This window comes from Cellvibrio sp. ATLC23 (assembly GCF_057196725.1).
In genome coordinates, this window is sequence record NZ_JBXUOS010000003.1 from 288,358 (window position 1) to 346,028 (window position 57,671).

The following is a 57,671-nucleotide window of genomic DNA, read 5'->3' on the forward strand; positions in this document are numbered from 1 at the left end:
GAAATCCGGAAGCTAAGCCCAACGCCAAACAGTTGTTGTGCCATATTTTTTTGCGCCGCCCGGTGGTGAATGGAATAACTCGCGGTTCATTGAGTAACTTTCCTTTAACGGATTTCAGCAAGGTATCAATCGCTTGCTCGTCAGTACAGTATTGACTCGAGAACACATAGCCATTACCTGTGCGATGTTGCAATGGTATTTTCCACGTCCAACCCGCCTCGCGGGCAGTGGCGACTGTATAAGGATGCAGGCCATCGCCATTTTCTGTCTGCACTACAACTGCGCGGTTACACGGCAAGTAATGAGTCCAATCTTCATAACCAATATTGAGGGCACCATCAATCAACACCCCTTTGAACCCCGTACAATCAATAAAAAAATCACAGGCAACAGTTTGCCCATTATCCAACTCAAGTGAATGAATAAATTGTCGCTCATCCACAGCAACCTTATTGACGGTTGCTTCCACTCTTTCTATGCCACGTTTTTTACATAGTTCACGCAAATAGCGCGCCGCCAATTCCGCATCCAAATGCAACGCATAGGCGTAATTATTTAGCACCCAATTTTGTTGTTGAGGTGGACGCAACATAAAACGGTTATTTTCAGCCATGATCGCGCAAGGAGAATGGTCAAGCCAACGGTTGGATTTTCCATCAACTACATTTTTTAACCACAGCTGATAAAACTCAAAGCCATTAACATCCTGACCGACACTACCAAATGGATGAAAAAATTGCTCACCCGGCTTTAGCCAATCATCAAAGCGAATCCCCAATTTAAAACTGGCCGATGTTGCCTGCATAAATTCTTTAAGGTTAATCTGACAAACACGCAAAAACTCCATAATAGAAGGCACTGTCGATTCACCCACACCAACGGTGGCAATATCCGGCGATTCAATCAGAGTGATTTTTATATTGCTGCCCTGTAAGGCAGAAGACAGCAGACTGGCAGCCATCCAACCGGCAGTGCCGCCGCCGACAATACAAATGGAGTTCAGGGGATTTTTTTGCATAGCCAATTTCTACTCAGAGAGCTATTTATCTGTGGCGATTGTGACAAAAAAGCGCGCAGTAGTAATACTGCGCGCTTTTTACCGAGCGTCTATTCTATTAAAAATAACAGATTAGAAAGTTGCACGGACACTCAGGGCGTAACGACGGTCAGTGGTAAAGCTTAATGCATCAGTTCTTAAACCTTCCTGGTTCATCTGATATTCCGTCTCGGTATCAGCACCAAGCAGATTGCTGCCTTCAATACCAACTTTCCACGTATCGTTGATGGTGTAGTACAAGCTTGCATCCATCATTCCTGAGGCCTTGGCGAATACTGGGGTGTAGTCCTCAGATTCACGCAGAGTCAACAAGTATTCAGAACGCCAAGTGTAAGCCAGACGGAACGAGATATCGTTGTATTCATACATACCAACAATATTCAAGTTTTTGTCAGAGTAACCTTGTAACGGCAGACCGGTAAATACACGGAAGGTGTTGCGATCATCAATGATTGGCTCACCAGCGGCGTTGAAACGAGAGGTCGGCGGTACCGCACCATTAGGGTCTTCCAGACCATTTTGGTCGATATAGGTAAAGTTAAACTGCAAACCTAAACCACTCCAAGCACCTGGCAACATATCGTAGAACTGCGAGTAGGAGAACTCCGCTCCACGGATCGTACCTGAGCCGGTATTGGCAGGACCATAGGCAGAGACAATATTCTCTGCACCGTCGTGAGTGAAACTCAGATCAAATTGTCTGTTGCGGATGATGTTGTCCAATTCTTTGTGGAACAGGCCAACACTCATTGAGCCCGCCTTAGCAAAGTACCATTCGGTACTCAAATCGAAGTTGACCGACTCTTCCGGTTCCAGGAAGGGGTTGCTAGCCTGAGCAGTCAGAGAAACACTTTCGATACCAACAACCGGGTTGTTCGTATCATCCTGCGGCTTTGACTCATCCTGAAGCTTCGGATCGACATCCATGCCGAGGATCACCCGGTTGCGAGTATCTACCAGGCTTGGGTAATACAAGCCTTGGGATGCACCGAAACGAACTATTACATCATCAGTAATGCCAAAGGTCAGGTTCAAGCTCGGTAAAACAGCATCGTAGTCTGTACCGTCAACTGTACTTAATTGCGACTCACCACCGGCAAGGTTATAAACGCTTGGGTATTCGGCCTGCAGGGCTGCAGCCGTTTGTGCAGGACCGCGACTGGCGGCAGGCGGCAGCACTGTGTAACCGGTAGATTCCAGTTTATAGCTCACATGGCGAAGGCCAACGTTACCTTTAACAGGTACTGCCAGATCCGCAAATTCGAAATCGCCGCGCACGTAAAACTCTGTACGCTTCTCACTGGATTCGCTTATATCATACGGCGCAAAATGACTGATCCGACCTTCCATATCTTCATAAGGAATGGCACACCCCCCACTTTTATCAGCAGCGTTACCGGCAGAATCACCCACAGTAGACCAGCCAGCTGCACATCCGTCGCGTAGTGTTTGAGCGTAGTTTTTGACCAAATCAACGCGAGGGAATAGGAAGCTCTGTAGATCGCCATGCAGGACTTTACCGTTATAGTAATCTGAGAAGTCAATTCTCTCGTAGAGTTCAGGGTGGTTTACCGCCGCTGAAGCAGAGCGTTGAGCATTGACCCAAGCGGTAGAAATGGGTGACCAGCCAGCATACTCAGTATCGCGTACGGTCAGAGATTTATCGGTGACATAAACACCACCCTTGACCGCAGTGAAGGTGCCATCCAGCTCGTATTCCACATCGATTTTAAAACTGTCTGCTTTAGCAGTATTGAGCTCTTCCTGCTGCATACCCGAACCGATAAACACTTCAGGCTCCAGCGCGCTCTCATTGATCCAACCGGTATAATCCGTATTGTTTAGGTACTCGATAGTGGGGAGATCACCACGCAAATCGAGGAAGAAGGGCAATAGCGTACCCGATGCATTTGCACCACCGCGCGTCTGACCTGACAAACTGTAGTTATGGACTAATTTTTCAGAATCAATATGCTGATAGTCAAGAGCGACTTTCAGTCGATCAGTAGGCGTCAACGCCAGATTGAACGAAGTATCTTCAACCGTATTTTCGTTGTAATTCCAACGAGTAATATAAAAGAGGGGCACATCAGCACTGGCACTCACACCCACACCCGAGGTCAAGTGATTATTGGCATCAAAGGTTCTGGGGTGGCCATCATTGGGTTGATCCAGCCAATTATGTGAGCCACCCATAAAACCCTTGAAGCCTTGGGCAGCCTGACCGACACGGCGCTCGTCATACTCCAGAGAGGCTTTGGAGTTAATATGTTCCAAAGTTGCAACTACGGTTTCATCGGTGTTAGCCCACTGTAGCGAGGTGGTAAAACCGGTACGCTCGCGGTCATTTTCAGCGGTGCTCATATGATACTGAGAAGGCGTATACCAAGTTACCCCTTCTTCTTGACCAGTAAGTGCGGAGCCTTCATAAGGCGCATCAGCAGCAGTGTATTTTTTAGCGTCAGGGTACTTAGTACCGCAAGCACGCCAACCAGTGTCGCCAGGAACACAAGGATGGGAGAACGTGCCGGGCGTAATACCTACTGAAGGAGTACCCCATTCATCATAAACAACGGTGTTATCAACCCCGCGCGACTGGAAGTTACCCAAGCCAACACCATCGCCACGCGATTGATGCTCAGATTGGGAGCCCGCAATCAAGAAACCAAACTTACCGGCGCTAGTTTCCCAGCTATCAGCAAACAGCGCAGAGAAAGAAGGAGTAACCTCTTCGCGGAAATCACCGTAGTTCGCTTTTGCATTAAAAGAAAGCAAACGCTCATCGGAGTCAAATGGTTTACGGGTAATCAGATTTACGGTACCAGCAATACCGCCAGAAATCAGATCTGCCGTTTGGTTTTTAACAACCTCTACTGCGCCCAATAATTCTGCGGGAAAATCTTCGTAGCTCAAGCCGCCCCAAGGGTTAGCACTAAATGCATCGCGGCCGTTAATTTCTGAGCGCACACGGTCCAAACCACGAACTAATACACCTGTACCTTCATCTGCATAGTGCTTGGGATCATCAGATGAAGCAAAACGCTCAATAGTTACACCAGGAACACGTTGCAATGCTTCAGTTACTGACTTGTCGGGCAAGGCGCCAATATCCGTTGCGGTAATAACATCTTTTACGGTGTCGGCATTGCGCTTTAACTCTTGCGCAGTATTCAAACTGCTGCGCATACCCGTTACCACAACCTCTTCAAGATTTTCATCCTGAGCAGCTGTTGATTGGGCAAACGCTGGCACGCTCAGCGCCATGATTGAAACAGCCAACAACGATTTTTTAAATCGTTTACTTGATGTTTCAGCTATATTGTTTTTACTTGTAAACATATCCAACCCCTTAGTTGTTTTCTCTCGTATTAAACCCACGGAAGCGCATTACTGGAGATAGCTCTGCGCACCTAAACAAGCACTCCATTTACTGCATTTTTACTACTTTTTATTGTCAATTCGCCGACTAACATGCAAACCATTAAAAACGAAGCAACATCCGAATTTAACATTCACTTTTTATCGATTCTATACACAATTAAAAATCGAACACCGCATTACCAAAAGTCGAACCAACTGACAAAATCGTGGCAACTTCAGCTACAAAACTTAATGCAAATGCTGTTGCCGATAATGACTGGGCGTAACACCAACAGTCTTCTTAAACGCTTGATTGAAAACTGATTTACTATTAAAGCCACAACTTTTCATGATTTCGCTAATCGGTTTTTGACGCAGCTCTGAATCCGCCAAACGTTTTTTTGCCTCTGCGACACGGTAGGTTCCAATTAACTCGAAAAAATTCATATTCATTTGACTATTGATAGTGCACGACAATAACTTTGGTGAAACATTCAGCTTAATGGCCAAACGCTCTACCGTAATATGTGGTTCCAAATACGGCTTGCTCTCTTCCATAAAACTAGTGAGTTTTTCTACCAACTGCTGCTGCGGCTCTTCTACCTGCGAATCAGCTGAGGCCGTGCTCTCTATCTGCTCGACAGAGAAACCAGTGGAATTTTTTAGCAAATACACCACTAGCAGACTCATATAAATCAGCAGCAAATAGTTTTCAAACTCACCCAACAAACCTAGTGGCAACAGCTGAACAAAACGTGTTTCAAACAACGCAAATAGCGCCCAGCAGTTGACTATGAAAAACCCAACCAGCAATAGCTTTAACCAATGCAGATCCACCTTATTCAACAGACTGTGACGTGTCCGCACTTGATATTGGCTTTGATATAACTGAACGACACACCATGCGCTGTAACTAAATAGAACTAACCGCTGCACCCAAATCAAACCTTCAAAATAAGGATCGCTGATTACATGAGCCCAATCGTGCACATATTGCATTTTTTGTTCGGGCGCTAAACGGTGAAAAATGTGGTAAATGTATAAGGGATAACAAAATGCGGGCAACAGATGTAATAGTTCGACCTTGCGCCAAGAAAAATCGCGCGAAATAGCCGCTTGGGAAAACCAAAAAAGCAGCGGCCCTTGCAAAAAAAATACAAAACCAAACAGAAAGAAAAAATTGGCCGACACCAATGACAAGGTGTCGCGCACATTAATATTCCAAAACACCAAGGTGTCGAACGTGCGCAACGCACCCAATAAAAAGAACAGCGCCAGAAATTGCCAATACAGTTTTTTGACACATCCCAATTGTTGGGTAAAAAACAACAGGCACGCCAAAACCAATCCGAGAAAACCACTAAATATCAGCGGAATATCATTGATATTAAACAGTGCTACTTCAACCATATCAGTCTACCGATAGCGCAGGTCATCATAGATAACGTATTTATATTTAACGCAGTTGTAACTCTGCTGGTGCCGCACGCTATGGCCACTCTCCAACCATATTGATAAATTTGCGTTATGCACCAACTGATAAGTTATTACTTCTGCGCCCCTAAATTATTGTTCGTCACCTGAACCAAAAACTCGCAGCCTTTGGCCCCTCCAACTTACATCCACAAGGACAACGTTGTCAATTTAATTTACAATTCTCCCGGCCAATGCAATGCATTAATCAGGGATGTGCAAATGAATTCAGGATTTTTTCCAACGAAGAGGCTACTGCCACAACCAATTCCTGATCCAACATTTGAGCCTGTTGGATCATTTCCAATATTTTTTCTCGCTCACTTTGAGCAAGTGAATTTGTCTTTGTGCGCAGCGCAAGCAGATCCAGACTTGTGCGCGCCACTGCATCCACCTTACTCGCCAGGGAAGTCCACTCTGGATGCAATTCCAGTAAGGGTTGCAGCTGTTCGCGATTTGCAACCCAGCGCTCCAGCTCAGCATAAAGTGAAAAATATTCTGCATTTTCGTGTCGCTCTTTCAGCCAACTATCAAGGCGCTGATTAAACTGACGCACATATTCATTTTCCGCAGGTAACGCATCAACCAATCGGTTAAGCGGATCTGTTTTGGAATAACTCTCATATACCGATTTTTCATGTTGACGATGGTAGTAATGCGCAGGCTCCAACATCTCAGAAAATATTTTTACCGGTGTTATTTCGTTTTTGCCAGCCAATTTTTGTAATGCATCCAATTGCTGTTGACGATGCAATAACCCAGTGGATTTTTCTGCCCAATGCGCAACCAAATTTACGCGCATATACATGCTATTTTCATCCTGCAAATCCCGCGCCGACCAGAGCCGCTCTGCAACAATAAATGCGCGCGGCCACAACCGCAGGTCAATGTTTTGCTCATCGGCAATTTCCGCCCAGAGAGCAGCCTCACCACCCAAAATTAATGCCTCTTGCTCTGCACTCAAATGCGCCACCGGTTCCGTTTTAGGTAGCTGTTTTTGTGCATTATTTTCTGTTGTTTTTTGAGCACCCTGTAAAGAAAAGTTTTGGCGAATTTTTTCACCGCTAATGCTGTAAGGCGCGTTGCCCACACTGGCACTGCCGTGAACTCTATCCGCTAAAAAATTCACACGAAACTCAACCGGCCCCATCCAGGTATCCAATGAAAACACCGCTTTATCGCCGGCGTACTGTTTGAGCAAAACCTCACGGCGGGATTTACCGGTAAAGTCGATAAACGCCTGCGTGATTTTTTTATCGCTGCCGATAAATGTAAATGTGCCAGTTACCGGTTTGCCACGTTTGCGCGGCATTTCAAAACGCCAGCTATTGATTTTTTCATTAGCAGAAACGCTTTTGATCGCAACCGGCGTGGGTGGAATTGGATCATTGCGATAATGGTAAGCACCGGTCTGCGACTGATCTAAATAATAACCCGTTGATAAAATCGCCTGAAAGCCATGACTGACTGCATCGCTCACACCATCTGGCCCGCGCCAGGAGTGGATAACTATATCCTTGGGTAAATCTTTATGCTGAATCTCATCCCAGCCGATCATTTTTCGCTGATGTTTATGCAAAATTTTCTGCAGCCTCTGATTGAAATACGCCTGCAGCGCACGATGATCTTTTAAACCGTGCGTTTGCATAAATGACTGAATTTCAGCATTCGTGTTCCAATGCTCTGGATCAACTTCATCGCCGCCGATATGCACATATTCAAACGGGAATAATTCCGTCACCTCACCGATAATGGCATCGGCAAATTTATACACTTTTTCATTCGCCGGATTCAAAGTAGGTTGGTGCACTCCCCAACGATATTCCATTGCATAGGGACCGGGAGCGGACATCAATTCTGGATAAGCTACCGCAATCGCACTGGCATGGCCCGGCATATCAATTTCCGGTAATACTTGAATGCCGCGCGCGCGCGCGTAGGCCACCACATCGCGAATTTGTTTGCGCGTGTAATATTCACCGTCTGACGCCAACTTATGCAGCTTGGGATATTTTTTTGATTCGAGGCGCCAGCCCTGATCATCAGTTAAATGCCAATGAAAAATATTGTATTTTGCTGCGGCCATCGCATCTAGCTGACGTTTGATCGTCGCAACTGAAAAGAAATGGCGCGAAGTATCTAATAACAAACCGCGCCATTTAAAGCGGGGATAATCCTCAATACTCACCAAGGGCAAGGTAATTTTTGGTGCAGTGCCAACCAATTGCAGTAAGGTTTCTACACCGCGCTGGGCACCGGCTAATTGCATAGCGCTTAATTCGATTTTTGTCGCGCTAATATTCAGCTGATAGGATTCATCCCAGTGATCGATATGATTGGATATCGGCTGAACATCATCAACTCGGATAAGTAATTGCGCCTTATTCACCGACGTTTTTTTCAGCCGCACAGTTTGACCCGTTTGCTGCCCAATACGGGTACTCAATCCCATTAACATTTTATTGATTGCAGCAGATTTTTTTCCTTCTACTGCAAAACTTATTGTACTGCCTAATACTAATTGTCCCTGCTGCCGCTCTACCGTTTGTGGATAGGGCATTAACGACAGCTGCTCCACCTGGGCATGAGCCCAAACGGAACAGAGCAAAACAGTAATTAACAATAAGTATTTAATCATCTCGTTTCATTCTTAATTTCTATTTTTATTTACGGTTTTTTGTAAGCGACACAATCCACTTCTACTTTGCAATCCACCACCATGCTGGACACCACACAAGCACGCGCGGGCGGATTAGCGCCGAAATATTCCATAAACACACGGTTGAATGACATAAAGTCGCGCGGGTCATCGAGCCATACACCGCAACGCACGACATCTTCAGGGCCATAACCGGCTTCGGCTAAAATCGCAAGTACGTTTTTAATAGTTTGATGGGATTGCGCAACAATGCCACCATCGATAATTTCTCCGTTAACCATTGGTACCTGGCCAGATACAAACAACCAACCATCCGCACCCGCTGCACGCGCAAACGGCAAATGCTGCCCACCTGTACCTTTTCCACCTTCAACACCATAACGTTTTATTTCTGACATTTTTAAATTCTCCAATTTTCGAATCCCCCTAACCCCCTTTTTCAAAGGGGGGACTACAAATGAAACTCTCGGCTCCTACTCCCCCCTTTGGAAAAGGGGGGCTGAGGGGGATTTAATAAAACCCAACACGCAAATCACGCTGTCTTGTTAAAAATTTTCCTGCACGCATTCCGGTTACCGCTTTTTGTGCGTAACTCAACACACCATTGACCCAGACTGCTTCAATACCTTCTGCTAATTGCTGCGGCTGGGTAAAGGTTGCAGCATCTTTCACTGTTGCCGGATCAAACAATACCAAGTCCGCCGCTGCGCCAACTGCAATACGGCCTCGATCGTCCAGACCAAAACGATCGGCAGACATACGCGTCATTTTGCGAATCGCTTCGGGCAAACTGAATAATTTTAAATCGCGGCTGTAATGCCCCAGCACGCGCGGAAATGCGCCCCACAAACGCGGGTGAGGCATTGGATCCACTGGCAAACCATCTGAACCGACCATTGTCAGCGGATGAGCCAGAATATTTTGCACATCCTGTTCATTCATGCCGTGATAAACCGCACCCGCAGGTTGCAATTTTTTAGCGGCGTCAACCAAACTTACATTCCATTCCTTGGCGATATCAGCCAACTTTTTTCCGCCCTGCTCCGGATGCGGTTCGCTCCAGGTGATCACAATGTCAAAGTCGCTGGTGACTTGTTGCAAATCCAATGTTGATGAACTGGCACTGTAGGGATAACAATCGCAACCGACCGGATGACGCTGTGCAGCCGTGTCTAATTTTTTTAAAATTTCACCACTGCGCCCCCAATTACCCGCGCCCGCACACTTTAAATGCGAAACGATAATCGGTGCTTTTGCGTGCTCACCTATTTCAAACGCTTCGTCGAGTGCCGTTAAAATCTCGTCGAATTCGGTGCGCAAATGCGTGGTGTAAACTGCACCGGTTTCATTCAACACTTCTGCTAATTTTTTTACTTCTTCGGTGCTGCTGGCGATAGCAGAACCGTAAGCCAATCCAGACGATAAACCCAGCGCACCTTCGGTCAAGGCTTCACGCAACTGCACACGCATTAATTCGACTTCACCTTGAGTCGCGGTGCGATCCAAACGGTCCATATGATTATTGCGCAACGCAGTGTGCCCAATTAGCGCTGCAACATTTACCGCAGGCTGCGCGCGATTCACTGCATGTTTGTAACTGGCAAAATCGGCGTAATTAAAATCTTCCGGTGCGCCAAGCAAATTCATTGGATCAGGCAATGTGCCGGTTAAGGTGACCGGGCTGGCACTGATACCGCAGTTGCCAACGATTACCGTAGTAATGCCCTGAGAAATTTTCGGCAACATTTGCGGAGCATGAATTACTTGTAAATCATCGTGAGTATGCACATCGATAAAACCCGGCGCCAACATCAAGCCTTGTGCATCACGCACGGCAATTGCATCCATAGCAGATAAATCGCCAATAGCAGTAACAACGCCATTACTGACGGCAAGGTCGGCGCGATAAGCTGGCTCACCTGAACCATCGACAATCTGCGCATTGCGAATAATTAAATCGAACTTCACCCACTGGCTCCCTATCACACCTTTATTAAAACCTGGATTAATTAATCGCCCAGCGGTAAACGATTGTCACCGCCGCGATATTCATCCAGCGCAAACTTCACGCGGCGCAATAATTCTTTGCTTTCATTTTTGCGTGCAAGCGCCAATTCGGTGGCAAGAACGTCGATTGCCAACAACATGCCGTAACGCGATGCCGATGGCTTGTAAATGAAATCCGTCTCTTCGGTTACCACCGGCAAAACGATATTTGCCTTGCTGGCGAGCGGCGAACTCTTGGATGTCAGCACAATAATTTGCGCACCGTATTCACGCGCAATATCGGCAACTTCCAACATTTCCGGAGTAACACCTGTGACTGACAAGAGCACCAACACATCCTGTTCGTTCAGGGTTGCCGCCAACATGCGCAGCAATACCGGATCATGGTAGGCTGTAACGGCTTTGCCCAAACGCGCAATTCGAAATTGCACTTCATCGGCCAGCATGGTTGATCCGCCGCCCATACCGCCGATATAAATCAAGCGCGCTGAATTGAGTAGTCCGGCCGCCGCACGAAAATCTTCTTCCACAAAACGCGCCAGATTCGCGCGCAAAGTCGATTCAACATCGCTGCAAATTTGCGTATAAAAAGCGCTTTCTTCTACGGCAGGAACCTCCGCCAAAAAACGCGTCCCTACTGCACTGGCCTGCGCCAGCTTTAATTTCAGATCGCGTATATCCTCACAGCCCACGGCTTTAGCAAAACGCGAAATAGTCGCGATACTCACCGACGCTTTTACCGCCAACTGGTCGATACTTGCAGAGGCCGCAAAGGCGATATCTTCCAAAATTGCATCGACAATTTTTTGCTCCGTTGCCGAAAGACGGTCGCGGTTAGCACGCATCTGGTACACAATATCGAACAAGGCCGTCATAAATATTTCCCGCTAATAAGTTAGATAAACGCTGCGATTAGAGACACAAACGCGAGCGCAACAACGGAAATAATTGTTTCCAATACCGTCCAGGTTTTTAAGGTTTGGGTCACCGTCATATTGAAATATTCTTTAATCAACCAGAAGCCGCCATCGTTTACGTGCGACAAAATTAACGATCCCGCACCAGTAGCAATTACCAACAATTCTGGATGAGGGTAACCTGCAGCCAATGCGATCGGTGCAACAATACCTGCTGCTGTACTCATTGCCACAGTGGCAGAGCCGGTGGCTACACGCATTAATGCTGCGACTAACCAGCCCATCATTAATGGCGTTAACGCCATATCAGATGAAAAGGCCACAATTTCTTTAGCAATGCCTGCTTCAACTAAAATGCGATTCAAACCACCACCAGCGCCAACCAACAGGGTGATACCCGCCGTTGGCGCAAGACAGTCGTGACTGAATTTTAAAATTGAATCGCGATTAAAACCGCGCGCAATCCCGAGGGTGTAAAAACTCACGAGAGTTGCAATTAATAAAGCGACGACCGAATTACCGATAAACAACAAAAAATCATTTAGCGATGTGCCGGGTGCAGCAATTAAATTGGCCCAACCGCCCAACAACATTAAGAATACCGGCAACAAAATTGTCGCGAGCGTAATGCCAAAGCCTGGCAACTGGCGCTCGGCATCGGCGTGAATAAATTGTTCTTCCAGCGGATTGTGCGCTGGCAATTGAATGCGCGGTGCAATCCATTTTGCAAAAATGGGCCCGGCAATAATCGCAGTAGGAATACCTACCAATAGCGCATAAAAAATAGTGCGCCCAACGTTAGCCTGATATTCACCCACCGCAATCATCGCCGCTGGATGCGGCGGCACTAAACCGTGCACTACCGACAAACCCGCTACCATCGGTAAACCGACTAACAACATGGAAGTGCCGGTGCGGCGCGCCACGTTAAACGCAATGGGAATTAATAAAACAAATCCCACTTCGAAAAAAATCGGAAAGCCAACCAAAAACGCAATAAACACCATCGCCCAGTGCACATTTTTTTCACCAAACCAGCGAATCATAGTGCGTGCGATTTGTTCGGCGCCGCCCGATTCGGCCATCATTTTTCCAAGCATGGTGCCAAGCGCAACCACCAGCGCAATATGACCGAGGGTTTTACCCACACCGGCTTCATAAACAAACACCACATCTTTCGCGGGAATGCCCGCCATCAAACCCAAACCGAGCGACACCAAGGTGAGTGTGATAAACGGATTCAACCGGTAGCGGGCGATCAACAGTACCAGCGCGATAATACTGATCGCCGCGTAAACGAGTAGCCAATGGCCGGGACTCAACACAGATTCCATAAGCGCGCCTTAAAAAAAGGTTTCCACGGCGTCGATCACCGTGTAGTTATCATCAACCACCAACAGCTGCCGCCACTTATCAAAGGTCAGGCAGGGGTGGGAAATATCCAGCGCGAGCATATCGCCCACTTGCACATCGGCATCCGGCGCTACCTTCATAAACGCGTGTTGATCCATCATTGCGGTGAGCTGCCAATCCGTAGGCGCTGTGACGGGAGCTTCAGTTCCAGGACGAAAGTGCATAGCGGGAATGGGTAGGCCAGCATCAAACGCGGCATCGCGCTTGCCCAAGCCGAGAATGGCAAGGCCGGGTTCGGGGATAGAGAGCACATAAGCCCAGAGCTGCAGCGCGGGTAGCAAGCTTGTTTGCATGCTGCGGGCGACGGGATTGCTGGCGTGAATACGCGCTTCAGCGGCCTTATAGATGCCGACGTCGTGGGTCAGATAACAGCCGGGGCGCAGGATGATATCAAGCGGGCGCTGCAGCTCCAGCCCAGTCCACTCTTCCGCCACCAAATCAAACCAGGCGGAACCGGCACCAGTGAGGATTAGCTGATCGGCAGTTAGCAGGCCATGCGCCTCTAGCGTCATCAGCTCACGCACGGCACGGCGCAGGAAGTTGCGGATGGAAGCCTCATCTTTCAGCACACCTTCGTAGACTTCTACCCCCGCCAAGGCGAGGGATTGAGGATAGCCCGCGATGGCATCCAGCACGGCGTTGCGACTTTGCTCGTCGCGCACACCGGTGCGACCGCCCGCCACCCCCAACTCCAATAACAGATTCAACCGCTGCCCAGCCTGAGCAAAAAACTGCCCCAACTGCTCAACATTGGCGGCGGAGTCGACGATCACAAAAAAGTCGAACTCAGGGTTTTGCAGCAGACGGGAGATGATTGCCATATTGGCGCGGCCAACCAACTGGTTAGCCATGATCACGCGGCGCACACCAAAATGATAAGCGGCTTGAACCTGCGGCGCAGTGGCGAGGGTAATGCCCCAAGCGCCATGAGCCAGCTGTTGATGGAACAGTGCCGGGCTCATAGTGGTTTTGCCGTGAGGTGCGAGTTTCAGCCCATAGGTACTGATAAAGGACTTCATCCACTCCAGATTGTGCTGTACGCGACTATTGCTAAGCACCGCCACCGGCAAGCTCACATCCTCCTGCAGGAGGTTCCACCCCAACTGAGCGGTTGCGACGATTGGCGCCTGGGAACTGGTATCCCCCAACCCCTTACCGGTTGGGCTTAGCATTCGCTCGGCCAGCACTTTTTGTAAATTATTTTCTTTATACATGCCTTTTTCTCATCAAACGCAGAAAAAACGATCATTTTTGCTAGGCTAACACTAAATAATGGCACTTAAAAGAAAATAATTTACAAATATGGAATGCTTTAACCGCCAGCAATGAAAACTTTTAGCAGCCTAAAACCCGATTTAACGTGCCAAAACAGGGGGCTGGTGGCCAGCTTTAGCCCTAACACCGGTTGTGTGCCAACGCAAAACCTTACTCAGTGGAGAAAAGTCGAACCCTCGCTGCAGCGGCATTAACAAAAATATTTTCATTGTGTGGGAATAAAACCCAGGCCTCATCCGTTAACAGGTTGTAAGTCAATTAATTCACTGACTAACCACCCAAACAACCAAGAGGCACTAATCATGAAAACCCAAACTATGAAAAACCAAACTTTCACCCGCAACGTGTTGTTCTTCGCTGTTTGCAGCCTGGCGTCATCTGTCTGTCTGGCGAACGAGGTTTCCTACAGTGTCGATGCCAACGTGAACGCACAAGCATCACACAGCATGCAAGCCGATACCCAAAGCGGATCTATTGCGCTCGGCGGCTCACTACAGCAACAACAATCCGTCAGCCAACAAGGCAGCGTGAGTACCGAAGCAAATACAGCACCGGCCGCAGAAGATTCAACAGCAACACCCGTCGCTGCCGATGAAGAGTCAACTGCAGACAGCACCAACGCTACCGCGAACAACAGCGTGACCAGTGCCGCTGCGCTCACCAGCAAGGCAAAAGTCGGCGCACAAAAGGCCTTAAATGTTGTAAACAATCGGGCGGATCAATCCGCAGAGAAGGCAAATAAAGCATCTGCTACGCTGGACAACCGCGCCAACCAAACGCTCAACGCATCAACCGATACCAGCAACAAACTTGGGGCGCAAGTGCAAAACAAGGTTGCCGCCACCCACTCAGCGGTGATTGATGGGGCAAGTAGTCAGATCAATTCACTAATCACTACTGGTGCGCAGCAAAACGTCCAACAAAACGTGCAAAGCACACTGAACAATTCAATCAACAACTCAATCGATGGCACACTGAACGCTACTGTTTCCAGCACAATTGATAACACTGTCAATACAGTGGTGGGCAACTCGGTGGATGAATCCGTTAACAGTGCCGTGACCAACTCGATTGACAGCGCGATTAACAACACCATTCAAGCAACCATTGACGATACTATCGAGTCCACTGTAGAAAGCTCGGTCAACACCGCGCTGAATAACAGCCTGGGTTTGGGAATCTAAACTGAAAGGCGCTTCGGCGCCTTTTTTCGCGCCTATTTTTTATTTCTGTGCAACATTTTTTGGTGGAGCAATCATCATGAAACATTTTTTATCTGTATCGTTAATTGTGAGTGCGATCGGTTTGGCTAACACCCTCCACGCCGCAACACCAAAGGGCACCATCCGCCTGGAGGCCGGCACCGAATACGACTCCAATTTGAGCGTGATCGAGCTGGATCAATTTTCAACCCAAAGCGATTGGGCTGCAGTGTTAAATGCACGCTTAAATGGCCGCTGGAAAGCAACCGACAAACTCGAACTTAAAGGCGGCTATTCCTATTTAAGTAAAACCTATCAAGACTATGAGAATTTTGATTTGGCAATTCAACAACTGTTTGCCGACGCGAGTTACAAATTTGATCTGGCCACCCTCGGCGCCAGTTTTCATCATGCCGATGCAGAACTCGCCGATAAGGATTTATTAACACTGCAACAAACAAGCGTCTATGCCTCACGTTTATTTAGTCAACGCGTGTTCGTGCGCGGGGCAGTGAATTTTCAGGATAAAGATTTCCCCAGCAATGGCGAGCGCAATGCGCGCAATACTGGTTTTGCGGGCGATGTGTTTGTTTTTTTCAACCAAGGCGCTACGTTTATCGCCACTGGTGTTACACAAGAACAGGAAGACGCAAACCAAGCCTCGTTTGACTATGATGCAACCAGCTTGCGGGCGAGCATCAATCATAAATTTTCGGTCTGGGGCAAGAAAAGCAAAGTACAACTGGGTACACGCTACCACGCACGGGATTATTCCGACATCACATCGGCAGTTGATAGCCGTCGCGCCGACACCCATCGCGTAACCAACATTGAATGGGAAATTAATCTCACCGAAAACATTATCGCCACCAGCAAAATTGAACGCGGCAATTACGAGTCCAATGTCGCCGCTGCCGATTATTCAGAAACACTCGGTTCAATTATCTTTGCTGTGACTTTCTAATTTGTTTTTCACTTCAACTGATTGAGTTGCATCTAACAGGCCGAACCCAAACATTGGGTCGCGGCCTGGCGCACCAAGATCAATAGCGGTTTTGCTCAATGCCGCAAGTGCATTCGAAACATTGTTGTTGGCTTGCGCCACCTCACAGACTACAAATGCAGCTACCAAAGGCGTTGCAATAGAAGTACCCGTCTCCCGCCCAAAACCGCCATCGCTACGCGCCGTCTTGACGGACACACCAAGCGCCGCAAAATCAATGTGATCGCCGCGATTCGCCCAGCGATAAATTTTTTGCGCGCGATCCACAGCAGTCGCCGCAATCACTTCAGCATAAGCGGCAGGATACATAGGCGGCGCCGCTGGCCCTTCATTGCCGGCAGCGGCAATCAGCGCAATATTGTGCGCAGCAATACGTGCGATCACTGTGCGCAAAATCTGGTTGTCCGGCCCCGCCAAGCTCATATTAATTGCGCTGACTTTTTCACCGGCCAACCAATTTAATGCGCGCACCAAATCCATCATGGTCGCGCCTTGCGAATATTGATTGCGCGGATAAAACACCGATGCCGCGTAAAGTGTCGCGTTGGGCAATAAGGCTTGTAGTTCGCCACCGCCCACTAATAAGCCCGCCACCGCAGTGCCATGGGCGCGCGGTGCGGTAAATTTTTCGCCTAAAAAATCCCGCGCAATAATCTGGCTCTTGGCAAATGCAGAGTGCTCGCGATTAATTGCAGTATCCACCATGCCGATTTTCACCGGCGCATTACACACTACCGCCAATGACGCATCGCTATTGTTAGCGGTTGCGGTGTTGGCCGCTTGCGCGGCGTAAATATGATTGCGATCAAGCTGCTCGTGAAGGTGATCGGGCAAGCGCTGCTTTAAAGCCGCCGCTGAATCCCACTGCGCGGGCACGCGAAAGCGCACCAGCACCATGTCCAGTTCGGCAAAATCGGTCTGCTCGATAATATCGGCCTGCAACGGCGATAAGAGTTTCAGCTCGGCTTTGTCCAACATGATCAACCATTCGCGCTCCACTGCACGCCAGCCATTCTCAACTTCTACATCGACAAACGCGGTTTCACCGCTTCGGGTTAAGATCGGCAGCGTTTTCGCCAAGGCATCCAACGGAACGGCATCACCTAACGGCGCCAATGCATCGCGCACCTGCCGACCAGCCTCATCCAGCTCGCCCAAGGTACCGGAAATAAGGTCTTGATCCAGCGCTCCTGCACCCAGCGCGTCGCCAGCCAATATATCGCCGCCCAGTACATCACCACCAAGGAGCTGGTCACCCAAAACCTGGCTATCGATAACCTGGTTTTCAATCACACCGGAATTGATGATTTGATCCTGAACTTGATCCTGAACCTGATCTTGTATCTGATTCAGGTCCAGCACCGAATCAACTGGCAGCTGGGCGTAACTGGACGAACCCAGACTGGCTAACAAGAAACAACTAAAATAAACAGGTTTCATAAATTTTCCCCTAAAGCGTTTAGGTAGATGTAGCACAAAATAGAGCCTTACTTTAATGAAAACGTTTCAGCACCATAAAAATTCCCCTGCGCGGGGAATAAAAACCATACTCAGACGTTTACTTAATAGAAATGGTGATTTCAGACGAAATCCATACAATGACTCCGCGCAATAACGCATACAGGATCAATAATCCCTATGAAAGAAGAGTTAACCCGATTAGCGCCTATGTTGCGGCGTTTTGCTTATTCACTCACCGGTTCAGCTGCCGACGCCGATGACCTGCTACAGAACACGCTTGAGCGATTGCTGACCCGCGGCATTCCGGCGGATATAGAGCCGGCAAAATGGGCTTTTCGCGTATGTCGCAATATTTGGATCGACGAATACCGCGCGCGTAAAATTCGCCAGCACAATACTTATGCACTGGAAGATACCGAAGAGCCATCGGTTGATGGCGAGCAGAAAATCCACGATCAAATCACTCTCGAGCAGGTCGATGCCGCGATGAACAAACTGCCCGACGACCAGCGCTCAATTATGGCATTGGTAGCCCTGCAGGGAATGTCCTACAAAGAAGTGGCCGAAACCCTGGGCATTCCCGCCGGCACCGTCATGAGCCGCTTGGCGCGCGCACGGGTGGCACTGATCAATTACCTAAATCCAAATCCCGCTTCCGCAAAACCGGGCGTTTGAGGAGATGATGATGAATATTAGCGACGAACAATTATCGGCCTTTCTCGATGCCGAACTGCCTGAACATGAAATGGAAATGATTCGCCAGCAAATCATTGAAGATGAAACTCTGGCCAATCGGCTTGCAGAGTTTGCAATGGTGGACGAACAAATTACACAGCACTACTCGGCAATTGATGCACGCCCGCTGCCGGATGCAATTACCCAATTGTTAGCCGCTGCACCCACTGAAACTAAGGCGTCAGTATCCGCGCAAATTATCGCCTTCCCGGTGTGGAAAAAAATCCAGCGAGGGCTGCAACAACATGCGGCTATAGCCGCCTGCACGCTGTTGGTTTTGGGCTACGGATTTATTCAGCTACTGCCCAGCAGCCAGAATTCACCGCTGGATAATTGGAGCGCAATTGCCGCCGCACTCGACACCACCGCCAGCGGCACCGAGCAAACGCTCGCGCAAGGTCAACGCATCAAACCGCGCTTAACCTTTGTCAATCAAGCAGGCAATTATTGTCGCCAGTTTTTTATCGCCGATGCACAAGGCGGCGCGGAAACTATAGCCTGTCGCATTGATGATGAATGGCAAACTGATGTCACTGTCGCAACCCAGGTAGCACCCGACAGCCTTGACTATCAAACCGCCACCAACCAAGCCGCCGTATTGGATGAACGCTTAGATGAGATTATGCAGGGCGATGCGTTAGATGCGCAGCAAGAAGCGAGTGCGATTCAGCGCGGCTGGGAAAACTAAATTCACCGAGGGCACAGCGATGAAACTTATTAGCCTTATTTTTATTTCACTCATCATCATGGGCTGCGCAAGCCATTCAGCCTACAAACCCGCTAAAGGCGATAGCAGCGGTTACAAAGAAATTGCACTCGCGCAAAATCACTACCGCGTGCAATTTAAATTGGCGGGACAGTCGCGCAGCGCCGCACAAAAATATGCATTAATGCGCGCTGCGGAACTGACTCTGGCACAGGGTTACGATTGGTTTGTAGTAGAAAAAAGCAGCACCCGCCGATTGCGCGAAGAAGATCCATTCGAAACCAGCACCCGCCCAGCCATCGCGCGCAGCTGTGGGTTATTGGGTTGTCGCACGCGAATGACTACGCCTGAATCTACGCTGGATAATACCGATACAGACACCCTGGCTATAGTAGAAATTCGTATGGGGCGCGGCGTACGACCAGAAAGTGGGCAACCAAAAATAAAAAGTTACGATGCCCGCGAACTGTGGGAGGCCGCACAAAGAAATACTGATCAGGCCAATTAAAGTTTATTTGCAATTATTTTTTATTAACCAACCACAGCAATTTGAAAAATCACATCTGCAGTATGTGCAACAGTTTTTGTAAACTCTACAGACAAACACCACATAAAATGGCACGGTGATCAACAAAAAACGCAATTTATCGCGCTTTTGAGTCGATGGCACAGATACTGCAAAACCTCTCCTGAGCACTATTTATTTTAACGTGCAAGATAAACCATTCAATTATTTTTATATTCAGGAGAAATATTATGGCTAACAACGAAATTTCCGTTATGCGCGATCTCGTTAAGGTATTGAATGATGGAGTTGAATTTTATACCGATGCAAAACAAGAGCTGCGCGGCTCTGGTTATGAAACCACTTTGCAAGAAATGATCGATGTACGCCAAGCCGCATTAGTGCGATTACAGCCATTAATTTATGTTCGTGAAGGTGAAGTGGAAACTGGCCAAACCATGAGTGGAACACTGAGAAAAACCTACACCGATGTATTGGCAAAAATTAAAGGCGATAAATCGCAAACTTACATTGCGCAATTGGAAGAGCTGGAAGACAGAACGCTCGAATATATTCGCAATGCGATGCTGGAAGTTACCTCCGTTGATTTTAATACGGCGCTCAATCACATTTTTACGTCACTGCAACACTGCCACAATCGCATGCGCGCATTGAAGCGCAATGTGGCCTAAGAGTTCAACGGGACTGGGAGTAGGAGTTTAGCCCGAATTCGAGGAACCTGGGCAGGAAGGTTGAATTTAGGGAAAAAGCAATTGCCATGTTATTGCGCCCCTTAGGGGCGTAACAGCATGGCAATTTTTATTGCACGGCTGATTAATGCCTATAAAATTTGTGCGTTATTGTTGCAACAACCACTCGCGCCCAGCGCGCTCACTGCGGAAAGTTTCAATTGCACCGCGATCCTGCAATGTGACATAAACGGTTTTACCATCAACTCCACCAAAGGCGACATTGGTTGGCTTCTGGCCTTTTAATTTAATGCGTTCAAGCACCGTGCCATGGGGCGATACCACCGTCACCTCACCCGCAGCGTAGCGCGCGATATACAAATTGCCATCGACATCGCAACGCATGCCATCCAATCCGTGATCGGAAAATTGAATTAACAGGCGTTTGTTTTTTATCGCGCCGGTTTTTTTATCTATATCGTATTTCCACACGTTGCGCTGAACACTTTCATTGACATACAGGTGTTTTTCATCGGTGCTGACTTCTACACCGTTGGTGGTGCCCATATTCGCTTCCAGCAAAGTGACTGTGCCGTCAGTAGCGATTTTCCACAGATTGCCAGTGCTGTCAGCCCAGTTGGGGTCACTCGCGTAAATCACACCGGATTTTGCGATGGCAATATCGTTGGGCTGATTCATTTTATCGCTGTGCGCATGTACCGAAATCGCTTTGGTTTTGGGATCGATCTTTAATACATTGTGACCGGAATAATCCGCCACATACATAAAGCCTTTGCGATCAAAACGAATACCGTTACCGGTGCTGCCCTCAGGCAAGGTCACAAATAATTGCGCATTATCTTTTTTATCGACAATACCGATGGTGCCTTCTTGCGCAAAATTGACCGCATAGAGATTGCCTTGAGCATCAACTGCAGGGCCTTCAATACCCTGGGTAAAAACATTATCAGCAACGTGATCAGTGGTTTGTGCGAGAGCCAATGGCGCTGTTGCGAGAAGCCCAACAACGGCTAACCGGCGAGACTTGAATAGCATGTTATTCATAGCGACCTCTTTATGTGTTTTAAAAATTTGTCTGAGCCGCTGTAGTGGTCGGGCATAAATAACACAACCCGGCCGCACAATAAAAGCCTTGCACCTTAACTTATAGGGCTGCCACCCCATACTATCGACAAAAACGCACCATAAATATTCACACCGTAAACTTTAAGCCTCCATCTGATGCATAGAAATAGCCAAAAACGCACAGATTAAGCTCCCACCGCTACATAAGCCCCTAAAAAACGCACTATTTCCGCCTTGGCATAGGCATTGCAGAAGAGCCATTAGCACGCAGCGAAATAACACCACGCACCAAAATGGAATTCGCCGCGCAACACCCACCCTGCAGTTAATTGGCGGACGACATTTCATGAGCTCACATCGTTTAAATCTATTGGACTTTTCCAATAAATCCGTTGCGACCCTGCACTTCACTTGGTTCGCATTTTTCCTCACTTTTGTGATGTGGTTTAGTTTGCCGCCGCTCAAACCGCTGCTGATGGCGTCATTTGAGATGAGTCCACAACAGTGGGCAGCGCTCTTAACACTCAACGTAGCACTCACAATTCCCGCGCGTATAATCGTGGGCAGTTTGGTGGATAAATTTGGCCCGCGCGCCGCCTACTCCACACTGTTAATTATTTCCGGTGCAATACTGCTCGCCTTTGCTTTTGCGCAAACCTATGAACAGCTGGCGCTGTTCCGCTTTTTATTGGGCTTTACCGGTGCCGGTTTTGTAATTGGTATTCGCTTGGTGTGTGAATGGTTTCCCGCACGCCAAGTCGGTTTGGCGGAAGGTATTTACGGTGGCTGGGGTAACTTTGGCGCTGCCGCTGCAGGATTTATTCTGCCCTTCCTGGCGATCAATGTGTTTGGCGGCGTAGACGGCTGGCGCTATGCCATGGCTACCGCGGCAGTAGTAGCGATTTTTTACGGCATAGTGTTTTACATTACCGTGCGCAACACACCAAAAGGTTCTACCTATTTCAAACCGAAAAAAGCGGGCGGTCTGGAAGTATCGAGCAAAAAAGATTTTGTCCTTTACCTGTTGTTGAATGTACCTATGTACCTGATCCTGGCGGTACTGGTGTGGAAAATGTCGCCCGGCAATTTGGCGCTGTTAACGGATACCACGGCGATCATCGCTTACTTGTCGCTAGTGGTGTTGGCGGTATTTCAATTCTCGCAAATCTATTCCGTTAACAAAGAAATGTTGCAGCAGGGCAGCGTGCCAGAGCACGACAAATACGACTTTAAACAAGTGGTAATTTTGAGCTGGTTTTACCTCGCCACCTTCGGCTCCGAGATTGCCGTAGTCTCTATTTTGCCCGCCTTTTTTATGACTACCTTTGAAGGCCTGAGCGTGACCCAAGCGGCGATGCTGGGTGGCTCCTTTGCCTTTATGAACCTGGTAGCTCGCCCCGGTGGCGGTTGGATTAGCGATAAATTTGGTCGCCGCTTCAGCATGACCATTATTCTCGCTGGTGTCGTAGTGGGTTATTTACTGCTCTCGCAAATTAATAGCAGCTGGCCACTATTCCTCGCGTTTATTGCAGTATTTATCTGCTCGCTGTTTGTGCAGGCAGGTTGTGGCGCGGTATACGCAGTAGTGCCACTGATTAAACGCCGTATGACGGGCCAAATCGCTGGTACTGTAGGTGCGTATGGCAACGTGGGTGCACTTTTCTTCCTGACCATGAATGCCTTTATTAACGCCCAGCAATTTTTCTTTATGCTCGCCGCCGCTGGTTGTGTTGGTTTGGTATTTATTCAATTCCTGAAAGAACCCAAAGGCCATGTGGTCGAAATGAATGACGACGGCACATTGCATAAAATTGAAGTGAGCTAATTGCTCAGGCACAATCCGAAAAACTGTAGGGGCGTGATTTATCACGCCCTGTTTTTTTACGGGGTACATGTTTTTACCGACGCAACAATTCACAGGGCGCAACAATTCACAGGGCGCAATAAATTGCGCCCCTACGTAGAACCTAAAAACTATGGATCATCTACAATCAACGCTGCTCATCAGCTTCGCGCAAAAAAGTGAAGCGGGGCGCAAACCGGAAAATCAGGATACCGTCGGTGCGCGCATACCCGAAAGTAATTTGCTGACCACCAAAGGCATAGCGGTTGCAATTGCCGATGGCGTGAGCAGTAGCAAGGCCGCACGCGAAGCGAGTCAAACCGCGATTGCCGGTTTTCTCAGTGACTATTTCGCCACCCCCGAGACCTGGCGCACCCAGCAATCGGCCATGCGGGTAATCCAAAGTTTAAATTCCAGTCTCTGGGGGCGCAGCCAAAATTCTATTTATGGCGAGGGCTACCTCACCACTTTTTCGGCGCTGATATTAAAAGGCGATAGCGGTTTTATTTTTCATGTTGGCGATACCCGCGTCTATCGCCTGCGCAATAACAATCTCGAATTGCTCACCCGCGACCACACCCAGCGCATCGATAAACACACCACCCATTTAAGCCGCGCAATGGGCGCCGACCCTTATCTGGAAGTGGATATGCACTCGCTGGAATTACAGCGTGGCGATATTTTTATTTTGTCCAGCGATGGCATTCACGAGCATATTCCCACCCTGGAATTTAAAAATTTTGTACTCAGCCATCGCGATAATCTTGAAGCACTGGTGAACGAGGCACTGCCCCTCGCATTGCAACACCAGAGTGAAGACAATTTAAGTATTCAGGCCCTGCGTATTGAAAGCCTCGGCACTGCCGCGCAAGATGATGCGGTGCAAGTTTTATCGCGCCTGCCGTTTCCGCCGATATTATCGCCGGGGCAAAGTATTGATGGTTTGCGCATCAAAAAAATTCTGCATGAATCGACGCGCAGCCAGGTGTATTTAGTCGAAGATGAAAAAAATAACCTACTGGTCATGAAAACGCCGTCGGAATTATTTCAGGACGACAAGGCCTATATCGAACGCTTTGTAATGGAGTCCTGGATCGGCTCGCGTATTCACAGCCCCGCGGTAGTGCGCGTAGTGCCCAGCACTGAAGCGCGCTCTTGTTTGTATTACCTCACCGACTATATTCCCGGCCCCACGCTCACTCAATTATTAAAAGAACGCGGCATTTTATCGATTCTGGACGCAGTGGAACTGACCGAAGGATTAATTCGCGGCATACGCGCATTTCATCGCAAAGAAACCCTGCACCAGGATTTAAAACCGGACAATATTGTGATCAGCGCCAAAGGCCCGATGGTAGTCGACTTTGGCTCCTGCTGGGTGGCGGGTGTACAGGAGGCGGGCACACCCTTCACACGGGATAATATTCTCGGCACGCTCGATTACTCTGCACCAGAATACCGCTACGGCGGCAAGGCCAGCGACAAATCCGATCAGTTTTCACTGGCGGTATTGCTCTATGAAATGCTCACCGGAAAACTGCCTTACGGTACGGCCTATAGCAAAGCCACTGACTTAAAAAGCTTTCAAAAGTTGCGCTATATATCGGCGATGAAATACAACCCGCTGGTGCCCTACTGGCTCGACAAAGCCATGGAAAAAGCCCTGAGTATTTATCCCACCAGCCGCTATGAGGCACTCTCAGAATGGCAGCAGGATTTAAAACGCCCCAACCCCAACTGGCTCAGCCCACGCGCGCAACCATTGCTGGAGCGGCACCCGGATAAAGTCTGGAAAATAATCGCCATCAGCGGTTGGATTGCGGCAGCCATCGCATTTTTCTCGCGCCAGTAACAATCGCGGCGTCAGGTTGTGATTTACATAGTCCCTGGCGCCTGAATTTTCTGTTAGTCTCTGTGCGAATAACAATCACCCTATAGCGACCCATCACCGACCGTCGCTGTTCGCACAGGGACTTACTACCATGACCATCCAACGCGCCCTGATTGTGGATGACTCCACTACCGCACAATACCGGCTCAAAAAAATGCTGCGCCGCTACCCGCTCGATATAGATATTGTCGATTCCGGGGAAGCCGCACTGCGCTATCTCGCCCGCCATGCACCCGCCGTTATCTTTATGGATCACCTTATGCCCGGCATCGATGGGTTCCGCGCACTGCAGATTATTAAATCCAACCCAGACACCGCGATGATTCCGGTAATTATGTACACCTCCAAAAGTGGCGATGTGTATACCGGACAAGCGCGCGCACTCGGCGCAATAGATGTAGTGAGCAAAGACAGCATCAACGCTACCGATTTATCCAAAGTGATGAAGGCAATTCATATTTACCCAACCGCTGGCACCCCTGAAAACGACAGTATTGAAAGCGCAGAATTGATCGCCGCCGCCAATCAAGTCACTGCCAATAGCTCAGCAGAAACCAACGGCCAGCACGTGGAACGGCGCACCTCATCGCTGGAGCAAGCGCGCAATTTGGATCTACGCCTGAGCCATATGGAACACAGTCTGGAAGATAACCGCCGCTTTATTACCTCTCGCGTTGTGCGTGAACTACAAGGATTGCGCCAGGTTATGCGGCAGGAATTTAGCGATCTATTGCAGCAGCAAACTGCAGCTCCCACTCCTGCCGCACCAACACCACCGGCAGAAACACCATCCAGCAATTCAGGTTGGTCAGTCTTCGCAATTTTTTTATCCGTAATTGCACTGGCCGTAATCGCTTATGTTTTACTGTCGATTAACAATCAACTCAATAACAATCAAATCCAACAGGAAGCGATAAGCCAACAGTTGCAAGCAGTTGCAGCGCAGGCCAACAAAGAACCGGAGATGATTAGCCCCGCCGCTATCAACGCCAGAATTAATCAACCCATCGCATCTTTATCTGTACCCAATAATGATTTGCTCAACGATCTCGCCTGGACGTTTAATCAAACCGGCGCCTTGGCGTTTCATCAAAATACCATCGACGCCAAACCCTTATTACGCCTGCATGAACTCTTGCACCGCCTCGCCAGTAACGGTTTTAAAGGCACTGCAACAGTAAATATTTATGTCGGGGATTTTTGCGTAGTTGTCGATAACATGGGCATGGCGCAACTCGCCCCCGCCAATAAAACTCTCGGCGACTGCATGCTCTCCAGTGAGATTTATACTATCGGGCGCTTACTGGATGACTACACCCGCGAAGTGACCATGATTCTTGGCAACCTGACTCGGAGTGTAAATGCCACACTACAAATCGCCATCACCGCCGCCCCCGGAACAGACCCCTACCCCGAGCGCATTCCCATCGTAAACGCCGGTGAATGGAATCAAATCGCACAAAACAATAATCGTTTGGAATTGGTACTGAAAGAAAGTGAAGAGCAGTGATAACTGAAAGAGAAAATTTATTATCGTAATGCCACAGACTTTTTATTGAGCGAGCCACGTTTTCCGGCTGGCTTTTTTATTTCTTCCATTTGCCAAATATTCCCAGCCAAAACATAGCTTCGAAAATAATCCCCGCCACCAGAAAAGCAACACCCCCCACAGGAATACCAAAGACATAGCACCCTATAGCGGCAAAAAGACAAACAACAATGACAACTGCCCTGAGAATTGGATTCATTTTCACGCCCCTGATAAGCCAATTAAATATTTAGTAAAAAATAATCTTTGTACTAAATACATCCTTCAACGCTTAAAATGCGCCCCTCGGTTGATTGATTAAATAACTCAGTTAAGCCCGTACTCTCCCTTTCCTTTATAAAATTATCCGCATTTTCAACTGAAGGAAATTCAATCACCACAACATACTGAGGAATCCGGTCACCGCTCCGAACAACCTTTGGCTCCGCGCCTTTTACGATATATCTTCCACCGTGTTTTTCGATCAACTCTGGAATTCTAGCGGCATACTCCTTGAAGCTTTCCATATCCTTAATATTGACATCAACATGTATATAACTGGGCATTTCTCTTTCCTTGCACTAACATTCGCTTCAACCACCGCCAGCAAAATGCAGTATTTTTTACAGATTGCATGGCACTCCAAAGAGAACTAGATCAACTCTCATCAATCTCATACATATGATTGATGACAAAACGCATTTTGGGTAGTAGGCCATTTTCTTGGGTTTTGCTGTAATAGTCCTGCCAGTGTTTTGCGCCGCTCCAGAAGGTTTCGGGGGCTGATAAATTGGCGTTGACGCCGGGTGCCAAATCAAATCCGTTTGCGCTAAAAATTTGGCTGAGCATCATCGCGGAGGGAAAACCGATTTGTTGCATTAAGGGGTTCGATGCATTACCTGCACCCCACACAAATGCCAGCCAGGGTAAAATGTTGGCGACGGCATCGTAACTGACGCGGGCTTTTTTATAATCGGCCAGCGCGGCTAGAATTTTTTCTTGCGGCACTGGAATCGCGAGCAGCGCGAGGTTGGGATAATCTTTTTGTGTTGGAAGTTTATTGAATGGTATTTCTATCAAACCATTACGCGTAGGCGCGTAAGTGGCGGCGGCAGGTTGAAATAACGGGAGATTGCAAAAGATGGCTGTGGCGAAATCGCCCTGCTGAATTTTAAACAGCGCGCACTCAGACCAATAAGACGGCAGCATATCGCCACGCAGATGCGATTGCGCAATACGAATGCGAAATGAGGCAACATCTTTGCCACCGGCCAATACAATAAAACTCCAATCGGCAAGATTATCTAACGCAAAACTTTCATAGGCGCGTTTCAGCCATTCCAGATTGGGTTCGCGTTTAATGCGCTCCATTGTATAAATATCACTTTGGATCAGCGATTGGGACGAGAGTGTTTGTTTGATCATTATCCTTTCCTCAACAAATGTCTGAAATGGTCTTTGTTAAAAACTTAATAATTTAAACGGGCCTTGGGTTGATGAATGTTCGCGCCGCTTTTGCGCATCGGCATCGGTGCAGATGTAATCCACACTGAATTCAAGCCCGCCGGGAATAGCATGAAAACGCAGCATCGCAACATGATCGCCCTGCTGCCGGTGTTTGGTATCCAACCGCAGGTTACCCAGTTTTATACCGGCAAGATCATCCGGCGCAGATGGATGTTTCGGAAACGGTTTTGGCTCTTTGCGGAAAATATTTTTTACCGTGTTTAACTGATCGCTACCCACTGTATCAATCAAACGCGAGGGCGATGCAATCACTTCATAAAACAGCGTTTTGCCGCGAGGGCTAACACCTTCAACAATTCGTCCCCAGTGCACATCGCCGGTAATGTAAAGCACCGGAACTTCTGCTGCAAAGAGTTGCGCCAAGGCATTGGTTAATACGAGAAAATCATCGTAATTGGGCATTTCCATATCGGCAAATTTGCGCGCCCAGCGGCCTGGCTTCTCCATCAAGAGTGCTTGACCGGAACTTAATAAACCCACTGCCGCTTGATTATTTTTTTTGCGCACCAGCAAATCATTCGCCCAACGTTTAATTGCCGACTGCGTAGCAGTATTAAACATTTGTTTGCCGTCCGCATCGCGCTGGGTGCGACCATCGAGAAATAACATGCTAAGCGGATCAACATCTTGCCGGAAAAAACCCGCCGCTTGTGCAGGAGACATTTGATAGCGCTCGTACAAACGCTGTGCAACATTTTTCCAATTCGCGCGGTCGTCTTCGTCGTGAGTATTGCCCAATTGTACTTGGTAGAGCGGAAAATTATTCCAGAACTCGTGATCGTCGGGCACGCAGAGCACTGGCCCATGACTCAGTACCTGTGCAAGCCCCGGCTGCTGCAAAGGAGTTGAAAACCAATTGACTTGATATTTTTTCCCCAACACCTGCGCGAGGCGTTTTTTATTGTCGGGCAAGTTTTGTTGTGAGGGTAAATCAAGATAAACCTGATCGCCTGCGAGCAGGGTAAAATCCGGCGAAGGTTTTATCGCTCTAATAAAATCGGCGAGTGCAGCACTTTTATCATTGGGTTGGTAGTAGCAAGAAGATAACAACAGATTAAAACTTTCAGCGGCCTTGGCGGGCAATTTCTCCGGCGGACGACGACTGGTAAGTATGGTTGTCGCATCCGTGCCAAAAATACGCACCGTGATTTGGAATCGCTCGGTGGTTGCAGGCCATTGCAATTTGAATAGCGCGCGATGGTTCAGCGGATTGCCGCGCGCATCACAAACCTCGTCGCCAAGCGGCTCAAATCCGGGTGGCAATAACTGCGCAGCTACCGGCTGACCATGAATCTCAAAGTTCACTGCAGGGGGAGGATAGGCCTCCACTATGCCGACCCAGATTAATAACTCATCGGGCCGACCAATTTGATTGTAGGCAAACAACTGCACCTGGATTCTCCCTTGAATGGCGGCAAGGGGCTACTATATACCCCAAGCCCAAGAGAATACAAAAACAAAAAAGCCAGCTTGCGCTGGCCTTAAACAGAAAGCACAGGGCAAAGATTAGCGCGGAGTTAAACGCAGCACTCTTACACCGTGAGCGGGAATATTGAGCGCCAGTTTTTCTGTGGTAGTGCCGCTATTTCCTCTCCAGATATCGCGCCAGTTGAATTTTTTCTTGTCGAAGAAAACTTCATGCTTGGAAATATCATCTTTCATATAATGAAACGACCAGTCCAGCGTGTAGTCCTGAGCCTGATCCGCGCGATTTAAAAACAGGAAAGCGTACTCGCCTTTTTCCAAGGGTTTTACAAAAATTTCTATCTCGCCTTCATCAATCCATTTCATTGCTTGCACACCAAGCTTGTCTTGATTGATCGCCAGCATATCTTTATTGGTGAGGATTTTTTTGGTGGCGTCACTCATGCTGCGCAGATCATTCCCGGCAATCAGCGGCGAGGCCATAATCGCCCAGAGCGAAAAGTGTGAGCGGTCTTCTTCTTCGCTCATACCGTTACCCACTTCCATCATATCCATATCATTCCAGTGACCCGGGCCTGCGTATTTGCGTAAACCAACTTGTTTATCGAGGATCGGCAACACGCCCCATGACGACCATGAACCATGGTTGTGCTCGCAATTCCAGCAGGGATAAATATCGCCAGTGGTGCGCCAAGAGTGACCGACATCGGTCGCCCACTCCCAGGGTTTGTTATCGCCCCATTCACAAATACTAAACAACACTGGGCGACCTGCGGTATAGAGTGCATCGCGCATGGTCGAATAGGCCGCTTTGGGATTAATATCCTGGGTGTCGCACCAATCGTATTTTAAGTAATCTATGCCCCAACTAGCGTAAGTGACTGCATCTTGATATTCGTGACCGCGACTGCCGCGGCGACCGGCGCAAGTAGTATTGCCCGCATCGGAATAAAGCCCAATTTTTAAACCTTTGGAATGCACATAGTCCGCCAGCGCTTTCATGCCTGAGGGGAAATGTTTTTTATCGACCTGGATAAAACCTTGTTTGTCGCGCTCGCCGTGCCAGCAATCGTCGATATTAATATATTCATAACCCGCATCTTTCATACCTGATGACACCATCGCATCGGCCATTTCGCGAATCATGTTTTCATTCACATCGCAGCCAAAAGTATTCCAACTGTTCCAACCCAGTTGCGGCGTTTTAGCGAGTTGATCAAATTTTTGTGCATAGCTATTACCACCCCACATAAGTAAGACAGCGATAAAACCCCAGCCGAGAAATTGTTTTTTAGTCATAAGATTTACCCTTGCAGCTGTAGTGTTAGTACAGACCTTGTCGTGATTATATTTATGAATCCTACTAATCATATAAATTAAACGATCTGCAAAAAAAACTGCAATCTGCATTGCAGTTTTTTACGCATGCGTAAAATTTATTTTTTCATCAGCGTATTAATATTTTCATTAAATGCCTTGATGATAGCGATAGTCGATGTGTCTGTATCAAACACACCGTACATACCCTGTTCTTCTTGTGGTGGATCGCCCATAAAGTCATCGCCTTCCTGCCACCAATAATTGCTACGTGTAGTGCGACCTGCACCATTCCACGCCCAAAAATTATAGCCCGCACTTGCTTCACCTTTTTGCATATTCGCCAATATAAGTGCAAAGACTTCGCGGTAATATTTATCGCGATATTCAGTAGTAGAATTAATGCTGTACGCACCCATATCGCGATCCAAACCAAATTCTTCCAATACAATCGGTTTATTGAGTGATTGTGCGATAGCGATATGTGCGGCCATATAATCCTGCGCCTTTTGCCAAGCTGATGGCCATGTCTCTGCCGGTTTGGTTTTATCAAACCAACTCCAGTTTCGAATCCACATATGGTAGGTCACATAGTCGATATCAGATAATGCGTGAGCGCGCGTAAATAATTCCGCATCATTAGCCGAGCCCATTTCACCTTCACTACCGGTGCTGACCAAGTGATGGGGATCGAGGCTTTTGATAAAGGCAGCGGTGCCATTAATCCAATCCAGATAAACTTGTTTTTCTGCAGCAGTGGTTTTTGAATTTCCTGGACGCGGCTCATTTGCCAGCTGCCAGGACATAATGGTGGCGTCATCCAGATAGGCTTTACCGTTTATGGTGTTAACACGGGTGATAATTTTTTTTATGGTTTTGCGATATTCCTGCTGCGCTTTTTCGCTTTGGTAAAAGCTGGCAGATTTCGCCATAAACGCTTCCCACTCATTGGTGACATTTGGATCTTGCACTGGCTGCCCGTCAATCCAACTCATGTATTGGGTCATCCCGCCCGACCACTGCCAAAAGTTATTGAAATACAACACCACTGTCATATCGCGTTTGGCCAGTTCAACCAATAAATAATCCAAACCTTGCAATAGACTTTCATCGTAATTGCCAAAGCCATTAGTGGTTGCGGGTTTTACTGCGGAGTTAATCTCACTTTTTTCCGACACAGCCAATACACGTAAATTATTCACGCCAATGGATTTGAGCTTATCCAATTCTTGCGCAAGGCGTGCGCGATCGCCAACCTTGCCCGGGGAACCCAAATAAGCGGCATACCACATATTGGTGCCGGCGACAAAATAAGGTTTGCCATTTTTTTTAAACTGAACACCGGAGACTTGCACAAAATCCTGCGCAGCTGGCGAAGTTTTTTGGTTCGCACACGCAAGCAACAATAAACTCGCTGTAAGTGCGGCCAACAATGTGATTATTTTTTTCATCGAAAAATTCCCCAATCTGAAACCTATTATTGTTGCGACTACACCATTTTTTGCAGATAGCGCATCGCCTCCATCATGGCGCGACCATTGTGATAAGGGCATTTCCAAAAGCCTACTTTATAGTAAGGATCGAGATTCTGATTTTGTAATTGCGACAACCAAAACCATTCGCCCTGCTGATGATCAATTTGATAAGCCTTGATAAATTGCCATACATTTTGTGCTGCGCGATAAAATTGCGCATCGCCGCTAGTGGTGTAGGCGTAAAGAAAACCAACCAAGGCTTCCGCCTGCACCCACCAGACGGCATCCGCATTAGTGCGACCTGTAGCAAAGTCGTAGGAGTCAATCACCTGCCCTTCTGCACCAATCGCTTCATCAACCGTTACCTGCGCAATGCGAATTAAGGTTGGTGTCAATTTAGCGGTGTAAGCATCATCACCTAAAGATTCCAGCGCTTTGGCAATTAACCAACTGGCTTCGATGTCGTGACCATAGGTATAACCCGGCGAAAAATCGTTCCACTGCAGATCCATAAACATGCGCAGGTGGTGCGTAGTTCTATCGATCATATATTTATCAAACATCTCAATATTGTATTTAAGCGCAGCGTTGACTTCAGGTTCAGGGCACACCTGATACAGCGTGGTATAGGCTTCAAGGATATGCAGATGGGTATTTTGCGATTTGGGATAATTTAAATCTTTATCGCTAAGGCGCAAATCCTCAATCAGCCCCCAGTCGCGGGTGAACGCTTCAAGATAGCCTTCGTGCACGCGATCAATTGCGTATTGCTCCACCAGAGTGAAACATTCCAATGCACGAGCGAGCGCTTGTGCATTGCCGGTGAGCTGGTAGTAAGCGCAGAGCGCATAAATAGTAAATGCCTGAGCATAGACTTGTTTTTTAGCATTGATGGGAGCTGCAGCCGCATCCAGTTCCCAATACACTCCACCGTGTTCGCCATCGAAGAAATTCGAAATAACATAATCATAGGCGCGCGTTGCGCAGGCGCGATAATCGGGATTATCTACCTCCTGCGCAACTTCGCTAAAAAACCACAAAATACGCGCATTTAAAATAATCCCTTTGCTCGCATTTTTAACCGGTTTATTGTGCGCATCAATTTCGCCGTAAAAACCACCTAGCTCATGGTCAACCGTATGCGCCGCCCACCAATCCGCAATAGCGATTAATTCAGCGCGAAATTCTTGTTGCAGCGGCATAAAACGCGGCGGAATACTGGCAACCTTCATGGGTTACACCAACTCCTTTAATACTTGTAAATTTGCGCTGATCAATTCATTGCGCACCGCAACCGACGCCGCTGAGCGCAAACCGTCTTCCGGGGTATTTTTGCAATAATCAATTAATTTCTCGACCGTAGATGTCGCCACATGCATACGTGTGTCTGATGAGGCGTAATAAATAAATACTTCATTTTTTTCATTGGCAATCCAACCATTGGAAAAAGCCACATTGGAAACATCGCCCACCCGCTCAGCGCCATGGGGTGCAATAAAGTGACCCGCCGGACGATGGGTGACTACCCATGGGCGCTCCAATTCAGTCATGAACATGTAGAGCACGTAACGCAAACCAGCAGCGGTATTGCGCACGCCGTGGGCCAAATTCAACCAGCCTTCGGCGGTTTTGATCGGCGCCGGCCCCTGACCGTTCTTAACTTCTTTGATGGTGTGGTAGACCTTGCCATCCACAATCACTTCCGCTTTTACTTCAGCGCGGGTCATATCATCCACCAACCCCCAACCGATACCACCGCCCGCACCGACACTGATAAATCCATCTTGCGGACGAGTGAACAAACCGTATTTGCCATCGATAAATTCAGGGTGCAAAACCACATTGCGCTGCTGACCGGAATAGGTAATTAAATCCGGCAAACGCTCCCAGTTAATTAAATCTTTGGTGCGCGCTATACCGCATTGCGCTTCAGCCGCAGAGGTATCCTCAGGGCGGTTTAAATCTTTGCGCTCGGTGCAAAATAAACCGTAGATATATCCATCTTCATGCTGGGTTAAACGCATATCGTAAACATTGGTGTCGGGGCGATCAGTCTCCGGCAGGGTGATGGGGTAATCCCAAAAGCGGAAATTGTCGATACCGTTCGGGCTTTCAGCAATTGCAAAAAAAGATTTGCGATCCACACCTTCAACGCGTACTGCCAAAATATATTTGCCATTCCACAGCATGGCTCCCGAATTAAACGCGGCATTAATTCCCTGACGCTCCATTAAATACGGATTGGTTTTTTCGTTGAGGTCGTAGCGCCAAAAGATAGGGGCATGTTCTGCGGTGAGAATCGGGTTTTCATAACAATCGTAAATACCATTACCCTGAGCCTTCACAGAATTTTTTTTGCTGACCAATGCTTCATGTTGCTGCAGCAGCATTTTTGCTTTTTCTTTAAAACTACTCATATTTAAAATACTCCAATGAGTTTTGTTGTATGTCTGTTGATGTGCGTTTCATCGCACATCGGATCAAAATCGTAATCGATTACACTTATAGTTAAACTTTTTCACTGCAGCCCAAGCCGCAGCACAAAATAACTATCAGGCCTTAGTTAATAAATGTTCGTCATTGGTGCCTTTAAGCACGTCTGCCGGAGTATCTGCTGGATAGTCTTCCAGTTTTTTGTACCAGTTAAACCAGAGGAAAATACTAGTAACTGCAGCAACTGCCATCGCCACAATAAATTCTTGCCAGTGTTGGATCACCATAAAAATTGGCGCCGCGGTAAGCGAGGTTTGCCACACAACTCCAACAACTACGTTAATTGCATCGCGTGAAAAATTTTTGTTGCGACTTACACTCGGATAATCTTTTTGCACCTCGGCAAGCACCGGCGCCCAAAAGCCCCAAGGGCGAACTTTAAGATAGAACTTTTTCAGCACCGCCATATCATCGGGCTGGGTGAAAATAGACCCGAGCACACAGGCCAATACGCACGCAACAAACATAAATGGAAATGCTTTGATGGGTGAAATGTCGGTAAAAATTAGCGGGAAAGCAATCGCAAAGCCGGTCATCATGCCCCAGAAATAACCAAATCCGTTGAAGCGCCACCAATACCATTTAAGCAAGTTTGCTGCGGTGTAACCGCCATAGAGCGCACTCACAATCCATCCGATAATTTGATTCAGGCTGGGAATAAAAAACCCAATCGCCACACCAAAAATCACAAACAAAACCGAGACGAGATAACTCATCTTCACATAGGTTTTTGCTTCAGCGTTGGGGTTGATGTAGCGCTTGTAGATATCGTTAATCACATAGGCTGGTGCAGCGTTGACGGTGGCAGCGAAGGTGGACATAAACGCAGCGAGCAAACCAGCAATTAATAAACCTAACAAACCGCTCGGTAAAATATCGCCTGCCAATACCATCGGCAGAATTTGCTCGAAATCAATGTCTTTACCCATGCCATTGAGCTGCGGCATAAATAAACCGATTGCGAGCACCGCGAGCCCGGTAATCAGCATGTAGCGCGGAAAGAGTAAAACCAGCGAAACAAAACCGCTCATTTTGGCTGACTCTTTAGGAGTTTTTGCCGACAGCACGCGCTGCATATCGTAAGTTGGTTGCGGCCCGGCAAGGCTTTGCAATACACCTTTAAACAGCACCAACATAAAAAAGATCGCAAACGGCGAGTAGCCGTCGGCAATAATTTTGTCATTGGCTGCCGCCAACTGCGCCGACCAATCCAGATCCAATTTACCGCCCAGCCACAACTGGCTCCAATCACTTGGCACCAAGCTCGCTATCAACTCCGGCGATATACGCTGCATTGCAATAATGCCCACCGCGATACAGGCAATTGTCATAATGATGAACTGCAAAACCTCGGTAAACACCACACTGAACATACCGCCCTTCACCACATACACGGTGGTGATGAGTGTGATAATCAAGCCGTAGTACACATCGTTCAGATGGGAATCGGACGATAATTCCCAAGGCATAAATACCGCAGCAAATTTACCAATGCCGATAAATCCGTACGCAATAAAACCAATCACATTAACCAGTGCAAACACCACCACAATCATGTGTGATAAACGCGCACCCTTACCTTCACCAAAACGAAAAGTAATCCACTCAGCGCCGGTCATTACGCCGGAGCGACGCAACCAAGTCGCGAGAAAAATCATCAGAAAAATTTGGTTAAATACCGGCCACAGCCAAGGGATGTAAACGCTGCTAACGCCATAAACAAACAGCAAATACACCATCCACATGGTGCCGGAAATATCGAACATGCCCGAGGCGTTGGATAACCCGAGCTGCCACCAGGAAAGTTTATTGCCACCAAGGAAATAACTTTTAATGTCTTTTGACGCGCGACTGGAAATCCAGAAACCCACCACCAAGGTTGCCAAAACATAAACAAGGATGATGGCGATATCCAACAAAGGAAGACTCATAAACAAATTCCGAAATTATTATGTGGATCGTCACTTCATAATTGAAGATTAAGTGTGATCGCGTTTCTTATCTGACCCCCTACATCCGTGCAACACCTCGCTAGCACCAGACCAGCGAAAGAGACTCAGGGTGAAGCAGCAACCTTCAATGTAGCAGCAAGCCTAAAGAGGCCTAGCGGACCATAAGCACTGGCACTGCAGACTAATGTAACCGTTTACATCTTATTTTTCTAGTCTCTTTCGTCCAGCTGTAGTAAATTTTCGGGCAAATAAGTAAATCACCGATAAGTTCAACCTCAATTCACCCCCATATCGGCTCCTAAAGGTCGTTTTTATGTCCAATATTCGCGATGTTGCTCGCTTGGCAGGCGTATCTGTTGCAACTGTTTCACGAGCCCTGAGCAACCCCGAAAAAGTCTCTGATGAAAGTCTGGAAAAGGTACATAACGCTATCGCCCAAGTGGGCTATCGCCCCAATATGCTGGCACGCAATTTCCGCTCCGCGCGCGCCTATGCCGTAGTGGTATTGGTACCGGATATTGCCAACCCCTTTTACTCCCTGTTTATCCGCGCACTGGAAGACCGAGCGCAACAAAAAGGCTATGCGGTGCTACTGGGCGACACGCGCGGCACTCCAGAGCGCGAAATGGACTACATCCGCCGGGTGGAAACACGGTTGGCTGATGGCATAGTGCAGCTGCGCCCCAGCTCGGAGAAAAGCCAGAACAACATTCCGCCCGATATCCCCTGCGTCAACGCCTGCGGCTGCGAATACACCACCGGCCCCGCGATTCGTATCGACAACCGCGCCGCTGCCAAAACCATGGTGAATTACCTGCTCAGCCTCGGCCACAAGCGCATTGGCGTGATCTCTGGCCTGAAAGACAACCCTCACGCCATCGACCGCCTTGAAGGCTACAAAGAAGCACTGGCAGAGGCTGGCATTCCGTTTGAAAAAGATTTGATTGCCGAAGGCGATTTCACCATGTGGTCTGGCCTTAACGCCGCATTCCAGTTCTGCAATATGAAAGTGCGCCCCACCGCGATATTTTCCATGAATGATGAAATGGCCATTGGCGCCATGCAGACATTAAAAAATCAAGGCATTCGCATCCCGGAAGATATGTCGGTCACCGGCTTTGACGATATCGCCTACTCCAAATACTCCGACCCAAGCCTAACCACCATTTCACAACCGGCAGAAGAGATGGGCAAAATGGCGATGGATATGTTGCTGAAAGTCATCGAAGGCGAACCACTCAGCCAACGCGAGTGCGTATTGCCAACGGAATTTATTATTCGAAAAAGCACTGGGCCAGCGCCGGGAAAAAAGTAGTTTTACCTTACAAAAAAATCGCAATAAAAAAGCGCGCCGCGAGTTTATGGCGGCCCGCTTTTTTATTTTTAAAAATATTTTATTTGTTCGCAGCTAATTCAAAATGATCAATTAGTTCCATCGCCGCCACAATTAAGTGGTAGAGCGTACTGGCAGGAGCTACATCAACCACTATCTCATCATTAGCGCCGCGCTGATCAACATAAGAACCCGGTGTTGATGCGCAGAGATAATAGGTAAATAAATCATCCACACCTTTCACTGCGATCGCTTCTGCATCTGGATTTCCTTCACGGATCTGCACCAAACTCGCTTTGATTAATTCGGTGATGCCCCAGCAGCGTTTGTTGGAATCAATCACTGCTCCGGTATAACTCACCGCATCAAACAACAAGCCGGATTTATCCATGCCGATTTCCAAGCCGCGTGCATAAAGCACTTTGGTATATTGCGCAACTGGCCGACCGGTGCGGCGGTGATACCAATCGAGCAGCCATACCCATTCCATCATGTGGCCAGGCTCAACTGTATCGCCTTTGGCGTTGGGCAGACGCTTCCAGTTATCGTCAAAGAACTCAAACAATACGCCATGCCCTGCATCGAAAAAATGTGACTGAAACAGAGCAAATAATTCGCCGACCCGCGCGAGATATTTAGCATTGTTGGTTGCATCGTACAATGCGAGAAACGCTTCAAATAAATGCATGTGCGGATTCTGGCGGCGACAGGTGTAGTCGTAATCACCTTCAATCCAACCGCCGACAGCCGAACCAAAACGCGCATCCAAATGGGCAATTAATTTGTCAGCCTCTTGCAGATAAGATTCGTCGTCAAACGCGCGATAACACCATGCATTGGCAAGCAAAAAGAAGGCGTGATCGTAGAGGTCTTGCTTTGTATCAGCTACCACAAAATCTTTATTCAGCAGATGGGTATAACCGCCACCCGCCGTTGGATGAGCAGCCACTTTTTGCACAAACGCGAGTAAATTTTTGGCAACATTTTTGCCCTCGGGGCACCAGCCGCGATGATAGGCAGCAGCAAAGAAAAATGCCTGACGCGCCTGCACCCGCACACGGGTACTAGATTCCAGATCGGGCAGGCCCGCTGGGGTTAAACGCTCGTAATTAGCGTTGGTGTTAGGTTCTATGCCGCGCGCCAACCAAAGTGGCAGGGCATCCTGTTTGATCCAGTGTTCGAGGCGACTGGCCGCCGCACGCAATGCTTGTGTCATAGAGATTCCCAATTCGCAGCGCCGCCCCTGGCGAGAAAAATAATGATCGGATTGATTGCGGCTGATATAGCAGAGGCATTTTGCGGGAGGATTACACCAGGCGCAAATAAAAAAACCCCGGCGAACCGGGGTGAAAAAACACAACAGCGGGCTATGGCTTAACAATTCATCACTTTCAACTACCGGCAATCCTGGAGTACCGCTAATCGTTAAAATACGATCAGCTGTAATCGATTACCAGCAACCAACTAAGAATTAAAAGGCCTTAGCGGACTGTATTATCCTTATAAATGTAACCGGTTTCAATTCTTGCAGCAAATTTATCTAAAAATGATTCGCACTGGCAGATAAAACAGAGAAGAAATAAAACCCCCCGATCACTCGGGGGTTATGGGAGGCGGGACTATTGCGGTAAGAAATCGAAGGTTTGGTTGAGCGTGGTGCGCGCCACATTGGACGCGGGGAAGGTGATTAGCCGAATGCGCTGCAATATTTTGCCTTCTAACTCTTTATCACCCAATTCGCTGGAAACCAAACTGGCTTCAACGATTTTGCCATTGGGGTCGATAACTATCTTGACCACCATTTTGCCTTCCAGCGCCGCGTTCTGGCGCAAGGCGCGATTGTAAATTGAATAGATGGCACCCTTGTGCTGCTCCATCACTTTACGGATTTCCTCTTCGCTACGCGCTGCACCGCCTGCGCCATTGCTATTACCAGCAGTTGCCTGACCCGATTTTTTAGTACCCTCCGCCAAGCCACTGGAGACTTTGGTGGTCTCGCGCCCGGAAAGCGCTACACCGCCGGTATCGCGGCTTAACGCGGCAGTATTAATACCACCACTGGCCTTCTTGGCACCACTAGTGATCATCGCCCGGTCGATTTGCGCCGCTTCACCGGTGCTATTGGTTACAGTGGTGGCTGCAGTTTCCACTGCGGAGGTTTGCATCATTTCACGCATTTCTGCTAGGTCGTCTTTGAACTGCATAACACCGCTGTTCTCCGCTTGCTCACGGGCTTTTTCCAGTGTGGGCTTAGGCGGTGCCTTAACTGGCTCTTTCGGCTTTTCTACCGGTTTCGGCTCTGGTTTTTTATCCTCTGGTTTGGGCTCCGGTTTCTTTTCTTCCGGCTTGGGCGGTTCAATCGGTTTGGGTGGTGGCAACTCTTTTTTCTCCAGCACCACACGCGCCAACTGCGGCGGCAATTTTTCTTTTTCCGCCCGCGCAATTTCCGGCAAATTAACGATGGTGACCACAGCACTCATCACTAACATTACCGCTAAAAAAATCAGCAGAATTTTAGTGAAACGTTTGTCGTCATCAATCGATGAACTCCAGGGAAGCTCGAGATTAGGCATCACAATACTCGCCATATCAGCCACCTCCCGCATGGACGCTAACTTCTTTTTGCGTCACTGCCAATGAGATAGCGCGATATTCTGCCGCTGCACAAGTTGCCATTACCTTTTTCAACAGCGCGTAGGGCAAGGTCTGGTCAGCCATAATCGTTATCGGGCGACCGGTAATTTGATCAGCTTCTTTTAAAGGCCCGGCTTTTTGCGCCTGATATTTTAATTCGGCTTCCAGCGGAAGAAATTTATCATCAGTACTGGCCATTAACTCGGTAAGTTTTCCCACACTGCGGCCACCGACTACTACATCGGTTGCACTAACAACGACCAGCAAATTATTTTCGGGCACTTGCTCCGAAACCGAAGCGGGTAGTTTGATGCTTTTATCCGCTTGCAACACTTCTACATCACCGGAGTTAACCAGCAGGAAAAAAACCAGAATGGTAAAAATATCCATGAGCGAAACCAGATTCACTTTGGATGCTTGATTCAAGCGACGGTGGTGTTTGGCCATACGCTTGGCGCGGAGGGATTGTTTCATTGGTCACCTCCTGCTGTGGGTGCCAATGCACCGGTTGACTCGCCTGGTGGTGGCGCATCACCCAAGGCAATTTCCGGAAACAATTCCGCATCGACAACAGAGGCAGCCACTACCGCTTTAAATGAACGCGCGGTATCCATAGTGCTGACCAGTGTTTGATAGTCAGTTTCTTTTTCCGAGAGGATATAAATATCTTTTTTCTCTATGCCTTTGTTTTCTAACAGACGCTTGGTTTCTTGTAAAACAGTCGCTAGCAGTGAGTAGTCGTATTCACCGGCGGGAGTTTTTTCAATCCATTTAAGTTTAATCCCGGCTGGGTAATTTACTTCAAATTTGTCTGCGCGAATAATCAACTCTAATTGCTGAGGCGGCTCCTCTGTAGGGGGAACACTGGAATCGGCCATATCGGGCAGTTTTAAATCCAGCACAGTGGTGCGCGCAAGCACCATGCTCATCAACAATACCGGCACCAATATGATCATTAGATTCATAAAGGAGGTAATGTCGAGGTCAGCATCCTCTTTAAATCGGCGTTTAATACGCATAGGTAAATCCTATTCGTTAACTTGGCTATGCAGGGTATAAAAAGCGCTTATTGCGCAGCCTGTGGTTTTGCACCTGTGTCCTGCGTGCGTGTGCGCGGTACATCTTGCACATGGGAAATCATATTCAGGCATTTCACGCCGGCCATTTCCAAGCTATCGATAATTTCAGTGGTTTTACTTTGCAACATGGAGTGAATTAACAGCAGCGGAATAGCAGCGATCAAACCAAATGCCGTGGTATTCATCGCTACCGCAATAGATGACGAGAGCAGCGCGGCTTTTTCGGCCGGGTCAGCACTGGCAACTGCAGTAAAGGCTTGAATCAAACCAATGATGGTTCCGAGCAGCCCCAACAGCGTTGAAATATTGGCGAGTGTGGCGAGATAAGCTGTGCGTTTTTCCAGACGCGGCATAGCTTCCATTACACCTTCTTCCATCGCCAACTCAATATCGTCGCGGCGCGGTGATTGCGCCATGCGTGCAATACCTGCAGCGATAATTCGGGCGATAGGTGCATTAATACTTTTACCCAAGTTCACCACACCGTTGTAATCCTTTTTTTGCAGCAGCGGCAGAATGCGATTAAAGGCCTGGCGGTTTGCACTCTTCGCATTCGACAACACCAACCAGCGCTCGACCGCAATCGCCAAACCAATTACCAACACCACAGCGATGGGGTACATAAAGGTGCCGCCATCTTGAAAAAAACGAATCAAAGTATCCATAACCTTATTAACCTCGAAGAAAGAAAATCGTCACAATAATTATTAAAAACTGGCTTAAAAAATAGGTTTAACAAATGCTAATCATCCGCCTGATCCAGCTCGCCAGCGGCTTCCAAACTGCGCTGCATTTCGTCGCGCTCGACATGGCCGAACACGGCATCTTCCTGACTGCTTAACATCTCCATTTCCAGCTCCGGACTCAGCGGCGACTGCCAGGGCAAAATATACATTACCCGGGGCTGCTCCTGATTACCCGTCACTGTGGTTTGCAAATTGATATTGGCAGAACCAATCATTTTTCTATCGCTTGTGTTTTTATTGCTCGCAGCAGAAACACTTTGATCAGATACTGCCGCGGCCGTACCAATTTCCGCTGGCGTTTCTGGCGCTTGCGCATGTGCATCTAGGGTTGCTATGCACAAAAAGATTATGAATAAACACTTATTCATCACTCACGTCCTCTGCTGGGGTCTCGGTGGTAGTTGGCCCTGCCGCTTTAGGTTTTGGCGAAACACCCAAGCGCCGCTGCAAATCGGCAATCCAACTGGTAGCCTGCTTATCTTCACCGCCACGCAACTGTAAATAAGCTTCGTAATGCGGCAATGCCTCTGCACTTTTCCCCATATACAAGTCGTAAAGAATCGCGATATTTTTATGGCTCTCGGGATGAAATGGCCACAAGCTCAAGGCTTTTTTATAACTGAGTTCAGCTTCAGAAAAGTTACCTGCTTCACGCTGTAATATCGCCAATTGATTGTAGGCATCCAGGTTGGTGTGATTCGCGGTGATTGCATCATTAAAGGCTTGCGCTGCACGCTTGTCTTCTTTTTGCGCGCGATACACCAAACCCAAATTAAGATAGGCGCCGGATAATTTATTATTTTCCGCAATCACTTTTTGCAACAGCGATTCTGCCAGCGCCCATTGTTTGTTGCGCATAGCGCGGGTGGCGTCGGTGAAATTCTGTTGCGCCTGTCGGCTCACTGAAGGCTTGTTTTGTAAATAGGGATTGGGAGTTGCAGGCCCAGCAGGCAATATTGATGTGCCTGCCGCGAGTGGCGCGGCAGAATCGTCACGGGTTGTTTTGGTTTTTTTACTGGACCCGGATGAGCAGCCAATCAATAGCGACATTAATGTCATTAGCAATAAACTGGCGATGAGCTTAGTGAATCTCATTGCTCACCTCCAGACGTGCTTCCGGTTTGTTGTAGCGCGCGGGCAGGAGTTTGGCGAGCGCATCAAAACTGCGTTTTACGCCCGCATCATAAGTGCCCTTCCAGCTGCGCTGAACATTCACTTCGTGAATTGCAATGGCTTTTTCTTCAAACGGATAGGCCTGCTCTTCCAATAAAATTTCGTACTGCTCTAAGGCCAACTCATCCAATTCTTTGGGCCGCTGCGAATTCATTAAATCACGACTGAGTTGCGCATAGATTTCACCAATTTTAAAACTTGCGTTGGTGGTAAATTCACTCACGCCAAACGCCAAAATTTGCTCTTGGGCTTTAAGCGCTTTTTCCAGTGCGGCGCGTTTGCGCTGCAGGCTATTTTTAAGCGGAAGGGTTAATTGGATGCGAGTAAATTCATCGTAAGCGGGCTGCGCCAATTCAGTTTGGGCGCTTGCCGCCAACCAAGCTGAGCGATCGGTTTTGGCACTGCCTGCGCGGTTGTGAGTGTTGATAATATTTTGCAGCCAATACAGACGTTTTTCTTTATCGCCCGCTGCACCATACAATTCGGTTAATTTAAATTGCGCTTCAAGATTGTTCGCCAATGGCCGCGGATATTCTGTGGCGTAGCGGCGATACTGTTCAATCGACTGGGCGCGCCTACCGGATTTTTCATACAGCTCTGCCCCCATGTACAAGGATTGGCGCTTTACATCCGGATCGGTGCTAGTGCGCTCCATTACGACCAATTCATCGGCAGCCAATTGCCATTTATTTTGGTTTTGATAAATCAACACCATCTTGGCTGGCAAGGTAGATGACAATGAATGATCAGGGTATTTTTTGCGGAAACCTAAATACACATTCTCCGCCTGCCCCCACTTTTCTTGTTCAATCAAATAGACACCGGCATCGTACTGGGCTTTGGCGGCAATCTCGGTATCGGGTGTGACCTGGGTAATCCGCAACAATTGTGTGATAGCGGAATCCTTATCGCCGAATTCCAAACTCGCTTCCGCCTGTCGATAAATACTCGCAGCGATGCGTTCGCGCACTTGTTGCGCACTGGGTGCACCGGGGGCTTTGCCGTAAGCAGACAATAAATTTAATACTTGCACATATGCCTGTTCGGCAGCGGCGTATTCTTTGGTTTCAAAACGGCTGTGACCTAATATCAACCAACTGGAAAATAATAATTTACCTTCCGCAGCTGGCTGCCATTCAATCACCCGTTCCGCCACCATTTTTGCATCGACAAACCGATTTTGCTGCAACAAATCATTTGCTGCTTCGGCGAGCACAACCACTGCGCGCGGATCTGTGTGATACACATCGGCGAAATTTAACGCGTTTTGAATTTTGCGATTCTGCCACTCTTGCAGGCGAGTGTCGGGCAAGCTGCGCGCCGATTGAATTAACTGCTGCGGTAATAAAATCGCCGCATAACCCGCATCGGCGCCGCGCAGTTTATCCATATAGCCATAGGCGACTTGCTCGTAGGCATCCATCGCCGCCGGTAAGTTACCCGCTTCATTGAGGCATTCAGCGAGTAGAAAAGTCATTTCAGCCACTTGTGCATCTTTGGCAAAGGTCTGCACAAATTCGCGATACCATTTTGCCGCGCGCGCAAATGCAGCCGTGGCTTCGCTATTATTTTTTGCTTTGAAACTTTGCGCCTGCGCGTGCTCAAACTGCGCCAACTCTTGCAAAGATTGATGTAAATAAGCGAGGGCGTTATCGCCAATGGCACCTTGGCGCTGCGTCCAATAATTGCTGCTAATGCCGTAGCGCTCTACAAAATCTTGTTTCGCAGGCAGGATCAAACTGGGGAAATCTCCTTCTCGATACACATCGATCACTTTAATACTAAAACTGGGCGCAAAATCGGAATTGGCATTGTGCTGTACATAGTGTTGATAGGTTTCAGCGCTATCGGTAAAGCGTTTTTGATCCAGATACAATTGCCCCAATTGTTGATAGAGCAAGTATTCGTATGCGCGCCCGCCGCCCAATTGGGTTTGCAAATCACTAATGGATTTAGCGCCTTCCAGATAGGAGAGCGACAGCGCCATTACGCGCAAGGTGTCTTTCACCAAATTGGCTTTAGACGCGCCGATTTCCGCCAGCGCGGCATCGACATCTTTTGCGTTAGTCGCATGACCAATTAATTGGTCGAGCACGCCAGCAAATGAATTGAGTGCAAGATCGTAATCGCTGCGTTTAAATTGCGCCCAGCCTTTCATATAGAGCGCATTTTGTTGCAGCTCCGGGTTACTTCCTTTTACCACTGCATCGTAATTGCGCTCAGCGGCAGCGTAGTCGCCATCGGCAAAAGATTTTTCTGCGCGGCGAAATTGTGTTTCCGCCATAAATTTGGAATTTGGATTGGTATCTGCTAGCTGATCCAGCACGACTGCGGCCTCGTCATTGCGACCGTCGAGCGACATAGCTTTAGCCAATTTATAGCGCAGTTGATCAGCGGCTATACCTTGCACTGGCTGCGCACTTTCACTCTGCATTTTCAACAGCTCGCGATACATGGCAACTGGCTTGTCGTAAAAACGCCGCATATCCGTTGCATCTAATTGGGCTTTTTCACTGCGCGCCATTTCCAAATCCGCAAGACGCACCATAATTTGTTGGCGCAGCGCTGGGTCTTCTGCCACAGACAATGCACGCTGGTAACTTTCTTCGATGCGCGCCATATCCAACACTGCAACTTTTGCTTTGGCATCGGGCATTTTTGCGGCGGGTAAATCGGCTAGGGTTTTACCGCGTCCATCATCACCTAAGCCCATCATGCTGCAACCTTGCAATTGCAGTGCGACGCTCACTGCCAGCGCGATAAGCGCGGGTTTGATTGTTAAAAAGTTAAGGCGCTTCATTCAGGCTGCCTCCTTAACTCGGCATCGTATAACCGCGCTACTGCGAGGTGCGCTTGCGCGAGATAATTATTTAACCGTTTTTCATGTGTCGCTAATTGCCCATCCACCTGGTGCCGCAAAATTCTGCTTTGTTGTGCAACCAATTGATCGGTAGAAGACAATTGCGCATTCACTTCTTTTTGCAACACCAGTAAACGCGCTAAAGTGGGCTGAATATCCATACTGGTTAAACTAATCTCTTCAATGTTCTGGCGAACCTTGGCGATCTGCGCAAGGGTCTCATCAATCGTGTTTAATTCTGCTTGCTGGGCTGCAAGTTTTGCGGGATAGGCTTGCGCCGCGCGCCACAATAGAATTCCGCCAAACATTTTTATACGGGTTTCCAGTTCGCGTGTATCCTGCCCAGCCGCTTTCATACGTGCGATGGTGTGCTGCCCACGCTCGATACGAGCGTAGAGTGCTTGTGTTTCTTCATCGGCCAATGCCATGTAGTTTTCGCTGCTACTAATTTGCGCCAACTGCTGCGCCAATCGATCGCGCTCTGCGCGTAACGTTTGTTCTTGTTGTGCAACAGTATTTTGCGCAATTTGTTGCTCCTGACGGCTGCGTGCCGCTTGTTTTTGTAAGAGCAACTCGCTGTAGGCATCGAGCTTGGGCAGCCAGTTTTGCAATAGGGTTTGCACCCGCAACAGATCGCGCAAATCCAGCACTGCTGTTTGAAAGGTGTTTTTCGCAAACAATTCATTGAGATAAGCGGAGCGGGTTTTGATAATACTGGTGCCATCTAACTTCAGCCAATTTTGCCCGTCGTCGGTAACAACCGCAGTAAGTGCGCCATAGTCCGGCGAATTGCTGCGCAAAATTGTTTTTGCCTCTTCCGCAGGGAGCGGCTCACTGCCAATCAAGGTGAGTAATTCACCTTCGGTGAGGGTTGCGCGCATATCGCGGATTAATTGCAATTCACGCGTTAATAACTCTTCTGCAGTTTGATAGGCATTAACCGCCTCACCCTCTGCACCTAATTTTTCATAGGCGTAGGGTAAGGCCAGCAGCGATTCCTGTACGGCGGGATACATCAAACTGCGCGTGCGCAATAATTGCCAAGGCTTGAGCGCAACATCATATTCTTCTTGCGCAACCGCAGCCCAACCGTAACCCAGTAGCGCTTGATTGGCAAATACACCGTTGAGGCGAACTTTGGTGAACTCACGAATTGCGGCTGCGTATTTTTTTTCTGCGAGGTAGGAGTAACCAATGGCGGTGTAAGCTTTGTCTTGCAGCGCCCACTGCTCTTTGCGGCGCACTGGGTTATCTGTGATGTCTATATCGCTCAGCTCGCTAAAAAATTGTTGCGCGCTGGCGAAATTTCCCTCGCGTGCGTGAGCCGCGCCCAGGTTGTAGAAAGTATATGGGCTCCAGGAACGCAATTCATCGGCGTCAATATTTTTCAGCGTTAGATCAGCGTAATTGTTATTGCGGATGCGGATATTGATTTGCAGCGCCTGCATTTGTGCGCGTAACGCAGGTTTAAATTCATTGCTGACACGCGCAAAACTTTGCTCAGCTGCATTCCAATCGCCACGGGTGTAATAGAGTTTGCCAAGATAAAACCAAGCGGCATCACGCACGGATTGTGGGCGGCTCTCGTCTTGCAAAATCTCCTGGAATACATTTTCTGCATGATTTTGCATACCGAACGCGAGGCTTACACCGCCAGCAATTAGTTCCGGATTATCGCCATGCCCCTGAATTCCGTCGCGGGTATCGGCAACCATTAACTCGGCAAGCGCCGCCATGTAATCTTGCTGATAGTAATGATAGAGCGCTACGCCGTAGCGTAAATCGGCTACAGAGGTTTTTGGTTTTTCTTTTGCTGCTACAGGCGCGGTGATAATCGCTACTGTTAACAGTAGAAAAAAGCGCAGACTAGCCAGCGGCAAGCGCATTACATCTGCCATTGTTTGATTTCAAAAACAGGCTGCAATTGCGCGGTGGAATCGACAATGCGCAGTTCCAACACCACCGGCTCCTGATTTTTGTTAATCACAAGCTTAGCGCCGCGTTTGTAATCCTGCTGCGGGCCACGCCCGGTAAAAAATGCGCTGATTTCATGCTCACCGGCTTTTAAATTGCCGATATACAAACGCTGCACACCACCGCGAAACAGCGCTTTGGTTTGTTTTTCGGTGTATAGCTCGCTGGCGACCAGTTTGTTATTGATCTCCAGTTTGATTGCGTCCAGCGCAAAATAATTGCCGAGATCCATCGACACATAAACGGCAACCTGACTGCTCGCTGGATAGAGCAGCTCCTCTTCCAGAATTAACAAATCGCGGTTAAGAGTCAGCACTGACTCTTTCAGAGATTCCACTTGAGTTGCACTTTGGGCGGGCACGTCTGCTTGTGCAAATACAACAGAACAACATAGCAGGGGAATCAACATTACCAGATGAAACCACTGGCGCAGGGGATGGATCATGCTCTCTCTCCGATTTCTGAGTGGACGACTCTCGTTATAAACAGGCTCTATGCCTTGTCCATGGCGGGTAAAGCGCGATCTTGGCATTGGTCGCCGCAATAAACGAATCATTCTAGAAGCCAAACGGTTTCTTGGATGTGACAGTGAGCACAGTTGATCTGGCGCCTGAGTTATTTTTTGCTGCGCTGCACGATAACGGTTAAATACTGCCCAAACCTTACATTTATCGCCTAAAGAATCCAAGCTTAGTCGTTTTTAGGAGGATTGTAAGTAGGGTTGGAAACCCGTCGTCCTGTGCAATGGATCAATCTTCGTCTGGGGTACATTTAATCCTGAACATAAAAAAACCGGTGTGCAACTTTCCTGCCCACCGGTTTTTTATAACGCACTTAGGAGCAAAAGATTATTCCGTGATGCGGATAGTATCTATGTTGATATAACCGTAAGCGAAGGGGGTTCCTGTGGCATAAACATGAAAACCTAATTTTTTCACATTGTCCGCATTAAACCCATTGGGAAAACTACTACCCAGAGTTGTCTTCAGCGTATACCACTCAACGTCCATCATTCCGCTACTGCTGAATCGCTCGGTGGAAACTGTGCGCCCTGCACTATCAGTTGCTACTAAGGCAAATTCAATAGGGCTGGCATATCCAGATACTATCGCTGAACGCAGCTTAACTTGCATGCTGACTTTTTTATTCTTAATGCTAATCGCATTAGCTAAGACAGTTTCAAGCGCCCAGTGATCAAAACTGGTTCGCCATTCAGGGAAAGTACCCAAGCCCTGTGAAAGATGCTTGTGTATTTCAGTTACCCCACCTTCATAGGACACAAACTTCCAATTATCGGCGGCGGCAAGGGTATTAAAGTGCTCGGCATAGACCTCTTTGGGGGCTGCGACACTGCCGGTACCCTTTTCCCACTTGATATTGTCCAACTGAAATTTAACGCCGGTTTGCGCACCGTGATCGATGGAAGGACGAATCAACAGTGCAGTATCAACCCGTTTCAAGTCCAATCCATCGCGCACCAAATCAGCAATACTAATACCGACGGTTTGCCATTGATTTAATATATTGACCGGCACTTTTACCGAGTGCGAGAGACAAGGCCAGACACACTCTACGATCACATCAAAAAGCATCTGCGCTTTGTTGTAATCATAAGCATCGCCATAACTCTGTACATTGATATCAAAGCTGAGTTTGCCGGTTGCATAAGCACTGCGATCAACTGGATCGGTATTCACATAAAACTGGCTCTCGTAGCCGGTTTTATTCCCAAAACTCACCTCGATTACTTTTCCATGCCCCGCTGCTGCAGAGTCCACCAATTTCCACTGTACATTGCTTGCGTTGCTTTCCGTTTTATAGCCCTGCCCCTGACCAGTCGCTGCATTATTTTCCCAAACTTGAAAGGCACCCCAATCTTTGTTCAGGCAGTCAATAAAAATATTGCCGCCACTGCCGCAACCACTGCTGATGGTTCCGGGGGAACTCGCCCCAGCTGATCCACCGCTAGTTCCTCCACCACTACCTCCACCACCACAAGCAACCAACAATAAACTTGTCAGTAATGCTCCTAATACAGATTTCATAACAACTCCTTGATGTTTATTTAACGCGGCCTGAATTGTTGAAGACTCCCAAATATAACAAGCTTCAACGCGCCAAAATTGGCGCGAGCATTAGAGCAGAAGGGAGGTAGGAAGCATAGATTGGCGCGACAAATGCGTCACAAATAGAGCCTAAAGAGGGCTGGCAAGACCTTTGCTATAAAACACTTTCCCATCGCCAGCAATGATCACCGCATCAAAGCCCGGTAGCTTGTCGATTAGCGCCAAACCTTTTTCTACGCCCAGCACAAACACGGTGGTTGAGAGCGGGTCGGTATCGAACCCGAGCGGGCCAATGATGGTGACGCTGTTGATGCCATTGGTGGATTTGCCGGTGCGCGGGTTGATGATGTGATGCACCCTCTCGCCCTTGTTATCGATAAAGTAACGCTCGTAATCACCCGAGGTAGAGACAGCTACATCCGCCAGTGGCAGGGTGATAGCCACGGCGTCGGCGCGTGGGTTTTTGATGCCCACCATCCAGGGGCGACCAAGTTTATCGCCTATAACGCGGCTATCACCACCGGCGCTGATACTCGCGTGCTGCACGCCAAACGATTGCACAATCGCAATCGCGTTATCCACCGCATAACCCTTGGCTATCCCACCCAAATCGATATACAACTTGGGATGCTCAAACCAGAGGGTATTGTTATTGGCGTCGAGATGAATCAGGCGGTAATTGATCGCGGGCAGTAGCGTTTCACGCTGCTGTTTGCTGGGGGAAAGTTTGTTGCGGTAGTCGTAGTAGCGCCCGAGGGATGCGAAGGTGATGTCGAACGCACCCTCACTTAAGGTGCTGTAATAATTGGCTTTTTGGATAATTTTCGCCAACTCGGGGGAGATGCTGATTGGCTTGTCGGCGCTGGCTTTGGGCGCTAATAGATTGACGCGGTAGAGTTCGCTGGTTTCGATATAAGGGCTGAAGTGGGCATCGATACGGCGCATTTCAGCCATTACCGCCGCGACGGCTTGCTCAGCTTTTTCATCGCTCTCTAACCAAAGTGCAACACTGACTTTGGTGCCCATAATATCTTGCGTATCGCCATGCCATGCGGCCCAACCAGATTGACCGCCAAGGGACAACAGGGCGCAGATCAGCCACTGCGACAGACTTAATTTCACAGATTTATATCAACTTGATAGTGAGTTTTGCCCGTTTCATCGACCCGATTTTCCTGGGCGAACATGGCGAGCATATCGATAGCATTAGCCGCCTCAAAAAAGGCTTTTGGCGCCGCTAACTCACCGGTGACTTTACCGCCACTGGGCGCCGCCAATTCGATTTGCAGGTTCACATCCACCGGCCCTGTCAGCTGGAAGAGTTTGGCGCTAATGCCGTTATTGCCATTGTCGCTCAGCTCGGCGCCATAACTGCCTATATCCAACCAGTTAGTGCCGGTATTCACCCGAGCACCATTCCACGTGAGCTTGCCCTTGAGTTTGAGCAGCACATTGCCACGCAATTCAAGTTCATTAATATGGGTCGAGAATTGACCTTGAATCGGTACCGGCAGCTTGGGTTGCAGCAGCGCAACCGGCAACAATAGGTCCGCATCGCGCACTTTTATCGCCCCGCCAGAACCGATGCAGACTTCGCCATTAAACTCTTGCATGGGCAATTTGGTGGTCACCTGCGCACAGGGCGACAGGGTCAACAGAGAAAGTGGACTGAGGCTCCAGCTTAACTGCCCCAGTGAATATTCTTGATCGATCGTGCGCACGCTGGCCAAACTGGCGCGGCCATTCCAGAGCGTTCCAGTGACGCCACTGAGTGCTATGCCGGTCCCACGAGTCAGCAGATAAGCACCCCAAATAGCGGGGATACTACTGATCACAAAGACCAGAAACAGCACGACTCCGAGTGGAATCCAGAGTTTTTTGTGAGTTTTTAGTAAAACAGGTAAACGGCTCATAGGGCTGATTTCAATCGTGAACGGGTTGTATCGATGCGTTAGCAAGCAATCGACAGGAACATCAACAGAGCGTTAATGTAGCGTGTTAATTAATTTTTTTGCAGGCGCAGATTAACCATGACCTGACCAGGATCATTGGTGGACGCTATCGACAAATCGCTCACGCGAATCCCCTGCTTAAATTCAATTGCATACAGCCATTGCATTAACGGAGCGTAACCAGCGCGATCCAAACGCACCCGCACTTCACCATTAGCGCCCGGCTGAAAACTACTCATCGACAATCCATTCGCGCGCAAAGTGCTATCGATCAAACCGTTGATATTCTCGTTACTGACACTCGCCCCGGCATTGCGCGCCTGCTGGATTTGCGCCGCTGCAATTTGTACTCGCCCAAGCGTTTGGGTAGAGGCGACATTGGCAGCCAGCAACCGGTCGCGTTTGTTCTGAATGGGCGTGAGCACTACCAGCCAAATCAAGTACACCGCCACCGCCACACTACAGCCCAAAATGAGCATCTGATCGCGACGACTGTACTTGTTGAGCAGAGCCAATAACTGATTAATCTGATTCATAAAGGCCTACCGATTAAGGATTCTTGGTCACTTTGAGGCGCGCAGTCTGCACATTGCCTTGGGCATTAAAACTTGATGTCTCTGCGTTCAGGCCTTGATCGCGAATTTTTTGGCTAAGCGATTCAAACGCGCTAAAGCTGTCGGCCTGAATATTGATATTCAACTCGCCCGACTCACCCGCATAGGAAATCCCTTTGATGATGACATTCGGCTCCTGCGCAATTAGCGGCAGCACCTGTGCCATCAACGCGACCACGCTGGCCGACTGCCCAACCGGTTTGGATTGGCGCAGCAGGTTGTTGAGTTGTTTTTCCGGATCAACAATACGCCCTTGGGTGATAACACCGCGCGCAGTCGCTTCAATTTGCTGGCGAATTTTCAGGTTTTCGCCACCGAGTTTATGAATTTCAAACATGAGGGTGCCGAGATAAACCGCGACACACACACCGGCAAAAATCGCCACGGATTGCCAGAGTTTCCACCAGCGCTCAATTGGCAAACGCTGGGAAAAATCGCCTTGGCACAAATCAATCGAGCTATTACTGAAGTCCAGCGCCCACTCATCGGCAAGGGTTTGACTGGCGATAGAGTTTTGCAGCTCGGCAGGAATCAGTTCGCCCAAGCTGGCGAGATCACCCTCAGTGGCCGCGCGCAGGTGCAGGTTGGGCAGGCGATCTACTCGCTCCTGATCACGCAGTAACATTTGTAGTGCCATGCGCGCATGTTGCTGCGCCACACTGAAACCCAGCGTAGCGGAATAGCGCAAGTAAACCTGATCTTGATACAAACCTAGCGACCAGTGATTGTCTGTGTCAGTCACCGCTTCAGCGGCGAGCGGCAGTGTCAGCGGCGCGGTCCAGCAGCGGGTCACTTCGATACCCAAGGCGGCAAGCTCAGCAAAAGCGGCTTGCAGCCAGATTTTGTCGGCAAAAGCGACAACAACTTTGCCATCAGCCGGGGTACCCAACGCAAAGTGAAGATCTTCCACATCACCTACTACCGACTCTTCCAACTGGAAGGGCAAGAGATTGCGCAGGTGTTTTTTCTCTTTTTCGCTGTATTCCAACTGGCGTGTATTCACACGGCTACCGGGCAAAATAAGCCAGGCTGATTGCGGGTTGATCGGTTTGTCACTCAGCGCGGCGCGCAGGGCTTCGCGGTTGCCAGTCTCGCCTTCGCTGGCGGGCGTACCGTCGATACCCAGCCAGCACCAGCGAAACTGATCCGCCAGCGTTTTGCCGTCATCGGAGGTTGTTACAGAGAGCACCAATTGCATGGACATAATTTGCTCTAGCTCGTTATTAAAATCAGCTTGTTATGAGTCTGATCGGGGTTAAGGCTATTCAACCAATTCAGTATCACCATCGTCATCTTTTTCGCCGCGATCTACGGTGGGCAATTCAAACACATCATCGCGGCGGATCACTTTAAGTGTGCCCGGCTCGGCGCCGCGCATCAGCAAACTACGCATGCTGCGGCGCTGATCAACCAACTGCACCGTGGAATTCAGCCAAAAATATTTGGTAGCAGTATTCAGTCCATCTATATCCAGCGGTTTACCGGCAAACATACTATCCCAGGCGGCCGATATCGCGGCCTTATCCGCAAACCCTGTCTGTGGGCGGTTGGCGATAAACCGCTCCATATCAGCAGGGTTCATCGGCACCAAATCAGCCTGACCGTTAAGACACAACAACAGGTTATTCATGCCCTTCCCATAGGGGCTAATCAGATCCATGGTATTAATATTCAGTCCGGCATCTGCCACGGGTAAGGCAGTAACAAACGGCTGCAATAGCGTTATCAGCATCGGGCTTTCGTTAAAACCACGCACCAGACGCAGCTCATCCACCGATTTAAACATCGCATTGGCCGCGCGATACCGCTCTTTTAAACCCTGATAAAAGTTGGATTCCGCACCGCCAGAGCCTGATTCGGCATCATCCGCATCAACCCAATCTACTACACCGGCGAGTAACATTTCCGCTTGATTCTGGTCGAGCGGTAAATCCGGAAAAGTCTGCAATAAGCGGATAAACCGCCGCTGCGGCTCGCTGTAGCGCTCAGGTGTGCCCTCCGGTTTGGTCAGATCGATAGGACGCGCCAGATCATTCAAATTTAACTGGGTAGTGGCATCGGTCATTCTGGCAAAGCCGCTGACGCCTTCATCCTCAATCGGTACTTCACTGCCCCAAGGCTCACCTAAATAATCGATAGTTGGGTCAAGATCCGCTTCGCGGAACATCAACTTGGCCACCTCTTCAGTGCCCTCTAAAAACGCCCGCGCCTGAGCACCGTGCCAGCGGGTTTCTGCGCGCGCCAAACCCAACTGATATTGGGCGGCAAATTTGACACTGAGCCCAGCCACCAGCGCCACAATCAGCAATACCAGCACCAGCACAGTACCCTGCTCGGCATTCGGCTTACCAGCCGGATTACTGCTGTTCAGGCATGGCAAAGAGACGCACACTGCTGCCAACTCCTTTCAGTTCGATGGTGATCTCTACGGCCAGCGGCAGATCCTGCGCACTTGCGCCCTGCTGATTATTATCTGGCCATTTTTGTAGCCAATCCTCCGAGAATTCGCGCCCTTGGAGCGCCGACTTACCTCTGGAAGTGATTGCCCCCTGAAACAATAAACGCAGCTGAAAATCCTCAACATCGTCCAGCAATAACTGATGAAAACCGTCATCCTCTTCCAAATCCACATCGGACAGTTCGAGATTGCGCTCGGGGGCGAAATCGCGCCAGAGCTGACCATCAACCACCCGGTACCCCACCATTTGTAAATCGCTACGAGGCAAGTTGGAAAAATTGACCCAACCGCGACGTTTAAACAACAGCACCAGTTGATCGGCATTTTCGCCCGAGGAGCGCAGGCTTTCCGCCTGAAATACGGTGTTTTTATCTGCCGCAGCCGGAGGTATTACATGACGTAAATCCGCTGCCATGATCTGCCAAGCGCGGTCGAGGCGATTGATTTCCGCGAGAACTTCGTTGGTGCGTGTGGCGCCGCTATCCGCAGCGTTGAGCGATTCAAATGCCATCACCGCGATTAGCGCCGATATCACCAGCGCAATCAGTACCTCTAATAAAGTGAAACCCCGCGACCGATTCATTGGATCACCTGAACTAACTCAGGGTCGCTAATATAACCAGTCAACCGCGCCAGCACTGGTTTGCTTTCATCAACCGCCGAGCGCCCCAAACTCATGCCATCGGCGGTGCCTAACAAGCGCACGGCGATTTCAACTCGTTTAAAACCGGGCACTGGCAAGGTATCCATGGCGATAGTTTTTAGCTGCCACTGCCAGCGCAACCCCATCATATCCACGGTGCCAGCGTCTTTTTCTGGCACTTTGTAATCGACTAACGCTTTCTTGGCTTTTTGTTGCTGCAACAAGCGCACTCGTGTCAGCTGGTTTTCCGCCACCCAATAGGCGTAGGTTTTATCGCGGATTGCCGCTGAACCATCCAATTGGGTCAACACCAAAGTGATCAGCGCCGGCAGCGCCATTGCTACAATCATCAATGCAATCATGGCTTCCAGCAGGGTAAAACCGCGCTGCCTAGTGCCAGCACCCGAGCGGCGCAAAAGAGAGAATTTCATCGCCCGCGCTGCTCCTCTTCAACCCGCTTTTCTTCACTGAGCCAATGCAGCTCACCGGCCAAATCCAATTCAAATTGCTCGGTTTGAACTATTGCACCACTGGCTAGTTGATCGGCATAAATACTGATTTCAACCTTGCCTGAGCCATCACCACTGGGGAAAAAACCCATTACCGGGTCTTGATACTCCAGCTCCGGATCAAATTCCCAGAGTTCATCTTCCACCACAAAATCGATCTTCTGCCCTTCCGCTAAGCAGTGTTGGCTCAGCTCGGGCAAATCCTGCCATTGGCGGTCGCGCACCCGGCGCCACTGATAACACCATTGCTCCTGCCCATCTATATCTTGCGCTGGCCGAGGCTCAACAAACAGGCCGTGGGTTTCGCCCTTAAGCACCGATTGCTCGGCGATATAACTGGCTTGAAGCATAAACTCTTCGGCTTCTTTGCGGGTCATATCCGCCGCCGCATTACCGCCGACTGCGATCGAAATCACACCCACTGCCATACCAATAATAAAGACCACAAAAATGATCTCGATCAGGGTAAAGCCTTGCTGGCTGGATTTCACTGGCGCTGCCTTTGGTGGTTAAAACTTATTGCTCGTCCCAGACGCTGATGTCGGCGTTTTGGCCTTCACCGCCACTCACGCCGTCGGCGCCTAGGCTGTAAATATCGTATTCCTTACCGTCATCGGCGGGGCTCATGTAT

At 48.7% G+C, this 57,671-nt stretch carries 50 protein-coding genes (2 of these 50 only partly in view); 10 read left to right on the forward strand and 40 right to left on the reverse strand.

Translation table 11 applies throughout. From position 1 onward, the window contains the following. The 9 genes from AC2CG4_RS06860 to AC2CG4_RS06900 form a co-directional block, all read right to left on the reverse strand. A protein-coding gene (locus AC2CG4_RS06860) for a tryptophan halogenase family protein (RefSeq protein WP_484485538.1) crosses the window boundary here: on the reverse strand, positions 1 to 1,018 show its 5' portion. Its footprint begins 500 nt before the window's first position; only the first 1,018 of its 1,518 coding nucleotides appear in the window; its start codon is at positions 1,016 to 1,018; the stop codon falls past the left edge of the window. Between the two features lie 111 nt (positions 1,019 to 1,129). After that, a complete protein-coding gene (locus AC2CG4_RS06865; RefSeq protein ID WP_484485539.1) occupies positions 1,130 to 4,396 on the reverse strand; it encodes a TonB-dependent receptor in 3,267 nt (1,088 codons plus the stop codon). Between the two features lie 270 nt (positions 4,397 to 4,666). After that, entirely contained in the window at positions 4,667 to 5,827 is a 1,161-nt protein-coding gene (locus AC2CG4_RS06870; RefSeq protein ID WP_484485540.1) for a helix-turn-helix domain-containing protein, read from the reverse strand. A gap of 271 nt (positions 5,828 to 6,098) precedes the next feature. Next, on the reverse strand, positions 6,099 to 8,528 hold the full coding sequence (locus AC2CG4_RS06875) for a beta-N-acetylhexosaminidase (RefSeq protein WP_484485541.1): 2,430 nt from the start codon (positions 8,526 to 8,528) through the stop codon (positions 6,099 to 6,101). A 29-nt stretch (positions 8,529 to 8,557) separates the two neighbouring features. After that, on the reverse strand, positions 8,558 to 8,947 hold the full coding sequence (locus AC2CG4_RS06880; RefSeq protein ID WP_062061751.1) for a RidA family protein: 390 nt from the start codon (positions 8,945 to 8,947) through the stop codon (positions 8,558 to 8,560). A 112-nt stretch (positions 8,948 to 9,059) separates the two neighbouring features. After that, positions 9,060 to 10,517: an N-acyl-D-amino-acid deacylase family protein gene (locus AC2CG4_RS06885; RefSeq protein ID WP_484485542.1), complete on the reverse strand. Its 1,458-nt coding sequence runs from the start codon at positions 10,515 to 10,517 to the stop codon at positions 9,060 to 9,062. A 41-nt stretch (positions 10,518 to 10,558) separates the two neighbouring features. Beyond that, positions 10,559 to 11,431, reverse strand: a complete 873-nt coding sequence (locus tag AC2CG4_RS06890) for a MurR/RpiR family transcriptional regulator (RefSeq protein WP_484485543.1) — start codon at positions 11,429 to 11,431, stop codon at positions 10,559 to 10,561. A 20-nt stretch (positions 11,432 to 11,451) separates the two neighbouring features. Next, a complete protein-coding gene (locus AC2CG4_RS06895) occupies positions 11,452 to 12,807 on the reverse strand; it encodes a GntP family permease (protein ID WP_484485544.1) in 1,356 nt (451 codons plus the stop codon). A 9-nt stretch (positions 12,808 to 12,816) separates the two neighbouring features. Continuing rightward, on the reverse strand, positions 12,817 to 14,100 hold the full coding sequence (locus AC2CG4_RS06900; protein ID WP_484485545.1) for an amino acid deaminase: 1,284 nt from the start codon (positions 14,098 to 14,100) through the stop codon (positions 12,817 to 12,819). Positions 14,101 to 14,463: 363 nt separating this feature from the next. On the opposite strand from AC2CG4_RS06900, the gene AC2CG4_RS06905 reads away from it, so the two are divergent. Both AC2CG4_RS06905 and AC2CG4_RS06910 read left to right on the forward strand, forming a co-directional pair. Then, on the forward strand, positions 14,464 to 15,345 hold the full coding sequence (locus tag AC2CG4_RS06905) for a hypothetical protein (RefSeq protein ID WP_484485546.1): 882 nt from the start codon (positions 14,464 to 14,466) through the stop codon (positions 15,343 to 15,345). 76 nt (positions 15,346 to 15,421) lie between these two features. Further along, the gene (locus AC2CG4_RS06910; protein WP_484485547.1) at positions 15,422 to 16,327 is read left to right on the forward strand and encodes a hypothetical protein; all 906 of its coding nucleotides are present in this window, start codon (positions 15,422 to 15,424) and stop codon (positions 16,325 to 16,327) included. Here AC2CG4_RS06910 and AC2CG4_RS06915 read toward each other — a convergent pair. After that, the gene (locus AC2CG4_RS06915) at positions 16,301 to 17,806 is read right to left on the reverse strand and encodes a S8 family serine peptidase (protein ID WP_484485548.1); all 1,506 of its coding nucleotides are present in this window, start codon (positions 17,804 to 17,806) and stop codon (positions 16,301 to 16,303) included. The genes AC2CG4_RS06910 and AC2CG4_RS06915 overlap by 27 nt on opposite strands. A 198-nt stretch (positions 17,807 to 18,004) precedes the next feature. Here AC2CG4_RS06915 and AC2CG4_RS06920 point away from each other — a divergent pair, with 198 nt between their 5' ends. The 4 genes from AC2CG4_RS06920 to AC2CG4_RS06935 all read left to right on the forward strand — a co-directional run bounded on the left by AC2CG4_RS06920 (position 18,005) and on the right by AC2CG4_RS06935 (position 20,465). Beyond that, on the forward strand, positions 18,005 to 18,502 hold the full coding sequence (locus tag AC2CG4_RS06920) for an RNA polymerase sigma factor (RefSeq protein WP_484485549.1): 498 nt from the start codon (positions 18,005 to 18,007) through the stop codon (positions 18,500 to 18,502). Between the two features lie 10 nt (positions 18,503 to 18,512). Further along, positions 18,513 to 19,250, forward strand: a complete 738-nt coding sequence (locus AC2CG4_RS06925) for an anti-sigma factor (RefSeq protein ID WP_484485550.1) — start codon at positions 18,513 to 18,515, stop codon at positions 19,248 to 19,250. Positions 19,251 to 19,269: 19 nt separating this feature from the next. Then, the gene (locus tag AC2CG4_RS06930) at positions 19,270 to 19,776 is read left to right on the forward strand and encodes a CC0125/CC1285 family lipoprotein (RefSeq protein ID WP_484485551.1); all 507 of its coding nucleotides are present in this window, start codon (positions 19,270 to 19,272) and stop codon (positions 19,774 to 19,776) included. Between the two features lie 248 nt (positions 19,777 to 20,024). Then, entirely contained in the window at positions 20,025 to 20,465 is a 441-nt protein-coding gene (locus AC2CG4_RS06935; RefSeq protein ID WP_484485552.1) for a PA2169 family four-helix-bundle protein, read from the forward strand. A gap of 165 nt (positions 20,466 to 20,630) precedes the next feature. On the opposite strand, the gene AC2CG4_RS06940 is transcribed toward AC2CG4_RS06935, so the two are convergent. Next, the gene (locus tag AC2CG4_RS06940) at positions 20,631 to 21,527 is read right to left on the reverse strand and encodes an SMP-30/gluconolactonase/LRE family protein (RefSeq protein WP_484485553.1); all 897 of its coding nucleotides are present in this window, start codon (positions 21,525 to 21,527) and stop codon (positions 20,631 to 20,633) included. A gap of 367 nt (positions 21,528 to 21,894) precedes the next feature. Here AC2CG4_RS06940 and AC2CG4_RS06945 point away from each other — a divergent pair, with 367 nt between their 5' ends. From AC2CG4_RS06945 to AC2CG4_RS06955, 3 genes are all read left to right on the forward strand, one after another. After that, entirely contained in the window at positions 21,895 to 23,373 is a 1,479-nt protein-coding gene (locus AC2CG4_RS06945; protein ID WP_484485554.1) for an MFS transporter, read from the forward strand. Positions 23,374 to 23,524: 151 nt separating this feature from the next. Continuing rightward, positions 23,525 to 25,243 (forward strand): bifunctional protein-serine/threonine kinase/phosphatase, encoded by a 1,719-nt coding sequence (locus AC2CG4_RS06950; protein ID WP_484485555.1) that lies wholly within the window; start codon positions 23,525 to 23,527, stop codon positions 25,241 to 25,243. A gap of 130 nt (positions 25,244 to 25,373) precedes the next feature. After that, positions 25,374 to 26,792 (forward strand): response regulator, encoded by a 1,419-nt coding sequence (locus AC2CG4_RS06955; RefSeq protein WP_484485556.1) that lies wholly within the window; start codon positions 25,374 to 25,376, stop codon positions 26,790 to 26,792. Between the two features lie 76 nt (positions 26,793 to 26,868). Here the strand turns inward: AC2CG4_RS06955 and AC2CG4_RS06960 are convergent, their stop codons facing one another. The 9 genes from AC2CG4_RS06960 to AC2CG4_RS07000 form a co-directional block, all read right to left on the reverse strand. Continuing rightward, positions 26,869 to 27,030 carry a hypothetical protein gene (locus AC2CG4_RS06960; protein WP_484485557.1) on the reverse strand — a complete coding sequence of 54 codons (162 nt, stop codon included), beginning with the start codon at positions 27,028 to 27,030 and terminating at the stop codon, positions 26,869 to 26,871. A 52-nt stretch (positions 27,031 to 27,082) separates the two neighbouring features. Next, positions 27,083 to 27,376, reverse strand: a complete 294-nt coding sequence (locus AC2CG4_RS06965; RefSeq protein WP_484485558.1) for a DUF1330 domain-containing protein — start codon at positions 27,374 to 27,376, stop codon at positions 27,083 to 27,085. Positions 27,377 to 27,467: 91 nt separating this feature from the next. Then, positions 27,468 to 28,235 (reverse strand): hypothetical protein, encoded by a 768-nt coding sequence (locus AC2CG4_RS06970; RefSeq protein ID WP_484485559.1) that lies wholly within the window; start codon positions 28,233 to 28,235, stop codon positions 27,468 to 27,470. A 36-nt stretch (positions 28,236 to 28,271) separates the two neighbouring features. Continuing rightward, entirely contained in the window at positions 28,272 to 29,729 is a 1,458-nt protein-coding gene (locus AC2CG4_RS06975; protein WP_484485560.1) for a metallophosphoesterase family protein, read from the reverse strand. A gap of 114 nt (positions 29,730 to 29,843) precedes the next feature. Then, positions 29,844 to 31,061, reverse strand: coding sequence for an alpha-galactosidase Aga27 (gene aga27 / locus AC2CG4_RS06980; protein WP_484485561.1), 1,218 nt, complete (start codon positions 31,059 to 31,061; stop codon positions 29,844 to 29,846). A 137-nt stretch (positions 31,062 to 31,198) separates the two neighbouring features. Next, complete coding sequence (locus AC2CG4_RS06985) at positions 31,199 to 32,530, reverse strand: glycoside hydrolase 5 family protein (RefSeq protein WP_484485562.1); 1,332 nt, start codon at positions 32,528 to 32,530, stop codon at positions 31,199 to 31,201. A gap of 38 nt (positions 32,531 to 32,568) precedes the next feature. Next, a complete protein-coding gene (locus tag AC2CG4_RS06990) occupies positions 32,569 to 33,786 on the reverse strand; it encodes an AGE family epimerase/isomerase (protein ID WP_484485563.1) in 1,218 nt (405 codons plus the stop codon). Positions 33,787 to 33,789: 3 nt separating this feature from the next. Further along, positions 33,790 to 34,971 carry a 4-O-beta-d-mannosyl-d-glucose phosphorylase Mgp130 gene (gene mgp130, locus AC2CG4_RS06995; protein WP_484485564.1) on the reverse strand — a complete coding sequence of 394 codons (1,182 nt, stop codon included), beginning with the start codon at positions 34,969 to 34,971 and terminating at the stop codon, positions 33,790 to 33,792. A 135-nt stretch (positions 34,972 to 35,106) separates the two neighbouring features. Beyond that, positions 35,107 to 36,978 (reverse strand): sodium:solute symporter family protein, encoded by a 1,872-nt coding sequence (locus AC2CG4_RS07000; protein ID WP_484485565.1) that lies wholly within the window; start codon positions 36,976 to 36,978, stop codon positions 35,107 to 35,109. A 334-nt stretch (positions 36,979 to 37,312) separates the two neighbouring features. Here AC2CG4_RS07000 and AC2CG4_RS07005 point away from each other — a divergent pair, with 334 nt between their 5' ends. Further along, the gene (locus AC2CG4_RS07005; protein WP_484485566.1) at positions 37,313 to 38,314 is read left to right on the forward strand and encodes a LacI family DNA-binding transcriptional regulator; all 1,002 of its coding nucleotides are present in this window, start codon (positions 37,313 to 37,315) and stop codon (positions 38,312 to 38,314) included. 79 nt (positions 38,315 to 38,393) lie between these two features. Here AC2CG4_RS07005 and AC2CG4_RS07010 read toward each other — a convergent pair whose 3' ends face one another. The 20 genes from AC2CG4_RS07010 to gspG all read right to left on the reverse strand — a co-directional run. Beyond that, positions 38,394 to 39,548 carry an AGE family epimerase/isomerase gene (locus tag AC2CG4_RS07010; RefSeq protein ID WP_484485567.1) on the reverse strand — a complete coding sequence of 385 codons (1,155 nt, stop codon included), beginning with the start codon at positions 39,546 to 39,548 and terminating at the stop codon, positions 38,394 to 38,396. 403 nt (positions 39,549 to 39,951) lie between these two features. Continuing rightward, entirely contained in the window at positions 39,952 to 40,920 is a 969-nt protein-coding gene (locus AC2CG4_RS07015; RefSeq protein ID WP_062062621.1) for an AgmX/PglI C-terminal domain-containing protein, read from the reverse strand. Position 40,921: 1 nt separating this feature from the next. Then, the gene (locus AC2CG4_RS07020) at positions 40,922 to 41,440 is read right to left on the reverse strand and encodes an ExbD/TolR family protein (protein WP_484485568.1); all 519 of its coding nucleotides are present in this window, start codon (positions 41,438 to 41,440) and stop codon (positions 40,922 to 40,924) included. Further along, positions 41,437 to 41,985, reverse strand: coding sequence for an ExbD/TolR family protein (locus AC2CG4_RS07025; protein ID WP_484485569.1), 549 nt, complete (start codon positions 41,983 to 41,985; stop codon positions 41,437 to 41,439). Before AC2CG4_RS07025 ends, AC2CG4_RS07020 begins: the two co-directional genes overlap by 4 nt. A gap of 47 nt (positions 41,986 to 42,032) precedes the next feature. Further along, entirely contained in the window at positions 42,033 to 42,710 is a 678-nt protein-coding gene (locus AC2CG4_RS07030) for a MotA/TolQ/ExbB proton channel family protein (protein WP_062062638.1), read from the reverse strand. A gap of 77 nt (positions 42,711 to 42,787) precedes the next feature. Next, entirely contained in the window at positions 42,788 to 43,159 is a 372-nt protein-coding gene (locus AC2CG4_RS07035) for a hypothetical protein (RefSeq protein WP_484485570.1), read from the reverse strand. Next, entirely contained in the window at positions 43,152 to 43,886 is a 735-nt protein-coding gene (locus tag AC2CG4_RS07040) for a tetratricopeptide repeat protein (RefSeq protein ID WP_484485571.1), read from the reverse strand. Before AC2CG4_RS07040 ends, AC2CG4_RS07035 begins: the two co-directional genes overlap by 8 nt. Further along, positions 43,873 to 46,764 (reverse strand): tetratricopeptide repeat protein, encoded by a 2,892-nt coding sequence (locus tag AC2CG4_RS07045; RefSeq protein ID WP_484485572.1) that lies wholly within the window; start codon positions 46,762 to 46,764, stop codon positions 43,873 to 43,875. Before AC2CG4_RS07045 ends, AC2CG4_RS07040 begins: the two co-directional genes overlap by 14 nt. Continuing rightward, the gene (locus tag AC2CG4_RS07050; RefSeq protein WP_484485573.1) at positions 46,761 to 48,722 is read right to left on the reverse strand and encodes a hypothetical protein; all 1,962 of its coding nucleotides are present in this window, start codon (positions 48,720 to 48,722) and stop codon (positions 46,761 to 46,763) included. Before AC2CG4_RS07050 ends, AC2CG4_RS07045 begins: the two co-directional genes overlap by 4 nt. Further along, positions 48,710 to 49,207 carry an AraC family transcriptional regulator gene (locus AC2CG4_RS07055; RefSeq protein WP_484485708.1) on the reverse strand — a complete coding sequence of 166 codons (498 nt, stop codon included), beginning with the start codon at positions 49,205 to 49,207 and terminating at the stop codon, positions 48,710 to 48,712. Before AC2CG4_RS07055 ends, AC2CG4_RS07050 begins: the two co-directional genes overlap by 13 nt. A gap of 439 nt (positions 49,208 to 49,646) precedes the next feature. Next, positions 49,647 to 50,843 carry a hypothetical protein gene (locus tag AC2CG4_RS07060; protein WP_484485574.1) on the reverse strand — a complete coding sequence of 399 codons (1,197 nt, stop codon included), beginning with the start codon at positions 50,841 to 50,843 and terminating at the stop codon, positions 49,647 to 49,649. A gap of 150 nt (positions 50,844 to 50,993) precedes the next feature. Next, positions 50,994 to 51,986 (reverse strand): FAD:protein FMN transferase, encoded by a 993-nt coding sequence (locus tag AC2CG4_RS07065; protein WP_484485575.1) that lies wholly within the window; start codon positions 51,984 to 51,986, stop codon positions 50,994 to 50,996. Next, positions 51,983 to 52,777, reverse strand: coding sequence for a type II secretion system protein N (gene gspN, locus AC2CG4_RS07070; protein WP_484485576.1), 795 nt, complete (start codon positions 52,775 to 52,777; stop codon positions 51,983 to 51,985). Before gspN ends, AC2CG4_RS07065 begins: the two co-directional genes overlap by 4 nt. An 89-nt stretch (positions 52,778 to 52,866) precedes the next feature. Next, complete coding sequence (gene gspM / locus AC2CG4_RS07075) at positions 52,867 to 53,352, reverse strand: type II secretion system protein GspM (protein ID WP_484485577.1); 486 nt, start codon at positions 53,350 to 53,352, stop codon at positions 52,867 to 52,869. A 13-nt stretch (positions 53,353 to 53,365) separates the two neighbouring features. Continuing rightward, positions 53,366 to 54,634: a type II secretion system protein GspL gene (gspL, locus tag AC2CG4_RS07080; RefSeq protein WP_484485578.1), complete on the reverse strand. Its 1,269-nt coding sequence runs from the start codon at positions 54,632 to 54,634 to the stop codon at positions 53,366 to 53,368. A gap of 57 nt (positions 54,635 to 54,691) precedes the next feature. Continuing rightward, positions 54,692 to 55,822, reverse strand: coding sequence for a type II secretion system minor pseudopilin GspK (gene gspK / locus AC2CG4_RS07085; protein ID WP_484485579.1), 1,131 nt, complete (start codon positions 55,820 to 55,822; stop codon positions 54,692 to 54,694). Then, positions 55,788 to 56,471, reverse strand: a complete 684-nt coding sequence (gene gspJ, locus AC2CG4_RS07090) for a type II secretion system minor pseudopilin GspJ (RefSeq protein ID WP_484485580.1) — start codon at positions 56,469 to 56,471, stop codon at positions 55,788 to 55,790. The genes gspK and gspJ overlap by 35 nt, the downstream gene beginning before the upstream one ends. Next, positions 56,468 to 56,962, reverse strand: coding sequence for a type II secretion system minor pseudopilin GspI (gene gspI, locus AC2CG4_RS07095; RefSeq protein WP_484485581.1), 495 nt, complete (start codon positions 56,960 to 56,962; stop codon positions 56,468 to 56,470). Before gspI ends, gspJ begins: the two co-directional genes overlap by 4 nt. Next, on the reverse strand, positions 56,959 to 57,531 hold the full coding sequence (locus AC2CG4_RS07100; RefSeq protein WP_062062667.1) for a prepilin-type N-terminal cleavage/methylation domain-containing protein: 573 nt from the start codon (positions 57,529 to 57,531) through the stop codon (positions 56,959 to 56,961). The genes gspI and AC2CG4_RS07100 overlap by 4 nt, the downstream gene beginning before the upstream one ends. A 25-nt stretch (positions 57,532 to 57,556) precedes the next feature. Beyond that, a protein-coding gene (gene gspG, locus AC2CG4_RS07105; protein WP_484485582.1) for a type II secretion system major pseudopilin GspG crosses the window boundary here: on the reverse strand, positions 57,557 to 57,671 show its final stretch. Its footprint extends 350 nt past the window's final position; only the last 115 of its 465 coding nucleotides appear in the window; its start codon lies beyond the right edge, outside the window; the stop codon is at positions 57,557 to 57,559.

Excerpts from the sequence above, each read along its gene's own strand:
- AC2CG4_RS06965 (WP_484485558.1), bottom strand. The coding sequence starts at position 27,376 with ATGCCCAGTTATATACATGTTGATGTCAATATTAAGGATATGGAAAGC.
- gspJ (WP_484485580.1), bottom strand. The coding sequence starts at position 56,471 with ATGAATCGGTCGCGGGGTTTCACTTTATTAGAGGTACTGATTGCGCTG.
- gspM (WP_484485577.1), bottom strand. The coding sequence starts at position 53,352 with ATGAATCAGATTAATCAGTTATTGGCTCTGCTCAACAAGTACAGTCGT.
- AC2CG4_RS06940 (WP_484485553.1), bottom strand. The coding sequence starts at position 21,527 with ATGAATAACATGCTATTCAAGTCTCGCCGGTTAGCCGTTGTTGGGCTT.
- AC2CG4_RS07020 (WP_484485568.1), bottom strand. The coding sequence starts at position 41,440 with ATGAAACAATCCCTCCGCGCCAAGCGTATGGCCAAACACCACCGTCGC.
- AC2CG4_RS06890 (WP_484485543.1), bottom strand. The coding sequence starts at position 11,431 with ATGACGGCCTTGTTCGATATTGTGTACCAGATGCGTGCTAACCGCGAC.
- AC2CG4_RS06955 (WP_484485556.1), top strand. The coding sequence starts at position 25,374 with ATGACCATCCAACGCGCCCTGATTGTGGATGACTCCACTACCGCACAA.
- AC2CG4_RS06990 (WP_484485563.1), bottom strand. The coding sequence starts at position 33,786 with ATGAAGGTTGCCAGTATTCCGCCGCGTTTTATGCCGCTGCAACAAGAA.
- AC2CG4_RS06875 (WP_484485541.1), bottom strand. The coding sequence starts at position 8,528 with ATGATTAAATACTTATTGTTAATTACTGTTTTGCTCTGTTCCGTTTGG.
- AC2CG4_RS06960 (WP_484485557.1), bottom strand. The coding sequence starts at position 27,030 with ATGAATCCAATTCTCAGGGCAGTTGTCATTGTTGTTTGTCTTTTTGCC.
- AC2CG4_RS06910 (WP_484485547.1), top strand. The coding sequence starts at position 15,422 with ATGAAACATTTTTTATCTGTATCGTTAATTGTGAGTGCGATCGGTTTG.
- AC2CG4_RS06935 (WP_484485552.1), top strand. The coding sequence starts at position 20,025 with ATGGCTAACAACGAAATTTCCGTTATGCGCGATCTCGTTAAGGTATTG.
- AC2CG4_RS06905 (WP_484485546.1), top strand. The coding sequence starts at position 14,464 with ATGAAAACCCAAACTATGAAAAACCAAACTTTCACCCGCAACGTGTTG.
- gspI (WP_484485581.1), bottom strand. The coding sequence starts at position 56,962 with ATGAAATTCTCTCTTTTGCGCCGCTCGGGTGCTGGCACTAGGCAGCGC.
- AC2CG4_RS07030 (WP_062062638.1), bottom strand. The coding sequence starts at position 42,710 with ATGGATACTTTGATTCGTTTTTTTCAAGATGGCGGCACCTTTATGTAC.
- AC2CG4_RS06925 (WP_484485550.1), top strand. The coding sequence starts at position 18,513 with ATGAATATTAGCGACGAACAATTATCGGCCTTTCTCGATGCCGAACTG.
- gspN (WP_484485576.1), bottom strand. The coding sequence starts at position 52,777 with ATGAGCCGTTTACCTGTTTTACTAAAAACTCACAAAAAACTCTGGATT.
- AC2CG4_RS07045 (WP_484485572.1), bottom strand. The coding sequence starts at position 46,764 with ATGAAGCGCCTTAACTTTTTAACAATCAAACCCGCGCTTATCGCGCTG.
- AC2CG4_RS06970 (WP_484485559.1), bottom strand. The coding sequence starts at position 28,235 with ATGATCAAACAAACACTCTCGTCCCAATCGCTGATCCAAAGTGATATT.
- AC2CG4_RS07050 (WP_484485573.1), bottom strand. The coding sequence starts at position 48,722 with ATGGCAGATGTAATGCGCTTGCCGCTGGCTAGTCTGCGCTTTTTTCTA.
- AC2CG4_RS07005 (WP_484485566.1), top strand. The coding sequence starts at position 37,313 with ATGTCCAATATTCGCGATGTTGCTCGCTTGGCAGGCGTATCTGTTGCA.
- AC2CG4_RS07010 (WP_484485567.1), bottom strand. The coding sequence starts at position 39,548 with ATGACACAAGCATTGCGTGCGGCGGCCAGTCGCCTCGAACACTGGATC.
- gspL (WP_484485578.1), bottom strand. The coding sequence starts at position 54,634 with ATGTCCATGCAATTGGTGCTCTCTGTAACAACCTCCGATGACGGCAAA.
- AC2CG4_RS06950 (WP_484485555.1), top strand. The coding sequence starts at position 23,525 with ATGGATCATCTACAATCAACGCTGCTCATCAGCTTCGCGCAAAAAAGT.
- AC2CG4_RS07025 (WP_484485569.1), bottom strand. The coding sequence starts at position 41,985 with ATGCGTATTAAACGCCGATTTAAAGAGGATGCTGACCTCGACATTACC.
- AC2CG4_RS07055 (WP_484485708.1), bottom strand. The coding sequence starts at position 49,207 with ATGTTGATTCCCCTGCTATGTTGTTCTGTTGTATTTGCACAAGCAGAC.
- AC2CG4_RS07035 (WP_484485570.1), bottom strand. The coding sequence starts at position 43,159 with ATGAATAAGTGTTTATTCATAATCTTTTTGTGCATAGCAACCCTAGAT.
- AC2CG4_RS07060 (WP_484485574.1), bottom strand. The coding sequence starts at position 50,843 with ATGAAATCTGTATTAGGAGCATTACTGACAAGTTTATTGTTGGTTGCT.
- AC2CG4_RS07000 (WP_484485565.1), bottom strand. The coding sequence starts at position 36,978 with ATGAGTCTTCCTTTGTTGGATATCGCCATCATCCTTGTTTATGTTTTG.
- AC2CG4_RS06900 (WP_484485545.1), bottom strand. The coding sequence starts at position 14,100 with ATGTATAAAGAAAATAATTTACAAAAAGTGCTGGCCGAGCGAATGCTA.
- AC2CG4_RS06880 (WP_062061751.1), bottom strand. The coding sequence starts at position 8,947 with ATGTCAGAAATAAAACGTTATGGTGTTGAAGGTGGAAAAGGTACAGGT.
- AC2CG4_RS07040 (WP_484485571.1), bottom strand. The coding sequence starts at position 43,886 with ATGAGATTCACTAAGCTCATCGCCAGTTTATTGCTAATGACATTAATG.
- AC2CG4_RS06930 (WP_484485551.1), top strand. The coding sequence starts at position 19,270 with ATGAAACTTATTAGCCTTATTTTTATTTCACTCATCATCATGGGCTGC.
- AC2CG4_RS06920 (WP_484485549.1), top strand. The coding sequence starts at position 18,005 with ATGAAAGAAGAGTTAACCCGATTAGCGCCTATGTTGCGGCGTTTTGCT.
- AC2CG4_RS06895 (WP_484485544.1), bottom strand. The coding sequence starts at position 12,807 with ATGGAATCTGTGTTGAGTCCCGGCCATTGGCTACTCGTTTACGCGGCG.
- AC2CG4_RS06865 (WP_484485539.1), bottom strand. The coding sequence starts at position 4,396 with ATGTTTACAAGTAAAAACAATATAGCTGAAACATCAAGTAAACGATTT.
- mgp130 (WP_484485564.1), bottom strand. The coding sequence starts at position 34,971 with ATGAGTAGTTTTAAAGAAAAAGCAAAAATGCTGCTGCAGCAACATGAA.
- AC2CG4_RS06985 (WP_484485562.1), bottom strand. The coding sequence starts at position 32,530 with ATGAAAAAAATAATCACATTGTTGGCCGCACTTACAGCGAGTTTATTG.
- AC2CG4_RS06870 (WP_484485540.1), bottom strand. The coding sequence starts at position 5,827 with ATGGTTGAAGTAGCACTGTTTAATATCAATGATATTCCGCTGATATTT.
- AC2CG4_RS06915 (WP_484485548.1), bottom strand. The coding sequence starts at position 17,806 with ATGAAACCTGTTTATTTTAGTTGTTTCTTGTTAGCCAGTCTGGGTTCG.
- aga27 (WP_484485561.1), bottom strand. The coding sequence starts at position 31,061 with ATGACTAAAAAACAATTTCTCGGCTGGGGTTTTATCGCTGTCTTACTT.
- AC2CG4_RS07015 (WP_062062621.1), bottom strand. The coding sequence starts at position 40,920 with ATGGCGAGTATTGTGATGCCTAATCTCGAGCTTCCCTGGAGTTCATCG.
- AC2CG4_RS06945 (WP_484485554.1), top strand. The coding sequence starts at position 21,895 with ATGAGCTCACATCGTTTAAATCTATTGGACTTTTCCAATAAATCCGTT.